This is a genomic window from Sphingobacterium tenebrionis (assembly GCF_037126265.1).
In the GTDB taxonomy this organism is placed as follows: Bacteria; Bacteroidota; Bacteroidia; order Sphingobacteriales; family Sphingobacteriaceae; genus Sphingobacterium; species Sphingobacterium tenebrionis.
On the sequence record NZ_JAYLLN010000010.1, the window covers coordinates 1 to 57,671 of the forward strand.

Sequence of the window (57,671 nt, forward strand, 5' to 3'; positions counted from 1 at the left end):
AAAACCATGATCAATATGGAGCCACAAATCAAATCAATGGGTTATAAGAGCATCCTGGAATTCTTTCATAAAAATCCAAGTGCAGTCAATCCCTGGTTAGACGGTAAGAATGAAGGAAAGGTATTTATTTCTTCTTTAAAAATTGACAACCATGGATTACAATAGATTCAGGGACCAATTAGACAGCGCCACAAGACGGGAATTTGATTTTGAAATGATTATGTCAAAATTGAGCTTCATGGGACACGATGAAAGATTCGTTTACTACGAAAGCATCCTAACGACTGGTTTTACAACTTATGGAAGAATGGATAAGTCCACTAAAGTTGTTGAGTTGGATATTATTAAAACTATCAGAGCTCAAGGCTATTCCAGCTTGAAGGAATATCTATATAAATTTCCAAGCATGGTTAATTATGTTCTTGATGGACTAAATCAGGGATACTTATTTATAGACAGGAAAGGGATGAAAAATGAGTGAGTTAAATAGCTATAAATTATCTCGTGATTGGTTTGATTTTGTTCACCTAAATCCGGACAAAGTTACGGGAAACCATACAGCTCTATACATGTGGCTAGTGGAATTAAATAATAGATTACAATGGCGAGAAAAATTCAACATCACTACTCGTGAATGCATGGATGGCATGTCTGCAAAAAGTAGAAATACTTATTCAAAATGTCTCCAAGAATTAATTGATTGGGGTTTTGTGATAATGCTGGTAAAAAGTCATAACCAGCACCAATGTAATGTAATTAGCTTGCTCAAAAATTGTGCAAGCACTGATACAAGCACTGATACAAGCACAGTAGCAACCACTGTAGCAATCACTCATACTATTCATAAAACAAAGAAACAACCAAAATCAATCAAACTAAGTAAAGAGGAATTTTCTAAAAGCTTGATAAAGGAGGGTGCAGACCCTCAACATGTAAATGATTGGATTGCGGCTTTAGAAGAAAAAACAGTTTCTTTTACTTTTTCCTTCCTTGAGGGATTTAAGGAAAAATGCATAAACCAAAATTATCCTATCCCATTAGCTGTAAAAAAATGTGCTCAATTCCAATGGAAATCTTTTGATAAAGATTGGCTAAAAGAAGAATCTAAAATCAAAGAAGGTATGATTGATTTGGGTGATGGAATTTTTTTATCTCTATCTGATATCAAACAAATGCCAATTTCTGATAGGGAAACATTATACAAAAAAGGTTTAATAGACAAAAAGCTTGCTAATATTCCAGGATTATGATAAAAGAAACATTACAGGCCCTAGTTATTGAAGAAATCGTATTAGGCTCACTTTTCGAAAGACAAGCCCTTGAAAACGTAATTGACAAAATTTCAATTGATGCATTTACCACGCCGGTTAATCAATCAATTTTCCGGGCAATTAGAACTTTATACACGTCCTCTTTGGGAGTGGATCTTGCTTCTGTAAGCAACCAAATTGAAAAGAACGGAGATAAGAAACTTTTTGGAAATGATTCAATCCCATTTAGATTAACCGGTTTGTTAGATAGAATTGTCAATACGATCAATATTGAGCAACATATTCACATCCTTAAGGAGTTTCAAATCAAAAGAGAGTCGATTAAATCAGCAAATCAACTGATCAGGGATTGCTATGATCCTACGAAGGATGTATTTGAGGTAATTGGCGCATTCAGAACGAACAATGACCATCTTTTGCATGAAGCTCTAACCAAACCGGAAACAAGCCAACTGGAAGCAGTAAACGAGGCTTTTAAGCAAATTGAAGAAAACGCACTTAAAGCAAAGAATGGATTAACAGGAATACCATCGCTAATAGATGATCTTGATTCAATAACCGGCGGGTGGCAAAATACTGACCTTATCGTTTTGGCTGCAAGGTCAGCAATGGGTAAGACATCATTAGCATTGACTTTGACCAATAACGCTGCAGTTTCTGGCTATAGCGTTGCATTCTTTTCGTTGGAGATGGCAAAAAATCAAATTCTATCAAAACTTTTTTCAATTAACAGCCAAGTTCCATTTGAAAACATTCGAAAAGGTAAAATGACCTCTGAAGATTGGTCTCAACTTAATTTCTGTATGGATGATATTTCTCAATTGCCTATCGTTTGGGACGATGCTAAAATGGGTATAACTGAACTTATAGCAAAAGCTAAGCGCATTAAACGAAAATATGACACCAAACTTTTTGTAATTGATTACTTACAACATATTAGTAGTGTAGCACATTCAAATACAATTACAAGGGATCGCGAGATAGGTCAATGGACTCAAGCGCTTAAAAACCTAGCTAAAGAATTGAACGTGCCAATCATTGTTTTGAGCCAACTGAGCAGGAATGTTGAAAATAGAGCCGACAAAAGGCCTATGCTTTCAGATTTAAGGGAATCAGGATCAATTGAGCAAGATGCCGACATGGTACTTTTCCTTTATCGACCTGAATACTACAAGATAGAAACGGATATTCTGGGCAATTCTACAGATGGCAGAGCGGAGATCATAATCGCAAAGCACCGAAACGGAAGATGTGATACCGTCTCTGCAATATTTGATAAGAATACAACCGGTTTCACCAGTATTACTGAAGAATTTTACAACAATATTTAAATAAAAATGCAATGGAAAAAGAAGAATTAGAAAACGAAAAACGAGAATTAGAATCTCGCTTAAAAGAAATTGATTTAGAAATGAAAGGGATGTCACGTCCAGCATTAGATGTACTCAACGGGCTTAAAAAGCAACAAGAGGCTAGAGACAGACAAAACACACAATATAAAGCACAAAGTAAAAAATATTAATACGTATGGCACAGAAACTAAAAAGTAAGATGGTTTATTATCACTCACAAAGTGAAAATATTTTCAGAGAAAGAATGCCACAAATAGCAATATTGGTGAACTCAATGAAACCACATTTGCAAAGGCTCGGATTTTTAAATGGAGATAAGTTCACTAAAATTGCCAAGAATATTCTTGAAAACAAGTATTCTTTAATTGACGATATGATTACTGATCAAGTTAAAAAGAACGGTGGAAATATCGAATATGTCGAAAATCAAATCAGGAAAGACCTCGAGGAAAAAAAGCGTCAACTAGTATCTTTAGTAGATGTAATCAATTCAAAAATTGAATCACAAAGAGATATGGGTTTACAAAGGCCTAGTGGCCGTACAATAGATTATAATCAATGCCTCTCTCAAAATTTTCTTTCTATCGACGAAATAAACGACGTCTTTCTAGTGGATGAACAATCTGTTATTAATGTTAAGTCAAGATTTGAAATCCATTTAGAAGGAGATGGCCTAAGACTCTTTGAAGAATTATGTAGCGTGGCGGACATCTTAAACTCGATAATTGAGCGAGTAAAAAAGATGGGGGTCGATACCTTCTATTTCTCTCCACTGGATTTATTGATAAGTGATATGAATCAAAAAGACTTTAAAGTTGATTCATTAGAAATCTATTCGCTGTTAGTGAAATATGGTGAATTAGTACCGGTTTGGGAACAAGAAAATTAAAAGAACATGGAAAAAGTAGACATAATCGAAATAAAGAAACCTGAAGTAATTTCTATTCTTACTATCGACAGGCCATTGAAAAGGTCATTGATCGACTATATCCTTCGACGGGAACCGAAAATAAAAAAGGAAAGCTTTGAAATTACCTCAACAAAATTGGGTGTTAGGATCAGATACGCCCAGATCATGAGAAAGATGGATAGCTTTACCATGTCCGAATCAGTAGACATGATGTCCCTAGGTTTATTTCTTTCTTCTGAGCACGTTGAAAACCTTGTTTATGCGATGGCGGTACTGGTTGTAAACGATCCGTTCAAATCACCTCCAAAATGGCTTTGCGAGCAACTAAAAAAAATGAATGAAGTAGAATTCAATCTATTAAAGGATGTTCTGTTAAAGGCCTTGGATATGCCTTCATTCATTCAATCTATTGTCATTTTAAAAGGGTTAGGATTAACCTATGAAGAAAATGGAGATTCAGAATAGCAAATATTTGAATATGAGGTTAGCCTTTGGCGTTCTGTCAGAGGCTAAGACCTCAATTATTATGGATGATATGGAGATAGTCTTTTCTCCACCTAGTTTTGGATCCTATTTATTGTTCACTAGGGAATTAGGTAATATGGAAAATCTTGTTTTTGATCTCAATGATTTGGATCTTTTATATAAACCCTTATCAATAATTTTTTTTGGTAAAAATGTTATTCCAGATTGGTTCAATACCTTTCTCATGAACCTAACTAATGCTGACCTTCTAAGGATCATCCACCTTGTTAAGAATTCTGTTGTAATTGATGAAATATACTCAATGTACGGACTGGATAAAATCAAGGCGTCCTCTGACGATTTGGATAAATCACCTAAGAAGAAATTTTGGGCAGGTAGTAGGAAGATCAATTATTGGGAGATGATGGGCAATGTTGTTAAGTTCTGGGGGATTTCATTCAACGAGGTAATTTGGGGTTTATCCTATCAGAACATTCTATTGATGAACATGAGCATTCCAAAATTTGACAAGGAAGGCAACAAGATTGAAGCAGGTGGAGAGCTTACCGGAATGCAGTTTTTGCAAAACTTGAAAGCAAAAAAAGATGCAAGCAAATGATCAATTTAAAGATTAAAAATGAAAATCAGATTTTAAAAGTACTCAAGCAGAAAACTGAAAAAGTAATTGAAGAAGCAGCTGAAAAACTTTTCCAAATGGGCCAGTCAACAATTAAGGATGCTAGGGACAATGCTAAGTTCATGAATCACACCAATAACCTTAGAAGCTCTTTAGGTGTAGCTGTTTCGCTTAACGGCAAGATCCTCAAATCAGACTTTGAACTTGTCGGTGATGGGAAAAAAGGAGATGGTTCAGATGGTTATGCTAAAGCTGAAAAACTGATAAATGAAAGAGTTGAAGAATATAAGGATAAGCTATTGCTGATTCTTGTAGCTGGTGAAGATTATGCAATGTATGTAGAGAATAGAGCAAACAAGTCAGTTCTTACAACATTTGCGAGACAATTAATAAAGAAATTAAAATAGATAGAGATGGCAATAGAATTGAATGATGGAGGTGCTGCACTAGAGTTAAAAGCAACTTTAGACACGGCAGATATCCAAAAGAAATGGAAAGATCTATTAAATGGGTTAAAAACTGAATCAGATAAATTTTGGGAGGGAGTGAAAAAGAACCCTTCTGGATCCGGTCCCAAATTACCTGAGTTTGACGCCAATGCGGCCAAGACAATTCAAGGTGCAATGGTTGCATTGGGGCAATTGGAGGAAAAGGCCCAAGAATCGGCTTACCGATTAGCAGAACTTAGATCACGTGTAACGGAATTGAGCCAGGCCAAAGCAGAATTAAAGAGACAATTGGCCGCTGGAACTCTTTCCACCGAACAATATAACAAAGCCCTTGGAGCAATCGAGATTCAGCAACGACAAGCTGCAATTTCATTAAAGGCACTAAATAAAGATATCCAACAATCTATTCAACTGGAAAACGTTGCAGCTGGATCATTGGAAGAAGGTAGAATAAAACTAGCCCAATATAATGCTGAAATCGTGAAGATGGGCGGTGCAATGGATGGGTCCAACAAGGAAGTAAATGAAATGATCGCCAAACAGCAGGAGCTCTACAAACAGGTTTCTGCAATGGAGCAAAAGATGGGAACTTATGGCCGTAATGTAGGTAACTACGCTTCGGGGTGGAATGGAATGCAGAATTCGATCAATCAAATGACCAGAGAATTACCCGCATTTACATATTCCGTGCAAACTGGTTTTATGGCTCTGAGCAATAACATTCCAATTTTTGTTGACGAACTGAATAAGGCCGCTTCAGCTAATAAAGCATTGACTGCTGAAGGAAAAAAAGGAGTTCCAGTATGGAAGCAATTAGTTAGTGGTTTGTTCTCATGGCAGACAGCATTATCAATTGGAATTACTTTACTTACTGTTTCTGGAAAAGAAATTGGTGAGTGGGTGAAAGCATTGTTCAAAGGCAAAGATGCTTTAGCTGAACTCAAAAAAGCCAATCAAGATTTCAATGCAACCCGTTTGGAAGGAACTAAGAGCGCCCAAGGTGAATTGACCTCTTTAAAAACTTTGTATAGGGCAGCTACTGATAATAAACTTTCCTACAATGAAAGGTTAAAAGCTGTAAAGCAGCTTCAGCAACAATATCCGGAATATTTCAAAAAAATGGATACCGAGGCAATACTTGCCGGAAAAGCAACAAATGCATACGGACAACTTTCTAAATCTATACTTGCAACAGCTCAGGCCAGGGCTTATGAAAATAAGATTACTGAAATCAGCACAAAGATGCTGGAAAACAATGATGCTATTTTGGAAAAGCGTAATTCCGTTTCAAAGCGTGATCGATCTAAAATGCAATTCGAGGATGATCTTATCAAAAATGGTGGTATGGTCACTTCTGCATCAACATGGGGTAGCGGTACTTCTGCGCCCAGAAAAGCCCTTGCAGATGCCGATATTATGGAAAAGGCCAACAAAAAGCTTTCCAAGCAAATCAATAGATATGAGAGTGAAATTGATAAATTGATCAAAACAAATGGTGTATCTATCATAACTGGTGATTACGGCGATGGAAAAGCTCCAAAGATCAGTACCAGCGAATTGAATGAATATAAATCCCTTGTTGATAAGATTGCAGACATTGACAAAGAATATGCCCGTAAATTCATGGATTCCAATGAAGCAGAAATACAATCAGTCAGGGATAAGTTTGCTGAAATTAAGAAAGAAATCCAAGAATACAATAGCAAAAATCCAAAGATTAAAATCAATACAACTGTTATCGATCAGATAGAGCAACGTGCAGTTAAGGAAACCGAATTCAAACAAGGCACCGATGAGTTAGTTAAGGATCTTGAGGAACAGAAGCGCATTTATGATTCGTATAACGCCTACGGGAAAGAAGTTGGAGAGAAAGCTGCAAAGGAACATTTCAGTGATCAATTATCCATCGTTGAAAATTTTCGTTCAAATTTAGAGGCTGAATATTTAAAAGCCTCAACCTTAGAGGAAACTACAATGCTTAGCGGCTTCAAAGGCACTACGGCCAAATTGACCCTAGCTCAAAAGGAAAGAGTGGACGAATTAGGGAAAATGAAAAAAGCTGCGAAAGATCAGGACGAGCAAATGGCTAAACAGGAATTCGCAGATGCTCTATCTTTAGCTTCTACCTATGATGACGATGTACTTAAACTTCAGCAGGAATATCAGCAAAAACTAAAAGTTTTGGGCTCAAAAGCCACTGAGGAACAAAAGGCCCAATTGAAAAAACGATATGACGAAGAGATCAGCTCATTGACTAATGTAAACCTTCAAAAGCAGGTTGAATGGGAAAAGGTCTTTAATTCACTTCAGTTTTATTCTAAGAAAGCAACGGATAAAGTTTTGGACGATATTCAGACCAGATTAGATGCTGAATTAAAAGCAGGAAAATTGACCAAACAGGATTATGATCAGTTGACAAACGAACTGAATTCAGCAAAGACCCAGAACAATATCGATAAGTCTTGGATTGCTTCAAAATCAGCTTTGGACAATTATAGGAAATCGCTTAAGGAATACGGGAAAGAAAGCGATGAAACCAAGAAAGCGCAAAGCGGAATGTTTTCAGCACTTTCAAGGGACCTGGCTGATGCTTCTGGACTCATTGGCGATCTTTCGGGCATGCTTGATTCTCTGGGGGCCAGTTCTGGCCTTCAGGACACTATCCAAAAGATAGGCTCTTTAACTGATGGATTAAGCGGAGTTGCAGCAGGAATAGCTTCAGGGAACCCAATTGCCGTGATATCAGGATCTATAAAAGTTCTGACTGCAGTTATTGATATTTTCAATACTAAGGACAAAAAAATACAGAAACAGCTAGATAGGTACCAAGAACAATTATCTTCATTGGAAAGTTCCTTTTCTAAGATTGACAAACAATTGAACGATTCAGTAGGTGAAAGTATCTATGCAAACAGTGAGCTTGCAATTAAGAATCTAAGGGAGCAGCAAAGATTGATGTCCCAAATGGCCAGAGCCGAGGAACAAAAGAAGAAATCCGACAAATCAAAGGTGCAGGGATATAAGGATGGTATAAGTCAGATCGATGATGAAATTGCAGCAATCGAAAAATCAATGAAAGAAATGCGTGTAGGGACAGATATCAAGCAACTGTCCCAAAGTATTTCTGATGCCCTTATTTCTGCCTTTGAGGAAGGTGCTGATGCAATAGAAGCAACTGACAAAGTATTTGATAAATTCATAAAGAATGCTCTCGCAAACAGCCTAAAATTAAAATACATCGAACCGATAATAAAAGGATTGATCAATGATCTGGATTCTTTCATGGAGGCAAATGACAATAACCTTGCTGGATTCAATTTTGAAGGGTACAAAACCCAAGTAAATGAAGCAGGGAAAATGATCGGATCAATGTTGGAAAACCTTTATGGAGGTTTGGGCCTGAAAAAAGAAAGTGAGAGTAACACAAGGGGGCTAGAAGGTTCGATATCTAGGGCAATTACTGAAAGCTCTAGTTCTGAGCAATTGGGAATTATTGGAGTAAAAATTAAAAATATTTAATATGTCAGGATATTCAGCATTATACATAAGAACAGCAGAAACAGATTATATTTTCTTAGCAAACGACACAGCTGCGATGATTAAAATCCCACTTATAGTTGGAGATAAAACCTACGATAAGACACATTCAAAGTTTACTTCCAAAAATTTTTATTACCAACACTTAAAATCAAGCATTATTGTTACCGGCTCAGTTGAATTAGGGATAAAAGTTCATGAATTTATTGAGGACCAAAATATTGATAGCTATGATGGATTATTAGATTCCTTGCGGAATGATCTCAATACCTATTTGAAGGATTTTATTGATAACTATCCATGGGATCTTTCAAATAAATATTCCTATCCAGGACTTTTAGGGCAAATAATTGTTCACGGACTATCAACTCTTGACAAAAACGGTAATAAAAGGCCAAGGAACTTGCTGTTAGGGAGAAGGTTACACTTTTTAAGGGATCGTGTTAAAGATTGCGGAACCATAAACCCTGAAACTGATGATTATGAAGGGAATGTATGTCATTTGAACGATGATCCAATACTTCCAATGGAAGAATTTGAAAAGATCGCCGATGACAATCAGAAGCTGATGAATGAAAATTTCTATCTAGGTTCAATGAACATTGTTAAGCAGCAATTGATCAGATCGAACGAGCTTTTTAATGAATCTGATCGAGAAAGAATATTTTCCGCAGGGGAAATCCATCTAACAGTTTTCCAATGCAATAAAAATGATCGCTATGGAGATACCTTAACAGTTTCCCAAATGCTTGTACATAGGTTCGATGACTACGAAGATATCCAAAAGGAACAGCAGCAATTGCAGGATCGCTTGAAAAATGGTTTGGTAAAACACGATGTTATGTCCGAAATGGTCAGCGATACTTTAAATAAAATTAGAAAGGAAAGACAAAATGAACATTCAAGAAATATATAATGCTGCCTACAAAGCCGGAGCATGCACAGAAAAAGGTCTAAAAATGATTAGCCGGGCAAATAATGTGAATGATCTAATTGATTTGATGAAGTCTCCACAGGGAATTGAATTTTGTATGAAAAACCAATTTCCGTCTTTGGATCTATTGAACGAGTATAGAGAACAATTAGAATCAAATAACATCTATCCTAAAGGTACAGATAAAACGATTATAAACCCTCGATTTGTAATTGTTTTCGGGGGCTCTATAACGGTCCAAGTCGATGATTTCAACGTTTGCGAGATCTATGCAACAAACGATTCAAAAGTCATTGTGAAGGCCTCAGATAATGCTTATGTTTCAATTGAATTACATCATGATTCGATAGCTGAAACAACAAAAAGTGGAAAATCTAATATCTTATTGATTAACAAGACATTGGTTAAGAAGTGAATTACTAAAGTAGTTAAAAGTAGTAATTAGTGATTATGGAAAAGAAACAGGTAGGAAGGCCCCCAGGCGGTAAACGTTTAGGGGGCCGCGCAAAAGGAACTCCAAACAAAATTAATAAAGAGGTGCGGGAGATAATTAAAGACATTGCCAGCGATTATTTTAATAACGGAGAGTTTACCAAGGATTTTAAAAAACTAAGTCCCAAAGACAAGATAATGGCAATGGAAAAGGTTATGAAATTTGCCATTCCTACACTATCATCGGTTGACGCTAAAGTTTACACAAATCAACAATTGGAAGATAAAGTTAAAAATATGACTGATGATCAATTTTTCACCTTGGTTGATATGGCCATGGGAATAAACGAAGATGATGATGAGGAATAATGAAGACATAAGTCAAGATCTTTCTGAAAGGAAATTGCAGATGAGGAAAATGATAATCGAAGGCATAAGAAACGGTGAAGATATTTCCATGGACCGATGGCTTTATGAGAATGATACCGAAAATGGTATTCCGATTGAATCATGGTTAGAGGCAAATGAAGAGGATTTATAGATGGGGGAAATTTCCCCTATCTAAATGTCCGTAATTCCGTGTATGTAAAAGTTCGATTTTACCACTTTTGAAAATTATGAAGTGGTTTTAAACCACTTTGGAAAATAAATTAATTCACTTCAACAATCAATATTAAATGACAGCCGCAGTAATCATTGACCACCTTTTTACGCTCTTATGGGAAAGCGATATCAAACAAACGATATCCGGAAAGATAAGAAAGTTCAACCGGCCCACAAATAGCAATAGAGAGGATATAACCATAAATATATTATCCGTTGACTTTGATCAGCTCCAGGAAGGAATAGCAAATATTAACTTGTTCGTACCAAACCCAAAATTTAATGCTATGATTGAAGGCAAAGATGTTGTTTTAACTGATATCCCGGACCAATTACGAATAAATAAATTGTTAGGTGATTTAAAGGCAATCCTAAAGCACCATTACGATGCTGAAAAATATATTTTGGTTGAATTAATGGAACAATACATTATGCCTGAAGTAAACCAGACGGTTGTAACTAATCGTTTAAAAGTTACTGTTAAAAACACTTAATTGATAAAAACTTATACACCTAGAAATTTAGTAATAGTTTCACCAAGATTATAATAAACTAAATCTTTTTGGTGGATATCAAGTGAAGCCAAAGGGTTTTCTAACTTGTTTATTGCCTGAAATTTTCTAAGATTAGATTTGTTATAAAGACATCTTCTTGCAATTATCGGAATGATCCTAATGCCTTCTTCCTCTAATTTTTTTAAAAGTTTTGGAACTTCAGTTTTCATTATAAATTCTGAAGCTAAAAAGCTTTGCGAGACAATCATTATTGCTATACTACACTCGTTTAGTTGAGATTCAATTTCCTCAAACCAGTCACTTCCTACAGGTATTTGTGTGTCAATCCAAAAGTTGAAATCTATTTCAGGCATAATATTCTTTATACTCATTAACATTTCTTCAACATCATCTTTAAATACACTATCCTTGTGAGAGTAACTCACAAAAATTTTATGTTTCTTATTCGCATCTATTTTTATATCCTCTTTCATTACCTCAATTCTGTTGCCCATTTGATCATCATTAAATTTTGTCAAATTTATGGTATGAATTAAATTACCTTTCTTGTCGAAAAGAGGTTGTAAGGGGTTGCCTTCTAAATAAATATTTGGCCCAAATAAATACAATCCTCTTAATTTGGTTAATCTTGATTTTATTGCTTCGATAGGAATGACATCAAAACCCATATTATTTAACCATAATCTTTCTAGCTTTTCTAGGTCTAATATAACATTTGGGAAATAAGCAAAATTATTATTCGAAACATTTAAATATCTCAAATTTTTTAAATTGTTTAAGCCTTCAGGAAGCTCCACAAATTTATTATCAGCAATTAGCAACTTTTCTAATCCGTATAATTGACAGACTTGTTTGGGAATTGATTTTAATCGATTGCCATTCAAGTTTAACACTTTTAGATTTATAAGTGATTCAATATTTGAATAAATAGAAGTTATTTCATTTTTAGAAATATCTAGAACTTTAAGATGTCTCAATGAATAAAGTTCCTTGGGTAATGTTTTCAGCTTGTTACCACTTAGTTTTAAAACTTTAAGGTTCTTGCATTCAAAAACTTCATTAGGAATTTCAGTTAATCCCTGGTCAGATAAATCAATTTTACTTCTGTTGTTTAGCTTTCCCATTAATTTTTATGACAAAATTCGAATATATTAAAATATTCTCTATTTTTATGGTCCCTATGGAGGATGGGGCTAAACGAATGTTATGACAGCCGATGATTCAATAGATCGAGATGGTCTAAATGCGATGAAATCACTGCACATAGCATTTGGCAAATAAAGTGTAGGACAAGTAAATGGGCAAGTTGTACCAACTGTTCCAACGGTTTGGTTCTGGTGGATTTAATGCAATTTTACTGTTTTCGGGGACTCACTCACTACGGTAACCTCACGATTAAAAAGCTTTACCCCCTGAGCCGGTTCGACCACTCAGGGGTTTGTTTTTTTAATTGTAAAAAAGTTTGGATTATGGTCCTTGAATAATTTTTTAAGATTTATATCTTTAATTAAGAAGTATTGTAAATTATTTAATATTGGCTTCCAAGCATAGAACAATCCACCTTGTTAATTACTCTATTCCTCATCTTAAGTTTGTTTCTAAAGTGCCTAGAGATATTTTGTGTAATTTCCGTATAGTTGTCATCGTTATTTCCTCGTTGCCAATAATAAGGCTTAATTGCAGCACAATTGTCATGCTCAAATATCATATTAAGCAATGTTCTGTCAGAAAGCCCACAGGAATGACCCCAGATATAAACTACATAAGAATCAGAATCAATAAAATCAATTAACTCTTTATAATTAGTATTATGGAAATAAGCAAAAGATTTGATGTGTGTAAGGAAGTCATTATTATTTGTTTTTTCCATCTCTAAATAATCAGAGTCAATTTCATCTCCAAATCCAAATACTGGTGGATTATTTCTTTGGGAAAGACTTCCATGAATATTTATATTATAATAATTTCCTCTAGATAACTGATATGGCAAACCAGTATAGTTAAAGTTCAAGAATGTAATATTTTTAAATTTTATTTCTCGTTTATGTTCATCTTCGTAATCATCATCTCCTAGCTTTTCTATGTGAAACTTATCAATTACTATTTTGGGGTTTATTCCCCCTTCTGCACAATAATTAAAATCATAAGGTACATTTGCTCTACTAATTACTTCCTTTAAATACTTTCCCAAGTATATTTTAATAAAATCTAGATCCTTATTGATTTCAATAAGTTCTTCATCCATAAATCGTATTTGAGAATTTTCATTTACAAGTCTCTTTAAAAGAATTTTTAAATTCTTATAGTAAATCATCTCAATGTCCACCCAATTCTTTTCAGTTTGATGCCTTAAAAGTTCATTAAGCAATTGAGATTTTATATCAAAATTTAATCGAAACATCATATCACCAATAATAAAATCATAAATACCTTCATTTTGAAAATTGTATTTATTTAAAAACATAAAATTTACAAGTTCATGAAGTGTAGAAAAGGTTTTCAGGTTTTGGCCGTAGTAAATTCGCTCACAAGAAATCTCTAATAATTCGTTTGAAAAATATTGGTCATTTCCTTCAACGTTAATACTTGAAACAATAAGCCATTTAATGAAATCTGAATATCTAGAGGGTAAGCCACAATGAATATCAAATCCATTTCCAACAATAATTAGTTTGTTCATAATAAATAGTTTGGTTTAGCAAATATACAATGAATACAATGGAATACATTAAGATACTTTTCCCTTGTTATTATCAATAATATTTTGCATTTTTGAAGTGCGAACATAGATGTGGAGCAAGTCCACTGAATAATCTTATTAACAATAATGTCTAGGCATACTGGTGAAAGTCCAGAAACCCAACGTTTCACGTCTGTGTTCGCGGTGACCTAGACTATTTATAAATTTTCAAATTATGCGAACACAGGAAAAAACAACCCCAGCAAACCAAATCATTGATCTCCCAAGCCTATTGGAGATCGCAACCGATTCAATTGAATTGGGTTCAGTACGTCTAACTGCATGCTTAAGAAGCATTAACAGGCTCAGACTAATGATTGAAGACAAAAGCCTTTTCCCAGAAGGTGATGACAATGTTCAAGAAATATTCAATGCAGCTTCTGAAATGGAATTAATGCTAGAAAAGGCTGAATCCATTATGAACGAAATCTATGAACCTAGCCTTTCAGCGTTATCTAAGATCCGTCTTTTCTCGGAAAGTGGATTACCAAAATTGATCTCGAGCGCAAAAAGTTTAGAGGCAATCAATAAGATTTGGAATAATAATATTCCATTGCAAAAAGATCCAGAGTTCATAAAGTTGATTGGATTGAAGAAGATCGAATTATCAACAACCAAAGCCGATCTTTCCAAAATCTTCGAGGAATCACCAATAATTCAAAATGACTTTGAGTTTATTGGCAAGTTGACGGCTAAAAGACAATCATTAGTTAACTGTTAAATCTGGATATCATGAACATTCAAGCATATCATTTAGGGCAATTGAAGAAAGTAAAGAGCCGCTATATTGTTAGAGAAGACAATCAGATAATTGTGGTCAATGAATTTGTGGATGGAGGGTCTACTATGGAATGGATCGATGAAGATGTTTTGAGTTCTATCAAGGAATTTTAATATTAATTCTCACGATCATGTACGATGCAATGGTATATCAAAAATTGCCTCATGGTACAGAGGTGATTTTTATCCGATTGATTGATGGAGTTGAAACTATATATGAAGATTGGTTTGATCATCACGATATCGAAAGGATAGCAAAGGAAAACATTGAAATGTTAGGGCTTTGATAAAGTAACATAAACACACACTATTACGTTATTATAATCCCTATCAATAAAAAGGTAGGGATTATTTAATATCACCAAAGACGACATTATGACTATTCCAAAGATTTACTTAAAACGAAGGTCTAATGAAAAAGATGGCCAATTGTGGCTTTACTACTCCCATGGATCAGATAAAAGATTAGAATACTACACCGGATTGCGTATTGAAAACCAATTCTACAATGAAAAATACTGGCTAAGCAATACCAAAAAACCGATTATGAAAGGTTTTATGTATTCACACCAATATAATAAGAAGCTTGAGGAAATGAAATCATTTGCAGTCACTTTGGTTATCAATGAAAAGATACATGACAACGATGAACTTAAAAAAAGGATCACAAAAGAATTCAGAGTAGAGAAAATCAGCCAAAGCAAATTTCCGTCCACAGAATCCTTGACAGACCAAAAGGACATCAACCAACCCAATTTTGGTTCCGTTGATTTTATTTCCTATTGTGAGTTTGTCCAAGCTGAACGGATAAGCGGTAAACGGCCCATTATCAGCGGAAATAGACAGGGGCTTAATTACAAGTATAACAGCTTGAAAAATCCGTCCACTACGATATCATCCCTGAAGGAATATGTTAAGTATAAACGGATAAAGCAGCTAAGTTTTAATGATATTAATGTTGCATTCTATAACGATTATAGAAATTACCTATTGAACGTAAAAAAGAAAAAGATAAGTACTTTTTCAACTCGGGTCAGGGACATTAAAGCCTTTATGAACGAAGGTATTGATGATAAATTACACCAAAACACCGGGCACAAAAATAAAAGGTTTATAGCCCCAAAATATGAGAGTACTGGAATTGCTTTAACACTGGAAGAAATTAGAACTATCCAGGACGCTGACATTGATAAATATTATCATCATGTTAGGGACCTGTTTTTAATCGGATGTTATACGGCTTTACGCTTCAGTGATTATTCAAGCCTTGAATTGGTGGAAATTGATGACAGCTTTATCAGGCTTAAACAGAGTAAAACAAACAATAGGGTTTCAATACCAATTATGAAGGGCTTAAAAGAAATATTGTCCAGATATAACAATAAATTACCACCACCTTGCAGCAATCAGCATTTTAATAGAACAATTAAGAAAATATGTTCATTATCTGAGATCGGATTAGATAGAGTTTATGAGATCGATAAGTACGGCAATAAAATTATGTGGAGTTCAAAGGTTACAAGCCATACTGGCCGCCGCTCCTATGCAACAAATATGTTTAAGTTAGGGGTTCCAACCATCTTAATTATGTCTGCAACTGGCCATAAAAAAGAAGAAATGTTTTTGAGGTACATAAAGGCCACCAATGAAGAGAAAACAAGAATGTTAGCTGACTGGATGGAGAAACTAGATATTTAATTTTTATAGAAACCATAAATTTTACGGTATAGATTAATACATAATAATTTGGGCTGGCCTAAATTTCGGCAAGGGTAATTAATGTCGGAATTTCCAATATTATAAACACCCAGAATTTTGGGTATTAAATCCATGATCGGTTTTAACCCTTGTAATTTCTGATCACAAATAGCTCAAGGAAATTTTCCCCTGACCTTTTAAATCGTCATCCTATCCACTGACTAACGAGGGATCAGACAGTTTATAATGTGATTTAAAGTAACCTTTTGAAAAATTATTTTCGAGCATTTTATTTCGCAGAATATTGCGTGTTTAAAGAATCTCCCCCCAAAGTTGGGGTTTGATGTATTTTTTATGCTGCAGAAAAAATAAAAGCCCGATTGAAATCGAGCTTAAATGCATTTAAAAATTTCCTTTCTTTGGATCTTTAAAACAAAGATATGAAAATAAGAATGGTTAAAAAGATATATTAAAGTATTTTTCAAGCCAAAAATTAGACTTAAATGTCCCCTAAATTGTCCCCCTGCTAAAAACGAAAAAGCTAAACATCTTATTATTAAATGTTTAGCTTAAATAGTTGCGGAGAGTGAGGGATTCGAACCCCCGAACCTGTGACAGTTAACGGTTTTCAAGACCGCCGCATTCGACCACTCTGCCAACTCTCCGCGACAAAAGTAGAAATTTTCATCCGTTCTCCAAAACTAAATTAATATCCCGCTGAAAATGAGCCCAATTATTTTTTTTGGTAATTTTAAGCTATTTTACATTTCAAATTACCTTGTGAACTGAGGACTGGAACGAACGAAATGGAGAATTACATTAAAATCATAGAAGAATATCGAAAAACCCAAAACAACAACCTTTTAACTGTTTTTGCCTGTAAAAGCAATAATGAAAAACAGCCAGAAGAACTAAGGGACCAGAACTATTGGCCGAGGGTTCGATTGATAAAGACTTTATGGGAAAACTATACCGCAGCCGACAAACCACTCCTTAAATGGTTGATAAAAGAAGAGGTTAAAGCGCAGCAGGAATGCATGATGCCGGTATACGCCTTAGATATTGCTGCCTATATGCTCTACAAATACATGGATCTATCCGATGTGTTCGACCTGTTCTTTGCCAAGTTCGCTTCTAGTAATGAATTCTACCTGGACATCGAGCTGGTATTCGGCTATAACAGAGTGGAAACCAAACAGTATCTGCAAACCGAAGGTGCCAACCAACCATATGCCAAGGACATCCTAAAAACCATTGAAGGTTATGAGGATGCCCTAAGTCAAGGTGCCATTTACAAAGATCGTGATGCGTACATGAAATACTTTGAAGAACGTAAAATAAAAATCCTATTCAATGAATTGGAAAATGCGAAAGCATTCTATATAGAATAAGATCAAGCAGTTTTTTCATCAAAAAACACGATAAATTGGGTCGGATTAAGTCCAGTTTTATCCTTGATGCTCTTCGCAAATTTACCATAGGAAGAAAATCCAGATAAAGCCGCCAAATAAGTCAATTTGAAATTGCGAGCTTCCTCTACCGTCCGCAAATAATGCTCCAGATAAGAAATTCGTAGGTTATTGATGTAATTCGGAAAATCAGCGCCTTTGTTTTTATTCACCACAAAGGATAAGTATTTTGTATTACAACCTATTTCCTTCGCTGTTGACCCTATGGAACAGGCAGGATTTAAAAAAGCTTGATGTTGTTCCCAAGATTCCAAAGCTCTTAAAATCCTTGTCTCCGTTTCCAGGTTCATGTATTCCTTTTTCTGACCGTTAATTAATGCTTCCATAAGCAGAAAATTTGTGTTTATATTTTGTTAATTATTTAGTTTGTTCTTCATCAAATCGCATATAATAGCCCTTGTTATTGGCAGTACCATCTACCAGGTCTTCTATATTGCCGTTCTTTTCCTTTTCCATCAGGAATAGTTCTTCATAATCCTTCGTATACATCGCATCAGGCACCACGTTGACATCGAATACCAATTCCATTTTTTCCAGCTTTTCGAAATTGCCATAGAGCTCTATCCAATGCTTCACAAAACCTACATTCTTTGTACTGTTATAGGTCATGCTGATGAACCCCTCTTGCCCTGCCGGAATCGTCTTGGTCGTATTCTTATTCAAGACGATGCAACCACAGGAAGTTATAATGTCCGTGATGATCAATGGTGATTTTCCGATGTTCTTCACCTTGAATACCACATCCAGATCCTGGCCTGTTTGGATAGGGTAATAATGTCTGCCATTATCCATTATTTCCAAACTGGTCTTTTCATTTTTAGGGTTAAAACAGGCATTTAGCGACATCAACCCTATAAATCCTATAAGCAGCATGTTATTTTTCATATCCAATCTTTTAATGCAATATTTGTAGTTCATCAATGGCCAATCTTTTGTTCTCCTCCGACGCCTTCTGTATGCGAACCAATAACGGTTTGCTCAAGTCCACGCCTTGAAACGGAATAACAATCTCCTTTACCGGAGATTCCTCTTCCTTGATTAAGCCGAATTTTAATTTGTTGATAAGCTTTCCTGATTGATGGATTTCAATTGTCGTTGGAACATTAAAACGATGCTTTTCATTAACCAAAAAACGGATAAACATCCCTTTTGTCCCTTGCAAATCATTAAAATTCACCTCAAAAGCTATATCCTCATTCGAGGTAAACCATCCTTGTTGATAATCCTGCGGAAAACCAAGAATACCATTCAAACAGGTATGTAATGCTTCCTTATTATTATCTCCAGGTTGAATCCATTTAACTTGCGATGCTGTCAACCGATTTCTTTGCTGTCCCCATCCAGAATAGGATTTCCAAGCAACTAAATAATTGGAGATATCTCCATCAGCCTCCTTATACATCTTAATACCATTAGCGGAAAAACCAGCTCGTAGATCCTCCACTATCTTAAGGATGTCCGCCTTAACCCGAACCTGATCATTTTTTATTTCAAATGCTCCGCCGGACTCCAATCCCTTTTGATAGGCCAATTGCAGCTTACTAAAACCCATTCCTAATAGGAGTTTTTGAAGTTTTTTCCTTTCCAATCCTGTAACTTGTGGTAAGAGCTTCTCCAGTTCCTTGTAGGAGTTTGCGAACCTGTCCGCCAATAGATAAGTCTTTTGTATGTCGGCAAATCCGGCATACATACCATATCCCTTGCCTTGAAAGGATTGCTTTTCCTGATCGATCAGATACAAAGCCAGGATCGAAGCAGATTTAGGATAAAAGCGATGAAGATAGGCGCGCAATAATTGCTCAACAGGTAGGTCTACATCATTCATCAATGCGGCAGCTACATAGGTTTTAACATCATCTAAACTGCTGTAATCATAGCCACTGGCATTCAGAAAAATTCCCTTTATCCCCAATGCCTTAAAATCCTTCCATTGCGCTTGCATGCTGAGCAGGCTTGGCTGTACCGTCAGGTAATCATCGAAATTCATCGAATAATCCCAGAGGTACAACTTGGAGGATTTTAATGTCCAGGTATTAACTTTCTTCTTAAATACATTAAATTCTTTGGCATCTTTGAAAGAGACCCCCTTGGGTAAGTCAATGGTGCTTAATAACACACCTACGTTGCTGGGTAATTTCCCTTTCGGCGGCGATTTAACTGTTCCATAGACGGTAGTAAAGAATTGATGGTTGGGAAATAGGGCACTGATTTTCCCCAAAAAAGCAAATACAGCTGCCGACGCATCTCCCACCTTATTCCCGGCAGCTGTACATGCCTCGCATGTAAATGCGATGGCATTATCTTCAGGGGCAAGCATGAAATGATTTCCATGTCCTAGCCCCCCATCACCATAATTATCAACGATATACGCTTTTGTTTGTTCCAATAGATCAGGGCTGGAAAAGCATAACTGCTCAGGCATAGGTTTTCCATCCAGCTTTGCATGGCTAGCCTCCCTTTTTTCAACCAACTTGCTGAGGTTGTGTCCCCAGATCCCCCAATCTGCATCCAACTGATTCGTCCCTAATATTCCTGCATAATCACTATCGGTATTGGGTTGATAGTGAGGCTCTCGGTATGAAAAATCAAAATTTCGAGCCTGATCTTTAAAATCTATATAGGCAGGTGGAAGATCTTCATTCTGGATATAATCATTGGCTTCCCCTATCCTATCAATCAATTGATAGATCAACCAAAGCATGGTCCTATTATCTTTGGCAGATAGGTTTAAGGCCGCCTTACCATTTTTTATCTCATAGTCAAAAGGTAATTCCGGATTTACCTGGATATGCAAATGGAAATAGCCCTGGGGAGGATTTTCTTCCTGGCGCATCCGGAGGATTACCTTTTTATTTTCAGATCGTTTCTGTAAATGGGTAAATAAATAAGAAGCCCATCTTTCCCCTTCGGTTGTGCCATCATCGCTGATCAGAAAACCTTTCGCACGAAGCTGACTGTAGGAAGGTTGACAACCTAACATACCTAAAAACAAACTGATCAATATGATATTAAAACGAAACATTGACTTGGAAATAGAGATTATACAGATTTCGATAAGGGATTTCATAATTATGGGTTTCATAGTTGTACCAGGTACCCAATACACCTGCAGAAATATGTTTACTCACCATCCTGCCTACCCCTGCTCCTACCATCGCATTCATCACCGAAAAGGAATTGATGAATTGATAATTGAGAAGCATCACGTCGGGACTATTCCCAATATTAGCCATGGCCATCAAGTAGTTTTTAGGATTATTCATATAATACCTACCCTGCAAGCCCACATTGTACAATAGATGGCCATCCAAAAAGAATTGCATGTATTTGGCATTCAATCGGAAGGAATTGATTTCCTTGGTCAAACCCAGAACACCGTTGTATAAATGCTCTTCCGTATACAGTTGTCGGTAGCCAGCTCCAAGTTCAAGTTCCCAATCATTTTTAAATTGTCTATAAACAGATGCATTGAAAGCTGTTTTTGGAAAGTATTTATTGGAAATAGCCGCATCTATTTTTGTAGCCCATTTTGCATCCCAACCTCTTCCCCATTCCAGCTGTCCCTGTATTCCTTTGCCTTCCGATCTGCCAGAATAATTGATCCGACCGATAAAAGTATTGACTCCTTCAAATCGGCTATATTCAAAGGTAGAGATGGATTGAATGGTATAATTATCGCCAAATCTAGACCTCAGGTGGTAAAGTCCCACTTCGTTCTTAAAGCCTTTTTGATTCAGAAATTGTAGATGAGCCTTAAAATCTTCCAATTCCAGCAAGGAAGGTTCGTAAAAACTTTGGTAATAATAGGCTGAATCGTACTGCTTCAGTTTTTCGTAGGCCAATCCTTTGAGGTATTTCAGTTCCTTATCCTGTGGTTTATAGTAAAGAGCTTGATCGGCCACTGCAATAACCTCTTTATCGGCCTTATTTTTCAATAGGTTATTCGCATAGTCGGTTGAGAATTGTACAAAGGTATTTCTCACCTCTTCATGATAAGGATATAGCGCAATTTCCTTTTTCACCAAATCGTATGCCTCTTGAATATTCGCCCCATTCAACAATTGCGCATTGGCAAGTTTTAGTTTGAAAGGTATATCCTGTGGATAAAGGTTGCTGGCCATTTGTGCATGAGCTAGCATCTCCTCTTTCAATCCCAATTGATTGGAAAGATTCACTCCATACATCAAGGCATATTTATCCTGCGGAAAATGCTTCAACCATCGCTTGGTCCATTGGTATGCTAAGGGATAATTCCCTTGTTCGTTGGCCAGTTTGACCATCTTTAACATCAGGTCGTTGTAGCCTGACACATAGTTTTCCCGCTCAACCTGTGAAACCTCCGTAAGAACCGATTCGTAAATCTCTGCTGCGCGCTCATATTGCTCCTGAACTTCATATATTCCCGAAAGCTTTATTTTTAGATCCACATTTCTGGGATCAAGATTTATTTTCTCCTGCAACAGGACGATAGCATCTGAAAAACGACCGGTTTGGTAATAGGCATTGTACATACTGTTCAACGCATAATCCCGTTCTTCAGCCTCCCCATAATTTAATATTTCGTTCAATTTGGGAATAGCTGCTCTATATTCATTTGCCGCCATATCGGCACGGGTTTCTTCAATTAAACTGGCAACATAAGCTGCTTTAATATCTGTATCATTTGGATGCTGGAGAAAGAGCGACCTGGTCAGTGATCTTACCTTATTCTTATCAGCCTTTAACCGATAGATATCCAATTCCCGAAGGGATAAGGCCTTATCCATGCCCCGTACATTGGCATAGGACCTTAGAAGATGCAAAGCTTCATCATATTGCTGATTGGCAATGGTCTTGTTCAGCACATGCGGAAATGCTTCCACATTTCCGGGATCAGCTTCCAGAATCTTTCCGTACAAGGTGGCCGGATCTTTTGCATTTGCATGCCGTGCCGCCTCCAATAAGAAATAATTATATTTCGTACGGTTGATGCCCGATCCACCCTTCGATTGGGCCTGAAGTAGACTTAGGATCTCATCGTATCTTTTATCATGTTCTAAAATGCTGATCTTCTTATCCACCAAACTTCCATTTCCTGGAAAATAGGTCAAGCCCCTATCCACGGTCGACAAGGCTGCATAATAATCCCCAGCCTTTATGTAGTTATTAGCCAATTCATGGTATAAGGCCAATTGATTGGGTTTCTCCTGGATCAGAAGCTTATTCACAGCAATTGCATCTTCGATCTTACCTGATTTCCGAAGATCGTTTGCCTTCAGCTCTGCTTGATAATTCCTATCAGCTTCCAATTCCTTATCATCAGGGAAGATCTGGGAAATGCGTTTTAATAAACGATCCGCTTCTACATGGTTGCCTTGAAGGCGGTAAAGATCAATCTTCTTTCGCCAAAGGCCTCTCCAATAGGGATTCACTTCTAATAGTTCATTCACGTAACATATTGCACTGGAATACCTTCCGGTTTCCATTTCTACTGCTACCAATAAATGCTTCGCATCCACATTGCCTGGATTAAAGGCCACGGATTTATTCAATTCGAAACGGGCTTTACTATAATCCTTTCTCAACCAATAATATTTTCCCAGGAACATTCGTAAGTCGGAATCCTTCGGTGATTTGGCAATTTGGAGGTCCAAAACCTGCTTGGCCTTATTGAGATCACCCTTATTCAAAAGTCCGGCAATTTGCTTGACAACATCTTCCTTATCGCTGATATGAACTTTTTGCTGAGCTTGTACGGAGCTAATCCCGCCAAGCATCAAGAAGATCAAAGTCTGCAATAGAGACATGGAAATGGTATTTGAATATTTCTTTAACGTATTCATTTAGTATATGATGGTATTGATGAATGAATTATGCAGCTTTTGAAGAAGATTTATCCTGACCGTTCTGTCCACTGAACCCTTGCCTGGTCATGGTTCCCCATTTAAAGTTTTTCTTGGTGAGGTATTGCCAATATCCTCTCAGCGTAAAAATCACGACAAAGGGATGGTATAGCAGGGCCTCAAAGGCGGAAAACAGCACTAGACGAAGGTATTCATTCAGATTACGGTATAGTTTTCTTAGGGAAATATCAAACACAATGGTGATGGTGGATATACTGATCCCGATGAGGTATACATAAGCCAACATCAGCCAAAACGTATTGAAATTGATCTGTTCAGTATAGAGCAAAAAGAGCAGGAAGAAGAAGCCCGAGAACTCGATGATGGGAGCCATCAATTCGAAGAAAAAGGCATATGGCATGATAATAAGTCCCATTCTTCCATATTTCCTGTTGAACAGAAATTTTCGATGAACAAAGAATATCTGCAACAAGCCCCTTCCCCACCTTGTCCTTTGTCGCATTAATACCTTTAGGTTTGGAGGCCCTTCCGTCCAACAGAGCGAATGGGGCACTTGCACAATCTTATATGGTAATTTATGCTCTCTTTTATAGGCGATAAGACGTAAGGTCATATCCATATCCTCGGCATGGGATTTCGTATCAAAACCTCCACAGCTGATGACCGAGCTTTTTTCAAAAAGCCCGAATCCTCCCGACACATTCGGAATGGCATTAATGGCAGACCATCCCATCTTGGCCACCAAATAAGACCGCAAGTATTCTGTTTCCTGAAAGGTCGGAATAAAATCTGCGGGAGGTCTGATACGCGTAATTTTCCCATCCCTAAAATCACATCCATTGGCCATGCGCATCGTAGCACCTACTGCCAAGACTGGAATATCAGAATCGAGGACAGGAAGGATAACCTTGCTCAAGGTATCGGGCGAAAGAATACAATCCACATCCGTATTGATGAAGTAATCATATTTCGCAACATTCACCCCGGCATTCATCGCATCGGCCTTCGTACCTCCATTTACTTTATCCACTACAATTAGTTTATCGTAAAGGGGGTTGACGGATTTAAAGGTCCTTTTAAAGGGTTTACATGCCACTTTTTCCATGTAAGCGTAAGGAACTTCGATCAGTTCAAACCTGGAGATCATTAATTCTAATGTGTTATCCGTACTACCATCATTGACAATAATGATTTCATAAGTTGGATAATTCAGGGAAAGCAATGACGTAATACTGTCCAAAATGATAACTTCCTCATTAAAAGCCGGTGCAACTATGGATATTCCAGGAGCTGTTTCGGGATAGGTCGTCAGGATATTCTCTTCCCTTTCGGTATACCTTACCCGATTCCTTAGGATGTTGTAATATCCCATAAAGGCAAGGACAAAATAAATCAGGGTGATGGCCGTCGCATAGAAAAAAATAGCATAGCCATAAAAATTGAATAAAAACTCAAACATGACTGATGTATTAACCTAATTGATAATTAACCTGATCGAATATCTTTCGCTCAAATTCATTGGAGTTCGTGGAAAGATTAGTAAGCCGAAGTTTTCCTTCTTCCCCAAACTGCTTGATGGCATAAGCCAAATGAACCTTTTGTTCATTATCTGTAGTTCTGAAAAACTGATTGGTCAGAAAATCGAGCCCTATCTTGGTTTTGAATTTTGCAACCGCATTAATGATTGCCGTTTGAATCTCTACAGGAGAGATGCCATACATATCGAAAATCTCATGTTCCACCTCCTGGCGACCCAGATTTCCTAGGCTCTCAATAATAGCTGCTCTAACCAATTTGGATTCCTCCGTTTTTAATAATCCCTTTAGGAATTCGGCACATTCCATTTGGTTGAAAAAACCGATCTCTTTTATCATAAATGCTTTGAAAGCATGGTTTTTAGCATGTTGAACCCACCTTGATAATAACGGCAATGGTCCCTCAGACTGGCGACCCACTAAGAAATGGTGAATCATGATCTCATCCAGGGCATTAAAATCCGTATCAAAACTGTCTTCCAAAAATTTGAACGGATCTATGTTATCATACTTCATGACGGCCGCCCTAGCCTGTTTTCTTAATCCCTTATTCTTATGGTTTGTAGAGCGCATCAACACCGATGTTGTCAACCCATTACCCAAATTATCTAACTTTCTTAAGGCGATATGGCGTCTCTTGGAATTATTTGACATCAATTCAGTTTCCCAAAAACTAGGTATGTCCAGAACATGGATGATGGAACGGTAGTTATCCTCATTTACAGTTTTCCCTGCTTCCTTCAATTCATTGGCGGTATTTAAGATCAAATCCGTGATCTGGATCTTGGTTTTATTATTCATTCGTAGAATAACGTCCTCAAATTCTTGAAAAACCCGATCCTCCCCATATTTCTCGTCGGATCCCAGCATAGCAACAAAACGATCCTTTACTTGTCTAGATAATTTTGCAAAATCCCTTTCCTTTTTCCGTAAATTCAAATTGATCCAAACAAAACGAATTAAACTGAGGATATAAATGAATATCAAGCCCATTACAATTAATACAGTTAATCGGATCACGAATGGATAACCCATAAACTTATTTTGTAAGTAGAATAGGTAATACTGTAGGTAAAAACTTAATTCCATAATCTTGTTTGTTTTAAAAGGTGATTAAATAGTTGGTCATTTTAGATAAGCGTTTTCTTGCGCGTTTTAAATAAGATAGCGTATCAAAACCGACAGTTCAAAATTACCATGTATGGGAAGGAAAATATGTCTCAATAATTGGATAATCTGCAATATGAATTTTTTGAGACATCATTAAGGAATAGGTAACTATCTGTATTTCAATTATTTTTAATAAATCACAGTTCATCAACCGGATATTTACCTATTTTCCATAATTAATAAAATTTGCATTGTTTTAGGACAATTTATGGTAATTACACAGTCTCTATAAAAGGATATTATTCATAAAGACGCAGTAATTTTTACGTATAAGCGGGAAAAATGAGGATTATGGGAAAAATTGGCAGGAAGTTTCAAACTTTCAATTAGGATAAAAATGTCCAGTTATGAGCAAAAAGTTTCTAGGAAACGGGAATTTCGGCTTGGGTGGACAGTATAGGTTTTCCGATTTTTAAAAAGGGCTGCATAAAAATGAGATTTTAGAATGGGTTCTACCTGTTCCAAAACTCAATAAATCTCATTTCTTTTATTTTCAATATATTGGGAAGGTGGTATACCAACAACGGCCTTAAAAGCCATGGTAAATTTACTATGCGAAGAAAATCCAGAAAACTCTGCTAGGTAGGATAGTTTATAATCCAACATGACCTGGTTTTCACTTAATTCTCTGATCAGGAATTGAATCCGAAGATGCAGAATATAGTCGTTGAAATTTTGGTTTTTATATTTTCGTATAACGTATGAAACATATTTTTGATTAGAGTGAAGTTTATGCGCCAATTTGTTCAACGTAATGTTTTTATCCAAATAAAACTGCTCATTTTCCATCTGGTTCAAATCCTTCACCAGCCTGTTTTCTGTATCCAATGAAATATTGAGGTCGGTTTCCGTATTGATTTCCTTCATCAGGATCTTTGGAACCAAAATAGGTTCATCTTCGATATTCATGTCGAATTCCATCACCTGATCCGATTCCCGGGTAGGATTATTATCCAATCTCCTTTTCAAGATGATATAAATGACGCTGAACACAGCTAGACTTATCAATAGCGACCAAACAAGGATAAGATTCCGTTTGCGACTGATCAAATTCTGATTGTTTAAATCTTTGATCAATTCATCCGAAACCGCTATGGAATATTCTGTTTTCTCTTTTAATATATTAGCATAATCATTAAAATAGGCATTAGATTGTTTATGGTCATTGATTTTTTGATAATATCTGCCTGAAACAAGATAATAAGGTTCTTTAAAATCCATTCGATTGAACTTCGTTAAATACGGCTTAGCCTTTCCCAAATAGGATAAAGTAGAATCCAATTTTTCTGATTTAAGATAAGCTTCAGCTTTGCCTAGATACATATATGCCCGAAAATTACTCTCCATACTTCCCAAAAGACGGGTGGCGTTGTCAAACTGATTGATCGCTTGTTCGAATTTTAATAATTGAAGATAACATTGCCCCATGAGGTAACTGAAGGAAGAATTAAATAGGATCGTCTGCGGCGTTTGGACCTTTATCTGGGATAAAGCGGATTTCCCTTGCTCCAATTTTTTAATACCCGCAATAAAATCTCTTTTGTTCATCAGCTGCAAAGCTTCCTCTTGGATGATGTGTATTCTTTCCTCCTCAAATAAGGTTGTGTCTTCAATGGAGTTCTGGTTCTGATGGGCTATCTCAATATAACGTTGGGCTTCCACATTCAGACCCACTTCCCGAAAATTTTCGGCAAGGAAAATCGAATTCTGAGTCGCCAACTCGTAATATCCAGATAATTCGGCCTTGCGTTCGGCCAATAACCCCTTTCTGATCGCCCGAACATAATCTTTCGATTCTTTATATAAACTGGCAAGTAAGATTAGGGTACTAATCTCTTCTTCAGCACTTTCCGCTTCGGTGACCAAGGAATCTGTAAGCCGGATGGCTGCTCGGAGATCTCTTTCTTTTAAATCCTTTTGAATGTAACGGAGTCGTTCTTCAAAATTCCCATCCTGAGGGAATCCTTTCATGGGTACCATGAGTCCAATAAATATAAGAATGAACAATTGCCTCATATTACAAAAGCTTGGATTTTATCTGTTCCCTGTACTCTACTGGTGTGCAATCCTTTTCAAGACTAAAATTTCTATAAAAAGATGCCCTCGAACTAAAACCACATCGAAGAGCCAGTTCTTCTATATTCATATCAAAATCTGGTTGTTCCAACTCTTTGCATACCGCCTCAATCCGTAAAGAATTAATGGTTTTCAATACATTCTGTTTAAAATACTCCTTGAAAAATTGGGAGATCATCGATCTGGACATCTTCAAATCTTTTACCATGGTATCCAAACTAAAGCCAGGATCAAGGTAGGGCTGCTGGTTTAAGTAATTCAACACCCGGTCTTGATAATTCGTGAGTTTATGGTTAGGCATCTGTTATTCCAAAATCAGGTTTTCAGCTTCGACCATAGGAAAAGGACGATTCAGAAAATCAAACTCACTATGCACTGTTTTCCTATCCACCAATTCTTTCAACAGGTAATTATAAATAATGATCGCCCCAAACAACATGATCATATAAATGGTGATGGTAGATAGCTGCGAGGTATTTCTGATCTGTGTAAGAAACTGAGCAGATATCAGCGGCAAAATGAAGGCCGCAAGAACCAAAAGTAAGATGATCGAAAAATAAAAAATCCGTTTGATGTTCGACATGGCAATATCCAAGCCCCTGCCTTTGAACATGATAAATATGGGGTATATCATCCAGGATAGGCCAAAAGAACTATATAGGACAAAATAATAGGTTTTACTAAAGTTGACACGAAACACCTCAGAGGTAAGGAAATAAAAATATATCCCCAAAAAGATCAAGAATGGCGTGAAATGAAGAAATACCGTTTTAACTTTTGGTTTTTTATCTTCATAAGCCATGAAAGCAAAATATAAAATGGGACCATATAACAAGCCTAGGGGAGCACCTCGATCGACATATTGATACCCTTTAACAATATCAATAAAGATGGCTGCAAAACTTACATGGAAGAGCATGACGAGCAATAACCGAAAAACAATCTTATCAAATGAGCTTTTGTTAGGCAAGAGGTAATACACCTGGCAACTCATTAAACAGATCATGACGATCGATGCATATATAAAAAAAATGACCATGCTACTTTTGATTGCTTATTTTAAAATCTGTTACCGACTGACGCATATATAAGTGGAAATATTTATTGAATTTAGAAACAGAATTGAAGCCACATAAATTCGAAAGAACAGCGGTCTTTAAATGCGGATAATTACCTTTCAATAGACTCACGGCATACAAAATCCTATATTTTGCCAACCAATCAAAGAAAGAACACTTAGCCTGTAGATCAAGGAATTGTAGCATCACCTCTTTACTTAATCCGGTATGCTGTAGGAATTTTTCCATGCTGAGATTGGAATCCAGAAACAACTTGTCCTTTTCCATTGCATGTTGCAATACCTGATGATAGGCTCCCCACTCCTGCTCCGTGATTTTTATCGGCTGTGATTTTTCGGCAGTCAACACATTGTAGTATGTACGACGGTTGTCCATAGAAAATCGAGAAATCAAAAACCCTAATATGATAAAGATCCCAATACAATTGATGACCATAAATACATAAACCGGACGGACATCATAATTAAATGGCTTAAACATATAAAACAACATCGTCAACAAAAAGAAGGCTACAATAAAACCAAAAAGACAGAGGATTTCCAAAAGAATAGCTTTATATCTGTTCTTAGCTCCCCTTACCTTTTGGGTATTCCTCAATACATAAGTCGGATAGATGGTTAAAGAACTTATATAAGCGATATAAACAATCATTAAATGCCACTTTTGTAAATCCCTAGCCCAATTGATATAGAGTATGGAGAATAGAAAAAAAGGTAAAAAGTGCATGCAAACTGTTAGAAACTTTATTCTTTGTAGCCTCAAATTCCATAAGCAAGCCAATAACAATGGACCATATAACAGGGCAATCGGAATATCATACATATATGCCATAAATGGAATATGCAGAATCAACAATAAACAGAATATCAAGATCAACAAGTTGAAATTATTCAGTCTGTCTTTCATAGTTTGGTAGTTTCCGGGATTTTCCTAAAAAATGGTATTTCCTTTTATTAAAATTCCAGTAAAAAATGGCCTAACCCCATTTCGGTATAAAACCATCCTTCATTATCCTTCAAATTCAACTCCTTAATAAGGAGATATTTTAATTGTGTTTGGTTAATTTTCTGTTTTCGGATTATGAAAGTTTAAAAAATATCTAATTTGGTTACAAAAATTATAAAATCAGTAAATTAAATTTATATTTAATATTTTTTCTAATTAATTGGAATATTTCCTAAAATATTTTTAAAATTTAAATCTTTTTTAAGCTTTAACCTAACTGTTAAACATTTTTATCTAAAGCAAATATAAAAAAATTAAAATAATTAAGTTTATTTTATAACTTTTTATGATGAACATCAATTTAAATTATAATATACGTTTCTCTTTTCGAATAATAGTAGCAGCTTTAGAGAGGAAAACGTAAGATTTCGAAATGTTAAAATTTATGTTTTAACATTTATAGGCATAGGATTTGTAAAAGAGTACTATCAATTTAAAAACTATGAGAACGTTATTATCATTTGCCTTAGCTGCTGCAGCGCTATCATTTGCGAGCTGTAGCAACGATGACGGGATGGATCTAAACAGAACCACGCCAGTCACCATTAAAATGACCGATGCCCCAGGGTATTACGATCAAATCTTTTTAAATATTGATCACATTGAGATCTTATCCGCAGGAGGAAACAAAACGGTGGATATCGATGATGATCCTTTTGATATCTTATTGTATCGCTTAGGTCGTGATACGGTGTTAGCAAATGCTGATGTACCTTCAGGCCAACTTCAAGAAATCCGTTTGGTATTGGAGGATGAAGGTAATGAAGTGGTTATCGATGGTGTTAGGCATCAGCTGACTACGCCTAGTGGTCAATCATCAGGGGTAAAAATCAAGGTTCAGGATAATTTGGAACCAGGGGTTGCCTATACCCTATTATTGGATTTTGATGCATCGAAATCGATTCACATGACTGGGAATGGGAAATATATGCTGAAACCAGTAATCCGAGCTATTCCAGTTGCTGTTTCTGGTGCTGTTAAAGGTATTGTTTCTCCAAAAGAATCGCTAGCCAACTTATTGTTGATCAATGGAGCGGATACTTTGGGTACATTAGCTGATACATTGGGTAATTTCTACTTCCCAGGAGTTAAATCAGGCACTTATAAGTTATTGGTTCAACCTACTGTTACGCCTTATTTAGAGAAAACCATCATGCCTATTGAGGTAGCAAATGGTGAAGTTAAAGATTTAGGCACTATCGGGGTTAATTAATAATTTCCTCAGGGATTTTATTGGACATCCAAAGCGCCTTTATTGTCATCTTGATTGACTTTATTGTCATCCTGAGCGTAGTCGAAGGATCTGTACGGTTACCAACGAACAGATGCTTCGACTTCGCTCAGCATGACAAAACTATTTCGCTCAGCATGACAATGCTATTTCATTCAGCATAACAATGCTATTTCATTCAGCATGACAATGCTATTTCATTCAGCATGACAATGCTATTTCGCTCAGCATGACATTGCTATATCGCTCAGCATGACATTACTATTTCACACTGTCCCTATAATCAGTCCGCTGTATCCTCACCGCATTCAAAATAGCCAACAAAGCCACCCCTACATCGGCAAATACCGCTTCCCACATGGTCGCTAATCCTCCAGCACCCAACAACAGAACAATCCCCTTAACCACAAATGCTAAAATGATATTTTGCCATACAATGGCCTTGGTTTTTTTACCAATTGCAATAGCCATCGGAATCTTACTAGGTCGATCATCCTGAATCACCACATCAGCAGTTTCTACTGTAGCATCTGATCCCAAGCCCCCCATGGCTATCCCCACATCACTTAAGGCCACAACCGGCGCATCATTGACCCCATCTCCCACAAAAGCCACTATGGAAGACCTCGATTTTGATTCCTTCAGTTTTTCCACCTTATCCTCTGGCAAGAGATCACCAAAAGCACTATCAATCCCAAGATCCTTGGCCACATATTGCACCACCGCATTTTTATCGCCACTTAGCATCGTAGCCCGCACTTTCAAAGCATGCAGTTTTTCTATTGTAGCTTTTGCATCTTCCTTTATCTTATCTGCTATCGTTAAATACCCCACATATTCCCCATTCTCCGCAATAGCAATGGTTGTATATACCAAATCATTCAATTCCTTCGGATATTCCACCTGAAATTTGTCCAACAACTTTACATTACCCACCAGATAAGTTTTGCCATTCACTCTTCCTTTTAATCCATGTCCCGCTATCTCTTCTGCATCTGTTAAGGACAAACCGTGATTGGGCTCACCAACATATTGGTGGATAGCGGTAGCTGCAGGATGGGTACTTTTGCTTTCCAATAAATTTATAGCCTCCAATATCCCCTGCCTATCCAATCCATCTTTAAAAACAACTTCCTGAACCTCAAAAACACCTTCGGTCATGGTACCTGTTTTATCCATGACCACTTCTTCTACAGCGGCCAGGCTATCCAAGAAGTTTCCACCCTTCACCAATATTCCGTTTCGGCTGGCCGCCCCGATCCCACCAAAATAGCCTAATGGAATGGATATGACCAGAGCACAGGGGCAAGAGACCACCAAAAAGATCAATGCTCTATATAACCAATCTTTAAAAACATAATCGGAAACAAATATAGCCGGCAAAAAAGCAATACCAATCGCCAAGAAAACCACAATTGGCGTATAGATCTTAGCAAATTTGGAAATAAACAGTTCTGTTGGAGCCTTCTGCGAACTCGCATGTTGCACCATTTCCAATATCTTGCTCAATTTACTGTCTTCATAAGCTGCAGAAACCTTTACCTCTGCAACGCTTTTCAGATTGATCATACCGGCAAGCACAGCATCGTTTTTAACTTTTGTATCGGGCTTACTTTCTCCAGTCAGCGCTGCGGTATTGAAAGAGGCTTGATCACTTAACAAGATCGCATCCAAGGCTAATTTCTCACCAGGTTTCAGCTGGATGACATCGCCCACTTGGACATCCGTAGCCTTGACCAGTACGGGATTTCCTTCCCGTATTACTGTAGCTACATCTGGGCGTTGATCCAAAAGACTTTTAATATTCGCTTTTGCACGGGTTACGGCTAAGGTCTGGAAGGCTTCGCCAACAGCATAGAACAACATTACAGCGACCCCTTCCGGATATTCGCCGATAGCGAAAGCACCCAATGTAGCAATTCCCATCAAGAAAAATTCGGAAAAGAAATTTCCCTTTCCGATGCTTTTCACGGCATCCTTCAATACGGGTAATCCAACTGGAATATAAGCCAATACATACCATCCTAACCTGATCCATCCCTTAAACCAATCGTTAGCAATGAGGTGGTCCAATGCCAAAGCCGAGAGCAACAAGACTAAACTTAGAATGGCTGGAAGGAATAGATGGAAAGTAGAACCTTCCATATCATGACTATGGTCATGACCATCATCGTGATCGTGACTATGTTCGTGGCCATCATCATGACTATGTTTTTTGCTTTTTGAGGATCGCGCTAGAGTAACATCAGCATTTTTATATATCTTATCGGTCTGGTTGCAGATTTCGCAAACACCAGCAGCATTAAATTGATGTTTATGTTCCATTTTTAAATTTACTAACCTTTAAAGGTTAAAACAACGGATGCTGTAAATGTTTTGTAGATAGTCTTTTTTATGGAAATAATAAGTATATAAGTACCTTAGAATTAAATATGAAAGACATGATGGTAAAGCATTTAATCGGAATAATATTGATTTTTCTGGGGAGCATCTTTGCTGTACAAGCACAATTGGCAGTAATTAGTAGTCAAGATGGCTATGCAAATGTACGGGCCGAAGGTAATAATAAGGCTAAAGTGATCGATAAGCTCGATAAATTCACTGTCATACTTTTTGATGAAGAATTTATGCATGAGAAAAAAAATGCAGATTGGATACCTGTTCAATATATAGATCAGAAAAATAGGAACAACCTGGGAAACGGAAATATAGATCTAAAGGCTGGATATCTCCATAAATCGCAATTTAAAATAATGGATGCCCTTCCATCGGCCAATCCTCAAGAATTCAAGTTTCTTGTGGAAACACAAACTTTCAACATATCGAACAAGAAAATCGAATATTATCCGCAGAGCCAAAGCCCTGTTAAAATAAATGGACAGTTTTACTTTGGTGGAGATTGCGGATTGCCAAAGACCGAGGTAAAGAGTATGCGCGCTATGTTCAACAAAAAAAACATTCAGGTACCTATGAATTATATATGGGGGATTCTGCATGCAAACAAAAACTACGAGGCCAAAAAATTTGATGGGCATTATTTTGTAAAGCAGGAAATTGGGGATGGGGGTTGTTTCAGCTTTTTGGTTTGGGAGTTTAGTGATACCGGACTTCAACAACGCTTTGTAGGTTGGAATTATTAGATAGCCTATAAATATTAATATTTAATAATCAATGAGTTAACTTCCAATTCCTATTTTCCATCATGGAATATTTAAGGAAAAGGAAGATGTGGGCGATTTTAATTGTCCCTTTCCTATTGCTGTTTTGCCACTGTCGGAAAATCATGGATCCGGAAGAACCTATTTTTGATATTAGGAATCTTCCCAACGAAATGAAGTATGATGAGCAAATAAAATTGAACGCCGACCATCATAAAGACCAGATCTTATGGGCATCCTCAGATCCTTTTGTGGCCATTATAGATGAAAATGGATTTTTGAAAGGTCAGCATATAGGCACAACCACCATCAGCGTAAGTTGGAAAGATAAAATCATAGAAAAGGAATTAACCATCACGCCGTATGTGCAAGGGATTCAGGAACCCTTTGTCCATTTTGGAAAATCTATCGCTCGTATTAAAACCTTGATGAAGGTTAAACCAGTTGAGGAAGATTTTAGTGCATTATATTATGCCAATCTTTCTGAACATAGCAAATACCTCTATTATTGGTTCAATAGTAGAAACCAACTATTTTTAAGTGGAATAATCTTTGGCGACCATGATGTTAAGTTATCGAAGATTGCCCACACCTTTTTTGCTGAACGATATCATGTGATGAAGGAAAAAAACAAACGAACCTATTATTTAGATTCTAAAAGAAATTACTTCATAGTACTGGACATCAATTCCGAAAAACAGCTAGTCGGTTTCTATAATCCTATAAAAGAAGAATGACATTAAACATTGTTAAGCCAAATAAATAAAAAGCCGTATCAAAAATTTGATACGGCCTCTAATCTTTTATTTAAAAAACTTAAGCGATTGGCTCTAAGTATTGTGCATAACAATATCCTTCTTCGCCATCTTTCGTTCTTACTAACCACCATTGGTCATTAGCGCGGCTGATCAAGGTAATCACCTCATCTTTTGCAGCTTTACCAACAATTGGCTGATCAGTACCTGGACCTTTACGGATATTCAAGTTACTGCTTTCCGTGATCACTTTTACTTGTTGTCCTGTAACGGAAGTAGTTACATCGACGTTCATTACGACATCTCCTGTAAGGAAATTAGGATCAATCTGGTTGTAAACGTCCCATAACTTATTCTTTACATCGGCATTGGGAGCTGTTCCACGAATCTGTAAAACGCCATCTTGTTCTGCCACCTGCAAATCTGAAATCCCAGATGCTTTTGCTGTATCTACTAATACTTGATATTTACTTAATAAGCTCATAATAATCTTTTTTATTTAACTTTTAATGCACTCATGTCAACTCTCTTAGGATTCAAAGCATCTAATCCCATTTTCAAAGCTTGTACACGAGCTTGTTCCAATTCTCCAGTTACCGTGATGATTCCATCGGCTACAGTAGTCTGTACCGTTGGAAAATCTTTGGTGAACGCTTGAACTTTAGCAGTTAAATCATCGGTGTTCGTGTTCACTTCAATCTGTGGTGCATTAACCACGATATTGTTCACTACAGATTTAACGCCTTTGGCATCTGCAGTTTTTGCAGCATCAGCCATTCTTGTTTTTTCCTCTTCAGAAGAAGCAGTACCTTTCAAGGTAACCACACCGTCTTTTACATCCACCTGAACGTTTGGATTGGATTGAATAGCTGTTTCCACTTTAGCTTTTAAGTCCGCATCAGAAATTTTGGACTTACATGCGACTGTTCCTGATACTAATACGGCAGAAACCATCGCCATTGATAAGATTTTTCGTAGGTTCATAAAAATCATTGTTTATGTAAGTAAATTATACTTAAATCTAAACAAAAAATATCCAAATTGGTTTTAAGAAATTATTATTGTTTTATAATAAATTCGTGATCTTGATTTCTTTTCCATTGAAGGTCAGGCTGTCCCCTACTTTTTTCCCTAGCAATAGCTTTCCAATGGGAGATTCTTTCGAAATCACCATGACGGTTTCCTGATCGATTTTCATAGGCCCGATGGAAATGGACAATAAATAATGGAACTGATTTGTAACAACCAAGCTTCCCAAACCCACCAATTTTAAGGGTTCTATAGGTAAATTATGTAAAGTATCTAAATCCTGTTGGGCCTGTTTCCATTGCTGTTGAAGCCGACTAAGTTCTTGCTGGGCCATTTCTCTGGAGGTTTCATATTTGTCGCCCATGCTGCTCTTCGTATCGTTGACCAAACTATCATTTGCCGTGTCCATTGCGGCGCTAATGTCGCTTATTCTGCTTTCTGTTTTTTGGATGGCTTCCCGGATCCAAACCTCTTTTTCTATCATGAATTCAATATGCTAATAAATAAAAAAAACGCCAAATCAGATTTGGCGTTTCAATTAAAAACTTAATAACCAATTTATATATTAAATTAGTTTTCTAATGCTTCTTTAACGTTTTTAGCTTTTCTTTCTGCTTCGTTAGAAAGTTCTTTTGCTTTATCTGCCGTTCTATCTGCTGCATTTTCGATCGCATCACCGGTTCTTTGTCCAGCTTCTTTAGTTGCATCGATTGCATTATCTACACCTCTTTCTACTGCTTCAGCAGCATCTCTAGCTGCTTGTTTGGTTTTTTCCCAAGCAGTCTCCGCATCTGCTACTGCTTTTCTAGCAGCTTCTTCTGCTTGTTTATCACCACTTTTCACAGCTGCATCTAAATCAGCTTGTGCTTTTTTAAGATTAGCTTCCGCATCAGCAGCTGCTTTATCTGCATCTGCTTTCATGTGAGCAGCGTGATCTTCAGCTGATTCAATGGAATGATCCAATCTTTCTCCAGCAGTAGTATCACCGTCATGGTTTTTATCCATGGTTGATGTGTTGTTATTACATGCCGAAAAAGAGATAGCACATGCAACAGCCGCTAATAATCCAAGTTTTTTCATGTTTGTAAAATTAAATGTTCGTGTGTTTTTGTTTAACATTTTTCTCGGAGGATGTTGCAAAATTTATACCAAATTATGCTTTTCGATAAACCGTGCCTTTAGCCGCTTCTAATGTGTTTTTCAATAAGCCGATAATGGTCATTAAACCTACTCCTCCTGGAACTGGTGTAATCCAAGATGCTTTCTTGGAAACTTCCTCGAAATCAACATCTCCGTACAATTTGAACCCTGATTTTGTTTCTGAAGAGTTTTCTCTGTTTATTCCCACGTCTATGACTATAGCACCTTCTTTCACCATTTCTGCCGTCACAAAATTCTTGCGACCAATGGCTGCAACAACGATATCCCCTTGAAGAACTTCTTCTTTCAGGTTCTGTGTTCTACTGTGGGTCAATGTTACTGTACAGTTCCCAGGATTGCTGTTCCTTGCCAATAGAATACTCATCGGAGAGCCTACAATATTGCTACGGCCAACCACCACGGCTTTCATGCCTGAGGTATTGATCTGATAATGTTCCAACATCAACATGATCCCGTAAGGAGTAGCAGGGATAAAACAAGGCAGATTACGCTGCATTCTTCCCAGGTTGATCGGATGGAATCCATCCACATCTTTTTTATAATCTATAGCTTCAGTAACTTTCTCTGGATCAATATGCTTAGGTAATGGCAATTGAACGATCAATCCATCAATGGAATCATCTTGGTTGATCTCGGCAATCTTTGCCAATAACGCTTCCTCGGTAATGCTGTCCTCATAATGTAGGTTGGTAGAATCAAAGCCAACCTGCTCGCAATTACGCATTTTACTAGCCACATAAGTTTCACTACCCCCATCGTTTCCGACTAGAATAGCAACCAAATGCGGTTTACGACCTAAGGTTTGAGTCAGCTCAGCAGTTTCTCTTTTGATATCTTCTTTAAGTTTTGCAGAAACTTCTTTTCCGTCCAGTAACTTCATGTTATCTATAAAAGGTTGTTGTAAATTAATCAAGTTTTAATACCGCCATAAATGCAGATTGTGGAATCTCCACATTACCTACCTGACGCATACGTTTCTTACCCTTTTTCTGTTTTTCCAACAATTTACGCTTACGGGAAATATCACCACCATAACATTTGGCAGTTACATCCTTACGTAGGGCAGAAATGGTTTCGCGGGCAATGATCTTGGCTCCGATGGATGCCTGAATACGGATTTCAAATTGTTGCCTAGGTAATAATTCCTTCAATTTCTCACAGATTTTCTTACCAAAATCGTAGGCATTGCTACGGTGAATCAAGGAGGATAGTGCATCTACAGGCTCATCGTTCAAACGAATATCCAATTTAACCAAATCAGATGTTCTATAACCGATCTGATGGTAATCGAATGAAGCATAGCCTTTGGAAATGGTTTTCAGTTTATCGTAAAAATCGAAAACAATCTCTCCCATTGGCATCTCAAACACCAATTCCACACGATCGGAGGTCAAATATGATTGGTTGATGATGGTACCACGTTTTTGGATACAAAGCGACATTACAGGACCAACAAACTCTGCTTTGGTAATGATATTCGCTTTGATATAAGGTTCTTCAATGCTATCCAATTTACTTGGATCTGGAAGATCAGAAGGGTTATGAACCACCACTTCTTCGTTGTCCTTTGTCAAGAAAGCTTTGTAGGATACGTTGGGCACCGTAGTGATCACGGTCATATCGAACTCGCGTTCCAGACGCTCTTGGATGATCTCCATATGGAGCATTCCCAAGAATCCACAACGGAATCCAAATCCCAATGCCGCAGATGATTCCGGTTCAAACACCAAGGATGCATCATTCAGTTGCAAGCGATGCATCGATTCACGTAGCTCCTCGTAATCCTCTGTATCCACGGGATATATACCCGCAAATACCATCGGTTTTACCTCTTCGAAACCTTGGATCGCAGATGCACAAGGACGGTCTTTATGGGTAATGGTATCTCCTACTTTTACCTCGCGGGCTTCTTTGATCCCCGAAATAATGTAGCCTACATCACCTGTTTTGATAACTTCTTTAGGAACCTGGTTCAGTTTCAAGGTACCTACTTCATCCGCATAATATTCTTTGCCAGTTGCAACGAACTTTACACGATCGCCTTTACGGATTTCTCCATTTTCTACCTTAAAGTAGGCCATGATACCACGGAAGGAGTTGAATACCGAGTCAAAGATCAGGGCTTGAAGCGGTCCTTCCGGATCACCAACAGGTGCAGGGATACGCTCAACGATAGCATTTAGGATATCAGGAATACCCAATCCAGTCTTTCCTGATGCAGGGATGATATCTTCTCTTTTACCGCCTATAAGATCCACGATCTGATCTTTCACTTCCTCTGGCATAGCGCCAGGAAGATCCATTTTATTTAAGATAGGAATGATTTCTAGGTCATGTTCCAATGCTAGGTATAGATTGGAAATGGTTTGGGCCTGAATCCCTTGTGAAGCATCAACGATTAATAATGCACCTTCGCAGGCCGCGATGGAACGGGAAACTTCATAGGAAAAATCCACGTGTCCAGGTGTATCGATCAGGTTAAGGATATACTGTTGACCATCTTTTTGGAATTCCATTTGGATAGCATGACTCTTGATCGTAATCCCTCTTTCCCTTTCCAAATCCATATTATCCAACAATTGGGCCTGAGCTTCACGTTGGCTGATGGTATTTGTAAACTCTAACAATCTATCGGCCAATGTACTTTTACCGTGGTCAATGTGCGCGATGATACAAAAATTGCGTATTTGCTTCATATAGGTGATTATCCCTTCAAATTAATTCGCAAATATAATTTTTTTAAACGAGGTTTTCCCCTATTTAAGGCTTCTAATTTCGGAATTATTTAGTTGTCGTTCGGAAAGGTAAGTTGAATAGCAGTCCCTAAACCTATTTCGCTATCTACTTGGACTTTAACATGCAAACGTTCGGCAATTCTTTTTACGATGGATAGCCCAAGTCCTGTACCCTCAAACTCTGACGCATTGGAAAGTCGCTTAAAACTATCAAAGACATTGCTTAGTTCTTCCTTTGCCATCCCAATTCCATTGTCAATAATATGATAGCGAACGAATTCATTATCCAGTTCGGAATAAATCTTTATTTTAGGTGAAGCTGTTTTCGCACTGTATTTCACTGCATTACCAATCAGGTTCTGGAATAATTGATAGATAATGGTTTTCTCACCATGTAAAGGAAAAAGGTTGCCAAATTCTACTTCTGCATGATCAGCAGCATATCTCAACTTACTGAAATCAACAATCTGCGGGATGAAATCCTGGGTATATACCGATTCCATTTTATAATCATAGCCTTTGACCTTTGAAAATTCATGGATGGTACGCAACATTTCATTAATGATGTTGACTGCTTCTTTGGTATTCTTGAGCATTTTCATTCTCAACACTTCCGACATGTCTGGTTTTTGCATCATCATCTGTACTGAAAGGTTGATAGCTGATAATGGATTCTTCAGATCATGGCTTACGGTATTGGCATAATTATCCAATGCCGTATTCAAATTGAGCACTTCGAGGTTCAGCTTTTGGATCTCTTCGGCTAGCATCCGGAAACTCACCAGTACAATCTCGCGCAACCTTTTGAAAAAGAAAAACTCCATATCCGTCCATTTCTCGGAGGCATGATAGGTGGTTTGATGCCAAACATCCAAATAAGGATGATCTTCATGCACAAATTGCACATTAGGTTTCCCTTCCGCAATAAGTTCTTCCGGTTTTTCCACCCATTTCCTTTTTTGGATTTTTTCCTTCCGGAAGAACAAAAAGGCTAAAGATTCCTTTTCATCCACACAGATAGCCGAAATACCAGCAAAGCGCTCGGTTTCCAAGCCTAGTTTCTTGCCGTATTTAAATACAAATTCTTCATCCGTAAAATAACTTCCTTTTTCTACTTTACGAATCTGATCAACAATGGCATCTACTTTACGCTTCCCAATGGAGATATTGTAGGTATGTAATTCATCCTTGCTCAGGATGGCCATGGCATCCGCCTTCGCAAAATAACATAAACGATCACCTAAATCGTTGAGTACTTTGTATAGATCATTCTGAACTAATAATTTTTCTTTTAGCAGAAGTTCAAAATCCCTTATTTCCTCGTAAAACTTACGGTCTTTGAGATCCTGGTTTTCAACATACTGATTCACAGCCATCTGCACAAAATACACCAAGGCTTCTCTTTTAAGCAGGTTTACTTTTTTAGCATCCTTACTTTGACAGAAAACATATCCCCATAATTCACCATCTACAATAATGGACACACTGAGGTTCGAGTTCACCCCATCCTTCAGCATATAGGCAGCATGTATGGGCGAGACCATTCGGACACTGGTTTGGGAAAGATTAGGATGATCCACTCCATTGGAGATGATCTTGATGGTTGGTCCATTGATCTGCGCCGTATAACGACTATAATTGACCACATGAATGTTCCTTGCCAACCGAAATACATCGGTGTAAGGATAATAACACCCTAGAATACCTTCTAAGTCAGGATGTTTAATATTTTCAGCTATTATAAGTCCATTATTGTCCTTATCATAGGCAAAAACACGAATTCGATCGAAGCCACTTATTTTCGAAATATACGCTGAAGTAACCTCCCAGATCCGATCCTTGTTTTTTACTAATAGGTTGTTAAACACCTCAATCTTAGGAAAGAAAACATTTTGATCAATAGCCTTCTTTTCAAACTCCAGATAGATATATTTACTTGTACCATAAACATTTAGGTAGCAACCGAAAGGCCCTACCTCTACTTCCATCCAAACACGCTCGTCTGAATCTTCGAAGACCTCATCAATCCCCTTCTTTAAATTCTCTTGGTAGTTTGGGAAATAAGTAGCAATAAATTTCCAGATATTAGAACCGATGTAATGGTTCACTGGGTTGGTCAACCAATCGGAACAATTCTCGCTCAGGGCAACCAAAGAATAGTCATGGTTTATAATCAATAGAAAACCATGTTCTTGAATACCCTCGCTAAGGTACAATTGATCATCTTCTACAATCTCCTGATTATTCATTAATTAATAGTTAGTTATGGTAGTTATTTTGATTTTACATCCCCCAACATCAAAATAATGGGTTAAAATTATAAAAAAAGGTTTGAACATCTTTAATTTTTTAATGAATTACGGAAAATTTAGATTGACTATCAATAAATAAATTGGACTTTTGGATGGTTTTATAGGCATAAAAAAGGGCTTCCTAATAGATAGAAAGCCTTTCTTATAAGTTTATTCCTAAAAAGAAATATTAGCCGATACTTGGTACTGGAACGACTTCGTTTGTATCTTTTTCATAATCGATCTCATCAAAATTGAAACCGAACAATTGGAAGAAATCATTTCTGTAACCCTGAATATCAGAAATCTCTTCCAGATTTTCAGTAGTAGCTTTTTTCCATAATTCAGCAACTTCCTGTTGCACATCTTCACGCATTTCCAGGTCATCCACTCGGATTCTTCCTTTTTCGTCCAACTGAAGATCCGAATTGTTGTAAAGTCTTTCCGCGAACAAACGTTGCATCTGCTCGATCGTTCCTTCATGTATCCCTTTTTCCTTCATTACTTTGTACAACAAAGAAATGTATAATGGAACCACAGGAATAGCAGAACTTGATTGGGTTACCAAAGCTTTGTTCACTGAAACATAAGAAACCCCATTAATATCTGCTAACAACGCATTGATAGCTGGAACAGTTGCTTCTAAATTATCTTTAGCACGACCGATCGTACCGTTTCTATAGATTGGATAGGTCAATTCTGGGCCGATGTAAGAATATGCAACGGTTTTTACACCTTCTGCCAATACTCCTGCAGCCTTCAGATCTTCTATCCAGAATTTCCAATCTTCGCCACCCATTACGGCTACGGTATTATTGATATCATCCTCCAGTTCCACCGGATTGATGGTGATATCAGAAACAACACCAGTATGGAAATCTACCGTTTTATCGGTAAATGGTTTTTCAATAGGTTTTAATACAGAGGCATGTTGCACGCCTGTTTTCGGATGCGTACGACGAGGTGAAGCCAATGAATAGACGACTAGATCCACTTGTCCAAGATCTTTCTTGATCAATTCAATGGTCTGTTGCTTGATTTCATCAGAGAAAGCATCGCCATTGATACTTTTGGCGTAAAGGCCTGCCGCTTGGGCTTCTTTTTCAAAAGCAGCGGTATTGTACCAACCTGCAGTACCTAATTTTCCTTCGGTAGCTGGTTTTTCAAAAAACACGCCAATAGTAGCTGCATCAGATCCGAACGCAGCAGAAATACGAGAAGCAATACCAAAACCGGTTGAAGCACCGATTACCAATACCTTTTTAGGGCCGTCAGCAATCTTTCCTTTTGATTTCACGTATTCGATTTGGTTTTTGATGTGTTGTGCTGCTCCATCTGGATGTGCAGTTAAACAAATAAAACCTCTAGTTCTTGGTTGTATAATCATCCTTAATTAAATTTCATTGAATAATCTTGACAAAAATAGTCAATTTTTTATCTTTTAATATAGTTCTTGTATAATAGATTGATAACTTCCTTGGAAAATTTGAGGGTCTGTCCATCCTCTACCAAGTTCGGTACACAGCCATTGGTAATGACGATAAACCCAAATTTCTTTTTGGGTTCAAAGAACATATTGCTATAAAGTCCATAGGCAGAGCCGGTATGCCCTATTAAATGTTCTCCAGTAATAAGATCATTGGTTTCCAATAAGGCTAATCCATAATGCTCTTTAGCAGACAAGCCTTTCTGCATTCTTTTTGAACTTTTCGCCTTGAGGATTCTTACTTTTCCCAACTTCCCATAGTTCATGTGCATCATCATATAGGTAGACAGGTCCTTGGCGGAGATCTTAAGCCCCCCGGTTGGAGAGAATACAGGGGTGCTCACACCCATCGTATAATTCCTGATTTCTTCTGATCGCGGATTGTAGGCAGAAGGTTGCTCTTTAAAAACCCCAGTGGTTTTTACATATAGCTTAGCAAACCTGCTTTGGTCCAAAGAATCCACACAGTATCCTGCCTGTAATTGCAAGGGAGCTAATACTTGCTGTTCGATGTAGTTATCAAAACGGATATTGCTGATCCTTTCAAGAACTGCCCCTACCATATTGAAATTAAGGTTACAATATTCATAGCCTGTGCCTGGTTCGTAATTATTATAGGATTTAGCCCAATTGGGGTTTTTCGTAGAATCCAGGACATCAAAAGTGAAATATCCATTGCTATCGTTCAGGCTAGAACGATGCGATAGCACCATTTCTAATGTTATTTTGGTATTCGGGAATTTAGGATTTCGCACGTTGAATCCGACCAGATCACTGAAATCATCATCTAGACTGATTTTTCCCTGCTCCACCAATTGCATAATTGCAGTAGAACTGAAAGATTTGGAGATCGACGCGATCCGAAACAGATCTTGCGTACTCAATGCGGTTTTCTTTTCTAGGTCCTTGTAGCCATAGGCCTTTTCGAATACGGGTTTTCCATTCTTTACCACCACTATAGCTAGACCAACAGCCTCATGCTTCTGTATAATCTGTTGCAGATCTTCCTCAAACGTAGGGCTTTGTGCATAGCTTGATCCAATCATGGTAAAAACCATGAAAATCAATAAGGTATAGGTTTTAAGGATATTCATTTTTATATAGGTTTATGTTTGTTTTTATATTAAAATCAGTGCTTGTTTTAAGCCTAAGGCAATCAAGGTCCCTAACACAAAACTCAACAGTGTGCCAATCAGTACATATTCGGTGAATTTGGTATCTTTTGCATTGCTGAGGTCGCCAAATCGGAATATGGATTTGGCAGCCAAAAGAAAGCCGATGCCCTCCATGAAATCCAACAGAACGAAACATAAGATCATGACCCTTTCCAAAACCCCGATCAATTTTCCAGCCTCAAATAGGGTTTCCTTCCGTTTATTGTTGAACTCTACCTCTTGGTTCCATTTACTGATGTATACCCGAATAATGATCGGCACCACAAACAGCTGCATCATGATGGCTATGAGGTACAAAAGGATGGTATACGGATCTATTTGTCCGATGAGCGCGTTCCATTTCTCAGGATTATTGAAGAAAAACACGACAAGGATACTCCCGATATGCAGTAGCTGATCGATGATAAAGGCCAAGACCCCATGCTTAGGGAATTTTATCTCAAAACCGATCTTAGCACTATCAATGGCCAAATGTGCTGCTGTTAAAAAAAGGATGTTCTGCCAATTCCCGGTCAAATCCCAGGAGAAAAACAAGAATAATAATCCTGCATGAACAGCGATATGATAAAATAGGTATTGAATCTTAGCCGTTCTTTTTTCCACCCAAGACCTAGGTTGCAAAACAAAATCCCCAAGGATATGGGCCAGAAACATCAATAATAAACTAAGCATGTTTTCTTAATTCTTGTGTACAATATCGTATGACCTGTTGAATTTTCGCATAATTCGCCTTCCTGAGCTCTAAGCTCAATTGGCTCTGGTGCTTCCGACCTATTATTTCCAATAATTCCTGTTGGGTAGCCTCGGGGTTTTCCAATGCCGCTTTGACCGACTCCGCCATATTCACCGTCCATTGTTCGGCAATCAGACAGGCTAAGCTGGTTGTCAGGTTCAAGAAGGCATCCAAATCCTCGTTTTCGGATTTGAACAGGATACTTTCTTTCCCCAGATGATCAAATGCTTCGCCCGAATACACGAAGGCCGTGCCGGAAGCTTTTTTGATGTCGGGGTCTATATAGCTGATCTCTCCAATCCCTATCCCTAACCGAACATCCATATTTTCAAAACTTCTTAATGAAGCTTTCAAATGAAAAATAGTGGTAAACAACTGCTCTACGTCTACCTCAGCCTGGAAACTATCTCCCCGGAACACATCAAAACGCTGCGCATGGAGTCGAAGACTATGTTCTAATTCGGGCATCCACAATCCGATATCCTGGGATCTTGAATGCACTACATCTCCTGTTATGATGATTCGTTGGTTCATAATGATTGAATTTACTGTTTTATTTCCTAAATTTCCTTTATAATTTCTTTAGAATTATTTTCATCAAAAATATAACCGAAAACGATTATAAATCAGTTTATAACCAAATATAGTTATATTAGAATTTATAATCAAAATTAATTATAATTAAGAATATAATCAAATAACGTTATAATCAGATAAAAAAGCAATATGGCGAATTATGCAAAGAAACTAACGGCTGATAAGGATTTTAAGCTTTCCGATCATCCCTCCAAATTCCAAGAGGATATCAGTTCGGATGAAGCGAAAGAAAAATTGAAGGAACTGCGCAAAAAAATAGCTGACCTGCAGGACAAGATGTATGCCGATGACCGATATAGTGTCCTTATCTGCCTTCAAGGCATGGATACGGCCGGAAAAGACTCTTTAATCAGGGAAGTCTTCAAGGCAATGAATGTGCGAGGGGTCGTGGTGGAAAGTTTCAAAACCCCTAGCGAGGAGGAACTGCAGCATGATTACCTTTGGCGACATGAAATCAAATTACCGCAGAAAGGAAAGTTCACTGTTTTTAACCGAACGCATTATGAGAATGTTTTGGTTACCAGGGTTCATCCTGAATATCTATTGAACGAACGCATACCGGGAATCACCGACCCCAAGAAATTGCCGAAGAATTTTTGGGATATGCGTTTCGAGCAGATCAACAATTTTGAGAAAAGATTGGCGGAAAACGGGATGATCATCTTCAAGTTCTTCCTGAACCTTGGTAAGGAAGAGCAGAAGAACAGGCTATTGAGCCGTTTGGAGGAAGAGGAAAAGAATTGGAAGTTCTCCCCTGGCGATTTGGAAGAAAGAGCTTTATGGGACAAATACCAAGTATGCTATGAAGACGCGATCAAAAACACCAGTAAAAAACATGCGCCATGGTATGTTATCCCCTCAGACAGCAAACCCGTAAGCCGGTATCTCGTTGCGCAGATCATTTACGATGTACTATCACAGTACAAGGATATCCAATACCCGGAAATGCCGGAAGAAATGGAAGAGAACAAAAGATTATATAAAGAACAATTGGAAGCTGAATAGCTTCCAATTAGAATATATCTTAAAAAAAACCTTTAAAAAACCACTTTAGAAAGTCCACCATCCAAGGGGATGCTGGCACCATTGAGATAAGAGGCATAATCTGAAGCCAAGAAGGTGACTAAAAAGCCATATTCGGCAGGTAATCCCAATCTTTTTGATGGAATGCTTTCCAATCGCTGCTGCTTGACATCTTCCAGGGGAATTCCCTGTTGTTTGGCTTGTCCTTCCATCAGACTATGTAAGCGCTCAGTATCGAAATAGCCCGTCATAATGGAATTAACGGTAATTCCATCCTTGGCTACGGCAGCAGAAAGGGATTTGCTCCAGCTGACCAGGGCAATCCGCATACTGTTGGAAAGGACCAGGTTATCCTGTGGCTCTTTAACGGTTAGCGATGAAACATTGATGATCCGGCCGAATCCCTGCTTTCTCATATGGGGCAATGCCAATTCGCTGGCAATTACCGCATTCTGGAACAAGAGATCAAAAGCTACCTGATAATCCGTTTCCTTTTTCGATAGGACATTGCCCGGTTGAGGACCATTGGTATTGTTCAATAAAACATCAATGTGATGTTTACCAAAAAAGTCCTTCAACACGGCTTTATGTTTTTCCAGATCATTAAAATCCGTGATCACATAGCCATGCTGTTGCCCTTTGGCATCATCCAATTCCGCAACTACGGCCTTAAGCTTCTCTTCATTTCTCGCCATCACGAACACCTCAGCTCCTGCCGAAGCTAATTGCAATGCTATCCCTTTTCCAATTCCATCCGAACCACCTCCTACTAAGGCCTTTTTTCCACTAAGATCTATTAACATGTATACATTTTATTTTTCGTCGTTCTTCGGATAACCTTCTTCATCAAGGTCATCCCTATAATCTTCCGGATTTCGGGATAGGGCCTCATCTTCCTTAGAAACGCGTATAGCGCGATCGTCCGTGATCCGCATATTATTATCCTCCAGCTCTTCTTGCTGCAAATCTTCCCGATCGGCATATTCCTCTCCAACATAAGGGTTCGAATTATCAAAGGTAGAATCATCATCCTGAGCACCTTCACTGATCGTATCGTAATCCATTGGATGATCCCAATCTGGATCTTCATCATTCACATCCAATTCAAAACTATCTTCTTCTTCATTATAGGCCAGATCCTGCGGATCGGTAGGTCCCTGCTCATCGATTTCTTCTGTGCCCTCATCCAAGATTTCCTGACCTTGTTCTAGGTTTTCCGCTTCGTTTTCCAGGTTTTCTTCTAGATTCTTTTTGTTGTTTTTCGAATTTTCCATGATCGATAATTTAAATATACACTTTTCTTAATAACCCCCAAAAAGCCTTAAAAGTTTGCCTAAAAGCCTGAATTATGCCTGATTATATATAGGATATTAAAGAATTAACGTTATATTTACATATAACAATTATAAACTTTCTACTATGCAAACTAAAACTGAATACCTTATTTGGGACAAGATTGTCTGTAGTGCAAAAAGTCGTTTTGATGCTGAACTCTATGCCAATAAGTTCAAGGATATGGCTCCGGAATTATTCGATAAATTGATATTGCATATCATTGTTGGCTTTGCATCTGGGGAAGATCACGATAGTATAGCTATTAATTTACACAATGAAATTGAGCATTTGGGCATTGAAGTCCGTGAAGGCGTGGTCGATGCGATTGTTTCCGACAAACATGTGCTCTTCTCATCAGAAATCTACGCGGCCTACCTCACTTTCTCCATGTTGGAGGACGGAAACAACGAAGCAGAAGTGCTTGGCTATGTGACCGACCTATTGGAGCATCCACAGTTATATTAGGGTGATTTATTTCCAATATTTGCATATCTTTGCAACATATGGAAACCGTTGTTAGTGGTATTAGAAGTACCGGAAAATTACACCTAGGAAACTATTATGGAGCATTGCGCAATTTCGTTAAAATGCAGAACGAATACAATTGCTTCTTTTTTATAGCCGACCTTCACTCGTTAACTACACACCCTACCCCACAGGACCTAACCAGTACTGTGCGCCAAGTGGTTGTTGAATATTTAGCTGCCGGATTGGATCCTGAAAAATCCACCATCTATGTACAATCTGATGTGCCTGAGGTAGCTGAATTATATTTATACATGAACATGAACGCTTACCTGGGCGAACTGGAGCGTTCTACCGCTTTCAAGGACAAGGTAAGAGCAAACCCAAATAATGTCAATGCAGGTCTATTGACTTATCCTGTTTTGATGGCTTGTGATATTTTGATCCACCATGCGACCAAAGTACCGGTTGGTAAAGATCAGGAACAGCATCTGGAGATGACACGTACCTTCGGTAACCGTTTCAACCGGTTGTATAATGTGGATTATTTCCAAGAGTCCTTCGCCTTTACCTATTCCGACAAACTGATCAAGATCCCTGGATTGAGTGGTCAGGGAAAAATGGGGAAATCCAATGGTGATGCCGATTGTATCTACCTTTCCGATCCTGCAGAGTCGATCCGTAAAAAGATCATGCGTGCAGTGACGGATGCTGGACCTACCGGTTTGAACCAGGAAAAACCAGAAGCGGTTCAGAATCTATTCGATTTAATGAAAGTGGTCTCTACACCGGATACCTTGGCCCATTTTGATGGCCTGTACAACAATTGCGAAATCAGATATGGTGATTTCAAAAAACAATTGGCAGAGGATATGGTATTGGCAACCAATGAGGTGAGAACACGTATCGAAGAAATCGATAAGGATGATGCCTATATTGCGAAAGTACTTAAACTGGGTGCAGATAAGGCACAGGCTAGTGCGCAAAAAACATTGAAAGAGGTAAGAGAAATCATTGGTCTTAAAAAACTATATTAATCAGATATGCATATAGCCATTGTTGGAAATATTGGTGCTGGAAAGACGACTTTAACCGAGCGTCTTGCCAAACACCTCAACTTTGAACCCCAATTTGAAGCCGTAGATAACAACCCATATCTGGAGGATTTCTACAGCGATATGAAACGTTGGGCCTTTAACCTACAGATATTTTTTCTGAACAGCCGTTTCCGTCATATTGTTGATCTGCAGAACCGCGGGATCAATATGATCCAAGACCGTACGATCTATGAAGATGCTTACATCTTTGCAGAGAACTTGTACGATATGGGATTGATGAGTGAACGGGATTTTGAGAATTATAGCGATATCTTCCAAAGTATCATCCATTATATCAAACCACCGGATTTATTGATTTATTTGAAGGCATCAGTGCCTACATTGGTGAATAATATTCAGAAACGTGGTAGAGATTATGAATCGGGGATAAGATTGGATTACCTTTCCAAATTGAACGAGAAGTATGAAAAATGGATCGGGAATTATAAGGATGGGAAATTGTTGATCTTGGATAAGGATAATTTGGATTTCGCGAATAATTCTGAGGATTTAGGAATTATTATTCAAAAGATTGAAACGGAGTTATTTGGCTTGTTTTAGGCTTGATAGTGTAAGGAAAATCCGTCATTGTAAAAACACGTCATTGCGAAAGCACGTCATTGCGAGGAGGCACGACGAAGCAATCTTTCTTTTAGTGTCATCCTGAGCAGCGTCTTTATCATCCTGAGCAGCGTCGAAGGATCTGTACGGGTACCAATTGTAGATGCTTCGACTTCGCTCAGCATGACAAGACTAAAGATTGCTTCGTTCCTAGCAATGACGATAAGATTGCTTCGTTCCTCGCAATGACGTAAAAACAAAAAAATCATGAAAGTAATAGGTATCATCCCAGCACGTTACGAATCAACCCGCTTCCCTGGCAAGCCTTTAATAGACATTGCCGGATTGACCATGATCCAACGTGTCTACAACCAAGCTAAAAACGCTTCCTCCTTACACGAAGTCATCGTCGCGACCGACGACCAACGAATCTTCGACCACGTACAAAGCTTTGCAGGAAATGTCATGATGACCAGCAACACCCATCAATCAGGAACTGATCGATGCGCTGAAATCATAAAAAAAACAGCTGGTTTCGATGTTGCCATTAACATCCAAGGCGATGAACCTTTCATAGATCCCAACCAGATCGACCTTCTCGTATCCTGCTTCCAACAGGAAGACACCCAGATTGCTACATTAATAAGAAAAATCGAACAGCTCGAAGACCTCCAAAACTTCAATAAACCAAAGGTGGTTATCAACAAGCAACTGGAAGCTATCTATTTTTCCCGTCAACCCATTCCCTATTTCCGGGGAAAAGAAATGAAAGATTGGTTGAACCAGATGGATTATTACAACCATATCGGTATCTACGGCTATCGCAGCGACATTCTACAAGATTTAACAGCACTACCCCTATCCTCCCTAGAATCAGCAGAATCCTTAGAACAACTGAGATGGATCGAAAATGGGTACAAAATAAAAACGGCTATTTCTAGCCATTTAAATGAATCTATTGATACCCCTGAGGATCTTCAAATTATCCTTAAAAAATATTTTAGTTAACAGGTTTTAAATGATCCGAATAGCTGGATTAACAGCTTAGAATACCTTCCCCTATCTTCTATGCTCCGCATATTTGATTTCCGGAAGCAAGGCCATAATCTGGTCATAATCCGGTAGACTTAGCTTCTCCATTTCCTCCATGGCTTTTCCCAGCTCCTGAGCTTGGGCTTTCGTACGAATTCCCACCACCGAACAAAGAACCGGTTGATGTAATAGTGGATATTTCAACGCCAGCGCCATCGCAGATACATTCAATTCCTTTGCCGTTTCCTCCACCGCCTTCTGAATCTTCAATACCTGATGCACCGGAATACTGAGGTATTTCTGCGCAGGTTTGTTCAACATCAATCCCTGAGCTACCGTCCCTCTAGCAAAAACAGCAATCCCTTCTTCCTTGAGCTTCGAGAAAAATTCCTCTGGCCTCCTATCCAACAGACTGTATTGCATCATGTTGGAAACAATCTGGCTCTTCTCCGCATATTTCAGAAAGACGTTTGGCCGAATGGAGGAAATCCCATATTCCTTTATTTTTCCTTGCTCCTTCAACAGCTCAAAAGCCTCTATAATCTCATCAAATGGATCATCCAAAGTTCCACCATGCAGTTGATAAAGATCAAGGTAATCCGTTTTCAAGCGGCCAAGGCTTTCCTCCACCGCCGAGAGAATATGCTTCTTAGAAGGAACCCAATCCCACCCAGAACCATCCGATCGCCATTTGTTACCAACTTTAGAGGCCAATACCCAATCCTGACGTTTTCCCTGCAACAACCTTCCGATCAGTTCCTCATTCTTTCCTTTATCATAGAGGTCCGAAGTATCCAGGTAATTGATCCCGTAGCTCGAGGCTCGTTCTAAAATCCGATCATTGGTCGATTCATGCCCCTGCATAAAGGACATTGCTCCCAATCCGATTTCAGAAACCTGAAGATTTCCCTTATAAAGCTTGTTTAACTTCATTCAATGGCTCCTTTCTCACTTCCAACAATTCTACTTCAAAAATTAAGGTACTATAGGCAGGAATCGGACCAGAAGCTCTTTCGCCATACCCGAATTGGTAAGGGATAAAAAACTTATACTTCGATCCGGCTTTCATTAATGGAACGCCTCTTTTCCAGCCTTCAATCATATCTTCCAATTGGATAGTGATCGGTTCGCCCCTATCATAGGAACTATCAAAAGAGGTTCCATCAATTAAAGATCCTTTATAATGAATCACAACCGTATCGGTTAATGTCGGCTGTAATCCCTTTCCTTCGGTGATCACTTGGTATTGTATACCATCTGCTGTTTCCTTAACCCCTGCCACTTTCTTATTCTGCAACAAAAAATCAGCACCTGCTTTTTTTAGTTTTGCCTGTTTTTCTTCAGAAACACGTTGCATACCTTTCTGGATGACCTCTTCTTTTTGCGTATCATCGAATAGCATTTTCTTGCCATCCAACACATCTTTAAATGCGTTGGTCAAAATCTGCGAATTCACGGGAAGATCCATCCTCTTCAGATATCCCGCCAAATCCTGCCCTAAGGCATAAGCTAAGGAATCGTTGGCCGTTTTTAAGGTCTGCGCTTGGGATAGACTGATCCCCGCCAATAAAAATATACTGATTAAAAATGCTTTCATTAGGTATGATTGTGTAAATTATGATTTATGATTGATAAATTAAGATTTATGATTGTTTAATATGTTTTCAACGATAGCATCGGTACAGTCCGGATAATCCACCTTTACCTTTGATTTGGCATTCAACCAAGATTCAATTTCCAGTTCCGATTTCTTTTTCAAACTTTTAATTACCGGAACGCCAATCTCTTCCAATGAGGCTGCATTCAGATGTTGCTCGTATTGGTTTTTCATCGGAATTACCAGTAATTTTTTCTGAAGATACAATGCTTCTGCTGGAGTTTCAAATCCTGCACCACATAAAATCCCCGAAGCAGTCGCCATGGACTTCACAAAAGCATCACTGTTGATGGGGTTGATGGTTACATTCTTTAATTGAAATGGCTTTTTGTTATGCTTGGAATAGACCTCCCATTTCACATCAGGAAAACGGGATAGATGCTTTAATAGATGGGCATCGTCGTACGATGGTAAATAGACCGTATAATGTCCATTGTCTACTGCGTCCAATTCGCGTACAGAATTACGAATAACCGGTGTAAATATATGCTGCGCATAACTTTTGAAATGGAACCCATAGGAATGCGTAGATGGAGCATAATTCTTCATGATGAACTTGCCTAGCATATCCGTTTCTTCTGGTTTAGGACTCGCCGGATCAAAAGCTCCAATCTGATGGCTCAAACCAATACAAGGCTTCTCCTTAAAATAACATGCCCAAGCGGAGATCGGTTCAAAATCATTGATCACGAGATCATATTGCTCCACGGGCACCGAATTGACCTCCTTCACAAACTTCCGGACAGTAGAACTCATAAACGTACGCCATAGGTCTACCCCCCCGCTTTTACCAAATATGAAACTCAGGCCATGGTACCGGTATTTCACTTCAAATGGCAGAATAATATCGGCTTGAATCCCGCTGACCAGTACATCTACTTCAGCATGTTTTCGAAGGGATGGAATAATATCTATCGCTCGGCATAAGTGCCCATTTCCAGTTCCTTGAACAGCATATAATATCTTCATCGAAATATTTTGGAACCCCAAATTAACAATATTCAATGAATAAGTAAACGTTTAAATATTAACATTCAATGAATTATTTCTTTAATTTAACCTAAACATTTGTTATTCAACATGAAACCCCTTTTCATTAGCCTTTTTATTTTATACTTATTTTCCGATAAACCAAAGTGGGGATTTTTTGCGCATAGATTAATTAATGAAAATGCAGTCTATACCCTTCCCCATCCGTTAAATTCCTTTTTCAAAAGCCATATTTATCGCATAACTTCCTCCGCCATTAATGCGGACAAAAGGGTTTACATCGATACTGCCGAAGGCAAAAGACATTTTATTGATTTGGATCGATGGCAGCCTAATGATGTTTCATTTGACCTTAATATGGATTCTTTAGACAACAATGAAGATTCTTTAGACCAATCCTTGGATACCTTGATGGTTCCCTGGTATAAATTAAAGGCTAGACAGGATCGTTTTAATTTCCTCCAACATGGCATGATCCCTTGGCAGATCGAAATCTCCTATCAGAACCTGGTCTATGCATTTCAAGAAAAAAACACCAAAAACATTATTAAACATGCTGCAGATCTTGGGCATTACATCGCCGATGCACATGTTCCCTTGCATACCAGCAGCAATTATAATGGACAGTTCAGTAATCAATTAGGTATTCATGCCCTTTGGGAATCGCGGCTTCCAGAGCGTTTTTTTGAAAACTATAACCTTATGGTAGGTACGGCAAGTTATATAGATCATGTTCCATCTTTTGCATGGCAAACCATTAAGGAAAGCCATGCTCGTTTGGACTCTGTGTTGCTGTTGGAAAAAACCACGGCAGATAGACTACCTGATCTCCATCACAAATCCTTTCAAGCAAGAGGCAACAGTATTCTTCACACTTATTCCAATGCCTATTTAGATTTATACCATGAATTATTGGAAGGTATGGTGGAACGGAGGATGCAGAAATCCATCCATGCAGTAGGTTCGTTATGGTGGAGTGCTTGGATTGATGCAGGCCAACCTGACCTACCTATTCAAACGAAGAAAGACAAAACAGAAAGCTTCAATTAAAAATATTTCGATACCTTTGGCAAATTTATTTTATATGAAATACGCCTCCAAGCTATTACTAATCTTAAGTTCAGTACCAACCCTATTATTAGCGCAGCAATCCCAAACGGACAGCACCCAATTACAGGAAGTTCATATTCAAGGGAATAGACTTCAGATACCGGTCAGTCAATCGAGCCGAAACATACAGATCATTAGTCAGAAAGAGATTCAATCCTTGCCCAGCACCAGCATCAACGAAGTTCTTCGTTATGCAGCTGGAGTGGATATCAGGCAGCGTGGCCCCTTCGGCACCCAGGCTGATGCTGGGATCGATGGTGGTAGTTTTGATCAGACCATTTTATTGGTAAATGGAATCAAGTTCTCCGATCCACAAACTGGTCACCATATGTTGAATATTCCGGTTCCATTGGAAGCTATCGAACGTATCGAGATCCTTCGTGGTCCTGCCTCTCGAATATTCGGAATTAACGGACTGACAGGAGCAATTAATATCGTTACGAAAAAGGCGGATAGCCATAGCATCTTTGCCCATACCTATGCGGGATCTTCCTTTGAAAACCGTGAAGAGGAAGGAAAGAAAGGGATATATTGGGGAAAAGGTATTCAGCTAGGTGGAACAATTTCTACCGAAAAGCAACAACATCAGCTTTACCTGACCAAGGAAAATTCAAATGGACAACGATATAATACGGCTTCTGATAATGAAAAAATCTACTATCAGAATCAATTCCAGTTCAATGATCGAAATGCCCTTCAAATGATGGCTGGATATATTAATAATGAATTTGGTGCCAATGGCTATTATGCAGCGCCAGGTGATAAGGAATCGGAGGAACATGTGGAAACCGTTCATTATAGTTTGGCTTCTACGCATCAACTTGGAAATAAGTGGTTTATCAGTCCTAGGTTTAGCCATCGCTATAATGAAGATGATTATCGTTATTACCGAAACGACTTGAGCAAAGGTCGGTCTAAACATTATACCCATACCCTTTCAGGGGAGTTGAACGCAAGTTATAAAAGTGCGTATGGTGATCTTGGCCTAGGTTTGGAAACCCGCCAGGAGAAAATCAGCAGTTCGAATATCGGGAAGCATGAACGTGTGAATTTTGGGGCATATACGGAATTTAGGACAAGTCAGATTAAGAATTTCTTGATCAATTTGGGGGCTTATGTTAATTATAATTCAGATTATGATTGGCAGGTTTTTCCAGGGATTGATGTGAGTTATTTGATCGGTAATTATTGGCAGATTGCGGCAAGTACAGGGTCGAGCCAACGGATTCCTACCTTTACGGATCTTTATCTTAACCAAAGGCCAGCGAATATTGGAAATCCTGAACTGGTTTCTGAAAATGCATGGCAACATGATCTGACGCTGAAATTTAATAAGGATAGGATTGCTGCCAAAGCGGGTTATTTTTATCGGGATATTGATAATTTTATTGATTGGACGAGAGAAAGTACCGCTGTACCTTATCAGGCCATGAATTTAGGGAAAAACCAGGTGCATGGGGTTTTGGTAAATTTTAATTTGTTACAGCCTTTGGGAGTTGATCAATCCTTGAGATTTCAGGTGGATTATAATTATTTAGATCCTTCTATTA

General features: G+C 37.9%; 57 protein-coding genes and 1 tRNA gene (1 of these 58 running past the window's edge). 28 read left to right on the forward strand and 30 right to left on the reverse strand.

Annotation, left to right across the window (positions count from 1 at the left end; all coding sequences use genetic code 11):
• The first annotated feature begins 151 nt into the window (after positions 1 to 151).
• The 14 genes from VJ786_RS05895 (at position 152) to VJ786_RS05960 (ending at position 11,084) form a co-directional block, all read left to right on the forward strand.
• Positions 152 to 481 (forward strand): hypothetical protein, encoded by a 330-nt coding sequence (locus VJ786_RS05895; RefSeq protein WP_134776573.1) that lies wholly within the window; start codon positions 152 to 154, stop codon positions 479 to 481.
• Positions 474 to 1,250: a hypothetical protein gene (locus VJ786_RS05900; RefSeq protein ID WP_134776574.1), complete on the forward strand. Its 777-nt coding sequence runs from the start codon at positions 474 to 476 to the stop codon at positions 1,248 to 1,250. The genes VJ786_RS05895 and VJ786_RS05900 overlap by 8 nt, the downstream gene beginning before the upstream one ends.
• The gene (dnaB, locus tag VJ786_RS05905) at positions 1,247 to 2,602 is read left to right on the forward strand and encodes a replicative DNA helicase (protein ID WP_134776575.1); all 1,356 of its coding nucleotides are present in this window, start codon (positions 1,247 to 1,249) and stop codon (positions 2,600 to 2,602) included. Before VJ786_RS05900 ends, dnaB begins: the two co-directional genes overlap by 4 nt.
• Before the next feature lie 11 nt (positions 2,603 to 2,613).
• Positions 2,614 to 2,793 carry a hypothetical protein gene (locus VJ786_RS05910; RefSeq protein ID WP_134776576.1) on the forward strand — a complete coding sequence of 60 codons (180 nt, stop codon included), beginning with the start codon at positions 2,614 to 2,616 and terminating at the stop codon, positions 2,791 to 2,793.
• Positions 2,794 to 2,798: 5 nt separating this feature from the next.
• The gene (locus VJ786_RS05915) at positions 2,799 to 3,512 is read left to right on the forward strand and encodes a hypothetical protein (protein ID WP_134776577.1); all 714 of its coding nucleotides are present in this window, start codon (positions 2,799 to 2,801) and stop codon (positions 3,510 to 3,512) included.
• A 6-nt stretch (positions 3,513 to 3,518) separates the two neighbouring features.
• Positions 3,519 to 3,998, forward strand: a complete 480-nt coding sequence (locus VJ786_RS05920) for a hypothetical protein (RefSeq protein ID WP_134776578.1) — start codon at positions 3,519 to 3,521, stop codon at positions 3,996 to 3,998.
• Complete coding sequence (locus tag VJ786_RS05925) at positions 3,973 to 4,617, forward strand: hypothetical protein (protein ID WP_134776579.1); 645 nt, start codon at positions 3,973 to 3,975, stop codon at positions 4,615 to 4,617. Before VJ786_RS05920 ends, VJ786_RS05925 begins: the two co-directional genes overlap by 26 nt.
• Complete coding sequence (locus VJ786_RS05930; RefSeq protein WP_134776580.1) at positions 4,614 to 5,042, forward strand: hypothetical protein; 429 nt, start codon at positions 4,614 to 4,616, stop codon at positions 5,040 to 5,042. The genes VJ786_RS05925 and VJ786_RS05930 overlap by 4 nt, the downstream gene beginning before the upstream one ends.
• Before the next feature lie 6 nt (positions 5,043 to 5,048).
• Positions 5,049 to 8,603 carry a hypothetical protein gene (locus tag VJ786_RS05935; protein ID WP_134776581.1) on the forward strand — a complete coding sequence of 1,185 codons (3,555 nt, stop codon included), beginning with the start codon at positions 5,049 to 5,051 and terminating at the stop codon, positions 8,601 to 8,603.
• Between the two features lies 1 nt (position 8,604).
• The gene (locus VJ786_RS05940; RefSeq protein WP_134776582.1) at positions 8,605 to 9,537 is read left to right on the forward strand and encodes a hypothetical protein; all 933 of its coding nucleotides are present in this window, start codon (positions 8,605 to 8,607) and stop codon (positions 9,535 to 9,537) included.
• On the forward strand, positions 9,515 to 9,970 hold the full coding sequence (locus VJ786_RS05945) for a hypothetical protein (protein WP_134776583.1): 456 nt from the start codon (positions 9,515 to 9,517) through the stop codon (positions 9,968 to 9,970). The genes VJ786_RS05940 and VJ786_RS05945 overlap by 23 nt, the downstream gene beginning before the upstream one ends.
• 35 nt (positions 9,971 to 10,005) lie before the next feature.
• Positions 10,006 to 10,356: a hypothetical protein gene (locus VJ786_RS05950; RefSeq protein WP_134776584.1), complete on the forward strand. Its 351-nt coding sequence runs from the start codon at positions 10,006 to 10,008 to the stop codon at positions 10,354 to 10,356.
• Positions 10,357 to 10,396: 40 nt separating this feature from the next.
• Positions 10,397 to 10,528 carry a hypothetical protein gene (locus VJ786_RS05955; protein WP_262708801.1) on the forward strand — a complete coding sequence of 44 codons (132 nt, stop codon included), beginning with the start codon at positions 10,397 to 10,399 and terminating at the stop codon, positions 10,526 to 10,528.
• Between the two features lie 136 nt (positions 10,529 to 10,664).
• Positions 10,665 to 11,084, forward strand: coding sequence for a hypothetical protein (locus VJ786_RS05960; RefSeq protein ID WP_134776585.1), 420 nt, complete (start codon positions 10,665 to 10,667; stop codon positions 11,082 to 11,084).
• A gap of 11 nt (positions 11,085 to 11,095) precedes the next feature.
• On the opposite strand, the gene VJ786_RS05965 is transcribed toward VJ786_RS05960, so the two are convergent.
• Both VJ786_RS05965 and VJ786_RS05970 read right to left on the reverse strand, forming a co-directional pair.
• The gene (locus VJ786_RS05965) at positions 11,096 to 12,229 is read right to left on the reverse strand and encodes a leucine-rich repeat domain-containing protein (protein WP_134776586.1); all 1,134 of its coding nucleotides are present in this window, start codon (positions 12,227 to 12,229) and stop codon (positions 11,096 to 11,098) included.
• Positions 12,230 to 12,633: 404 nt separating this feature from the next.
• Positions 12,634 to 13,785, reverse strand: coding sequence for an AbiH family protein (locus tag VJ786_RS05970; protein WP_134776587.1), 1,152 nt, complete (start codon positions 13,783 to 13,785; stop codon positions 12,634 to 12,636).
• A 235-nt stretch (positions 13,786 to 14,020) separates the two neighbouring features.
• Here VJ786_RS05970 and VJ786_RS05975 point away from each other — a divergent pair, with 235 nt between their 5' ends.
• The 3 genes from VJ786_RS05975 (at position 14,021) to VJ786_RS05985 (ending at position 16,323) form a co-directional block, all read left to right on the forward strand.
• Positions 14,021 to 14,566, forward strand: coding sequence for a hypothetical protein (locus VJ786_RS05975; RefSeq protein WP_134776588.1), 546 nt, complete (start codon positions 14,021 to 14,023; stop codon positions 14,564 to 14,566).
• 11 nt (positions 14,567 to 14,577) lie between these two features.
• Positions 14,578 to 14,739 carry a hypothetical protein gene (locus tag VJ786_RS05980; protein WP_167554230.1) on the forward strand — a complete coding sequence of 54 codons (162 nt, stop codon included), beginning with the start codon at positions 14,578 to 14,580 and terminating at the stop codon, positions 14,737 to 14,739.
• A 261-nt stretch (positions 14,740 to 15,000) separates the two neighbouring features.
• Positions 15,001 to 16,323: a site-specific integrase gene (locus VJ786_RS05985; protein ID WP_134776589.1), complete on the forward strand. Its 1,323-nt coding sequence runs from the start codon at positions 15,001 to 15,003 to the stop codon at positions 16,321 to 16,323.
• 580 nt (positions 16,324 to 16,903) lie between these two features.
• Here the strand turns inward: VJ786_RS05985 and VJ786_RS05990 are convergent.
• Positions 16,904 to 16,988: transfer RNA gene (locus VJ786_RS05990), tRNA-Ser, on the reverse strand.
• A 141-nt stretch (positions 16,989 to 17,129) separates the two neighbouring features.
• Here VJ786_RS05990 and VJ786_RS05995 point away from each other — a divergent pair.
• Positions 17,130 to 17,714, forward strand: coding sequence for a hypothetical protein (locus VJ786_RS05995; RefSeq protein ID WP_134776590.1), 585 nt, complete (start codon positions 17,130 to 17,132; stop codon positions 17,712 to 17,714).
• 2 nt (positions 17,715 to 17,716) lie between these two features.
• Here the strand turns inward: VJ786_RS05995 and VJ786_RS06000 are convergent, their stop codons facing one another.
• The 10 genes from VJ786_RS06000 to VJ786_RS06045 form a co-directional block, all read right to left on the reverse strand.
• Entirely contained in the window at positions 17,717 to 18,118 is a 402-nt protein-coding gene (locus VJ786_RS06000; protein WP_099367462.1) for a helix-turn-helix domain-containing protein, read from the reverse strand.
• Between the two features lie 31 nt (positions 18,119 to 18,149).
• Positions 18,150 to 18,677, reverse strand: coding sequence for a DUF1573 domain-containing protein (locus VJ786_RS06005; RefSeq protein ID WP_099367560.1), 528 nt, complete (start codon positions 18,675 to 18,677; stop codon positions 18,150 to 18,152).
• A gap of 10 nt (positions 18,678 to 18,687) precedes the next feature.
• Entirely contained in the window at positions 18,688 to 20,814 is a 2,127-nt protein-coding gene (locus VJ786_RS06010) for a DUF4838 domain-containing protein (protein ID WP_167554231.1), read from the reverse strand.
• On the reverse strand, positions 20,801 to 23,614 hold the full coding sequence (locus VJ786_RS06015; protein ID WP_134776592.1) for a YaiO family outer membrane beta-barrel protein: 2,814 nt from the start codon (positions 23,612 to 23,614) through the stop codon (positions 20,801 to 20,803). Before VJ786_RS06015 ends, VJ786_RS06010 begins: the two co-directional genes overlap by 14 nt.
• 28 nt (positions 23,615 to 23,642) lie before the next feature.
• Positions 23,643 to 25,094, reverse strand: a complete 1,452-nt coding sequence (locus VJ786_RS06020; protein ID WP_134776593.1) for a glycosyltransferase family 2 protein — start codon at positions 25,092 to 25,094, stop codon at positions 23,643 to 23,645.
• A 10-nt stretch (positions 25,095 to 25,104) separates the two neighbouring features.
• On the reverse strand, positions 25,105 to 26,259 hold the full coding sequence (locus tag VJ786_RS06025; RefSeq protein WP_134776594.1) for a HEAT repeat domain-containing protein: 1,155 nt from the start codon (positions 26,257 to 26,259) through the stop codon (positions 25,105 to 25,107).
• A 549-nt stretch (positions 26,260 to 26,808) separates the two neighbouring features.
• Positions 26,809 to 28,311 (reverse strand): helix-turn-helix domain-containing protein, encoded by a 1,503-nt coding sequence (locus VJ786_RS06030; protein WP_167554232.1) that lies wholly within the window; start codon positions 28,309 to 28,311, stop codon positions 26,809 to 26,811.
• A 46-nt stretch (positions 28,312 to 28,357) separates the two neighbouring features.
• Positions 28,358 to 28,717, reverse strand: a complete 360-nt coding sequence (locus VJ786_RS06035) for a helix-turn-helix domain-containing protein (protein WP_336557445.1) — start codon at positions 28,715 to 28,717, stop codon at positions 28,358 to 28,360.
• A 3-nt stretch (positions 28,718 to 28,720) separates the two neighbouring features.
• Positions 28,721 to 29,455: a hypothetical protein gene (locus VJ786_RS06040; protein ID WP_336557446.1), complete on the reverse strand. Its 735-nt coding sequence runs from the start codon at positions 29,453 to 29,455 to the stop codon at positions 28,721 to 28,723.
• A gap of 1 nt (position 29,456) precedes the next feature.
• Positions 29,457 to 30,146, reverse strand: a complete 690-nt coding sequence (locus VJ786_RS06045) for a helix-turn-helix domain-containing protein (RefSeq protein ID WP_336557447.1) — start codon at positions 30,144 to 30,146, stop codon at positions 29,457 to 29,459.
• A gap of 796 nt (positions 30,147 to 30,942) precedes the next feature.
• Between VJ786_RS06045 and VJ786_RS06050 the strand changes: the two genes are divergently transcribed.
• On the forward strand, positions 30,943 to 31,713 hold the full coding sequence (locus VJ786_RS06050; RefSeq protein WP_099367453.1) for a DUF4382 domain-containing protein: 771 nt from the start codon (positions 30,943 to 30,945) through the stop codon (positions 31,711 to 31,713).
• 279 nt (positions 31,714 to 31,992) lie between these two features.
• Here the strand turns inward: VJ786_RS06050 and VJ786_RS06055 are convergent, their stop codons facing one another.
• Entirely contained in the window at positions 31,993 to 34,056 is a 2,064-nt protein-coding gene (locus VJ786_RS06055) for a heavy metal translocating P-type ATPase (RefSeq protein WP_134776598.1), read from the reverse strand.
• Positions 34,057 to 34,172: 116 nt separating this feature from the next.
• On the opposite strand from VJ786_RS06055, the gene VJ786_RS06060 reads away from it, so the two are divergent.
• Together VJ786_RS06060 and VJ786_RS06065 are read left to right on the forward strand one after the other, a co-directional pair.
• Entirely contained in the window at positions 34,173 to 34,871 is a 699-nt protein-coding gene (locus tag VJ786_RS06060; protein WP_336557448.1) for a hypothetical protein, read from the forward strand.
• 143 nt (positions 34,872 to 35,014) lie between these two features.
• The gene (locus VJ786_RS06065) at positions 35,015 to 35,626 is read left to right on the forward strand and encodes an Ig-like domain-containing protein (RefSeq protein ID WP_336557449.1); all 612 of its coding nucleotides are present in this window, start codon (positions 35,015 to 35,017) and stop codon (positions 35,624 to 35,626) included.
• Between the two features lie 79 nt (positions 35,627 to 35,705).
• Here the strand turns inward: VJ786_RS06065 and VJ786_RS06070 are convergent, their stop codons facing one another.
• The 11 genes from VJ786_RS06070 to VJ786_RS06120 form a co-directional block, all read right to left on the reverse strand.
• Positions 35,706 to 36,128 carry an SH3 domain-containing protein gene (locus tag VJ786_RS06070; protein ID WP_099367449.1) on the reverse strand — a complete coding sequence of 141 codons (423 nt, stop codon included), beginning with the start codon at positions 36,126 to 36,128 and terminating at the stop codon, positions 35,706 to 35,708.
• An 11-nt stretch (positions 36,129 to 36,139) separates the two neighbouring features.
• Positions 36,140 to 36,628, reverse strand: coding sequence for a BON domain-containing protein (locus tag VJ786_RS06075; protein WP_134776601.1), 489 nt, complete (start codon positions 36,626 to 36,628; stop codon positions 36,140 to 36,142).
• Positions 36,629 to 36,710: 82 nt separating this feature from the next.
• Positions 36,711 to 37,157 carry a GreA/GreB family elongation factor gene (locus tag VJ786_RS06080; RefSeq protein WP_134776602.1) on the reverse strand — a complete coding sequence of 149 codons (447 nt, stop codon included), beginning with the start codon at positions 37,155 to 37,157 and terminating at the stop codon, positions 36,711 to 36,713.
• An 86-nt stretch (positions 37,158 to 37,243) separates the two neighbouring features.
• Positions 37,244 to 37,753, reverse strand: a complete 510-nt coding sequence (locus VJ786_RS06085; protein WP_134776603.1) for a hypothetical protein — start codon at positions 37,751 to 37,753, stop codon at positions 37,244 to 37,246.
• Between the two features lie 73 nt (positions 37,754 to 37,826).
• Positions 37,827 to 38,714 carry a bifunctional 5,10-methylenetetrahydrofolate dehydrogenase/5,10-methenyltetrahydrofolate cyclohydrolase gene (locus tag VJ786_RS06090; protein WP_134776604.1) on the reverse strand — a complete coding sequence of 296 codons (888 nt, stop codon included), beginning with the start codon at positions 38,712 to 38,714 and terminating at the stop codon, positions 37,827 to 37,829.
• A gap of 25 nt (positions 38,715 to 38,739) precedes the next feature.
• On the reverse strand, positions 38,740 to 40,530 hold the full coding sequence (gene lepA / locus VJ786_RS06095; protein ID WP_134776605.1) for a translation elongation factor 4: 1,791 nt from the start codon (positions 40,528 to 40,530) through the stop codon (positions 38,740 to 38,742).
• A gap of 89 nt (positions 40,531 to 40,619) precedes the next feature.
• Complete coding sequence (locus VJ786_RS06100) at positions 40,620 to 42,818, reverse strand: ATP-binding protein (RefSeq protein ID WP_134776606.1); 2,199 nt, start codon at positions 42,816 to 42,818, stop codon at positions 40,620 to 40,622.
• A gap of 232 nt (positions 42,819 to 43,050) precedes the next feature.
• On the reverse strand, positions 43,051 to 44,247 hold the full coding sequence (gene fabV, locus VJ786_RS06105; RefSeq protein ID WP_099367443.1) for an enoyl-ACP reductase FabV: 1,197 nt from the start codon (positions 44,245 to 44,247) through the stop codon (positions 43,051 to 43,053).
• Between the two features lie 47 nt (positions 44,248 to 44,294).
• Positions 44,295 to 45,440 carry a serine hydrolase domain-containing protein gene (locus tag VJ786_RS06110; protein WP_134776607.1) on the reverse strand — a complete coding sequence of 382 codons (1,146 nt, stop codon included), beginning with the start codon at positions 45,438 to 45,440 and terminating at the stop codon, positions 44,295 to 44,297.
• A 24-nt stretch (positions 45,441 to 45,464) separates the two neighbouring features.
• On the reverse strand, positions 45,465 to 46,193 hold the full coding sequence (locus VJ786_RS06115) for a DUF3307 domain-containing protein (RefSeq protein WP_099367441.1): 729 nt from the start codon (positions 46,191 to 46,193) through the stop codon (positions 45,465 to 45,467).
• Complete coding sequence (locus VJ786_RS06120; protein ID WP_099367440.1) at positions 46,186 to 46,788, reverse strand: SatD family protein; 603 nt, start codon at positions 46,786 to 46,788, stop codon at positions 46,186 to 46,188. Before VJ786_RS06120 ends, VJ786_RS06115 begins: the two co-directional genes overlap by 8 nt.
• 192 nt (positions 46,789 to 46,980) lie before the next feature.
• On the opposite strand from VJ786_RS06120, the gene VJ786_RS06125 reads away from it, so the two are divergent.
• The gene (locus VJ786_RS06125; protein ID WP_134776608.1) at positions 46,981 to 47,856 is read left to right on the forward strand and encodes a PPK2 family polyphosphate kinase; all 876 of its coding nucleotides are present in this window, start codon (positions 46,981 to 46,983) and stop codon (positions 47,854 to 47,856) included.
• A 32-nt stretch (positions 47,857 to 47,888) separates the two neighbouring features.
• Here VJ786_RS06125 and VJ786_RS06130 read toward each other — a convergent pair whose 3' ends face one another.
• Both VJ786_RS06130 and VJ786_RS06135 read right to left on the reverse strand, forming a co-directional pair.
• On the reverse strand, positions 47,889 to 48,677 hold the full coding sequence (locus tag VJ786_RS06130; RefSeq protein WP_134776609.1) for an SDR family NAD(P)-dependent oxidoreductase: 789 nt from the start codon (positions 48,675 to 48,677) through the stop codon (positions 47,889 to 47,891).
• A gap of 9 nt (positions 48,678 to 48,686) precedes the next feature.
• A complete protein-coding gene (locus tag VJ786_RS06135) occupies positions 48,687 to 49,148 on the reverse strand; it encodes a hypothetical protein (RefSeq protein WP_245153284.1) in 462 nt (153 codons plus the stop codon).
• Positions 49,149 to 49,293: 145 nt separating this feature from the next.
• Here VJ786_RS06135 and VJ786_RS06140 point away from each other — a divergent pair, with 145 nt between their 5' ends.
• The 4 genes from VJ786_RS06140 to kdsB all read left to right on the forward strand — a co-directional run bounded on the left by VJ786_RS06140 (position 49,294) and on the right by kdsB (position 52,340).
• Complete coding sequence (locus tag VJ786_RS06140; RefSeq protein WP_099367437.1) at positions 49,294 to 49,674, forward strand: hypothetical protein; 381 nt, start codon at positions 49,294 to 49,296, stop codon at positions 49,672 to 49,674.
• A gap of 38 nt (positions 49,675 to 49,712) precedes the next feature.
• A complete protein-coding gene (gene trpS / locus VJ786_RS06145) occupies positions 49,713 to 50,711 on the forward strand; it encodes a tryptophan--tRNA ligase (protein ID WP_134776610.1) in 999 nt (332 codons plus the stop codon).
• A gap of 6 nt (positions 50,712 to 50,717) precedes the next feature.
• On the forward strand, positions 50,718 to 51,332 hold the full coding sequence (locus tag VJ786_RS06150; protein WP_099367435.1) for a deoxynucleoside kinase: 615 nt from the start codon (positions 50,718 to 50,720) through the stop codon (positions 51,330 to 51,332).
• A gap of 267 nt (positions 51,333 to 51,599) precedes the next feature.
• Positions 51,600 to 52,340 (forward strand): 3-deoxy-manno-octulosonate cytidylyltransferase, encoded by a 741-nt coding sequence (kdsB, locus tag VJ786_RS06155; RefSeq protein WP_134776611.1) that lies wholly within the window; start codon positions 51,600 to 51,602, stop codon positions 52,338 to 52,340.
• 51 nt (positions 52,341 to 52,391) lie between these two features.
• On the opposite strand, the gene VJ786_RS06160 is transcribed toward kdsB, so the two are convergent.
• Genes VJ786_RS06160 through VJ786_RS06170 form a run of 3 tightly spaced genes read right to left on the reverse strand, consistent with a single transcriptional unit; the run spans position 52,392 to position 54,990 of the window.
• Positions 52,392 to 53,297: an aldo/keto reductase gene (locus VJ786_RS06160; RefSeq protein WP_134776612.1), complete on the reverse strand. Its 906-nt coding sequence runs from the start codon at positions 53,295 to 53,297 to the stop codon at positions 52,392 to 52,394.
• Positions 53,275 to 53,961 (reverse strand): BamJ family beta-barrel-assembly machinery protein, encoded by a 687-nt coding sequence (bamJ, locus tag VJ786_RS06165; RefSeq protein WP_134776613.1) that lies wholly within the window; start codon positions 53,959 to 53,961, stop codon positions 53,275 to 53,277. The genes VJ786_RS06160 and bamJ overlap by 23 nt, the downstream gene beginning before the upstream one ends.
• Positions 53,962 to 54,000: 39 nt before the next feature.
• Entirely contained in the window at positions 54,001 to 54,990 is a 990-nt protein-coding gene (locus VJ786_RS06170; RefSeq protein ID WP_099367432.1) for a glycosyltransferase family protein, read from the reverse strand.
• Positions 54,991 to 55,101: 111 nt separating this feature from the next.
• Here VJ786_RS06170 and VJ786_RS06175 point away from each other — a divergent pair, with 111 nt between their 5' ends.
• A complete protein-coding gene (locus tag VJ786_RS06175) occupies positions 55,102 to 56,061 on the forward strand; it encodes a zinc dependent phospholipase C family protein (protein ID WP_134776614.1) in 960 nt (319 codons plus the stop codon).
• Between the two features lie 16 nt (positions 56,062 to 56,077).
• On the forward strand, positions 56,078 to 57,671 hold the 5' portion of the coding sequence (locus VJ786_RS06180) for a TonB-dependent receptor plug domain-containing protein (protein ID WP_336557450.1). It continues 302 nt past the right edge of the window; 1,594 of the gene's 1,896 nt are visible here — the first part of the coding sequence; its start codon is at positions 56,078 to 56,080; its stop codon lies beyond the right edge, outside the window.

What these genes read in the sequence shown, in the direction of transcription:
- VJ786_RS05945 (WP_134776583.1), top strand. Translation starts at nt 9,515, where the DNA reads ATGAACATTCAAGAAATATATAATGCTGCCTACAAAGCCGGAGCATGC.
- VJ786_RS05950 (WP_134776584.1), top strand. Translation starts at nt 10,006, where the DNA reads ATGGAAAAGAAACAGGTAGGAAGGCCCCCAGGCGGTAAACGTTTAGGG.
- VJ786_RS06130 (WP_134776609.1), bottom strand. Translation starts at nt 48,677, where the DNA reads ATGTTAATAGATCTTAGTGGAAAAAAGGCCTTAGTAGGAGGTGGTTCG.
- VJ786_RS06005 (WP_099367560.1), bottom strand. Translation starts at nt 18,677, where the DNA reads ATGAAAAATAACATGCTGCTTATAGGATTTATAGGGTTGATGTCGCTA.
- trpS (WP_134776610.1), top strand. Translation starts at nt 49,713, where the DNA reads ATGGAAACCGTTGTTAGTGGTATTAGAAGTACCGGAAAATTACACCTA.
- VJ786_RS06030 (WP_167554232.1), bottom strand. Translation starts at nt 28,311, where the DNA reads ATGAAAGGATTCCCTCAGGATGGGAATTTTGAAGAACGACTCCGTTAC.
- fabV (WP_099367443.1), bottom strand. Translation starts at nt 44,247, where the DNA reads ATGATTATACAACCAAGAACTAGAGGTTTTATTTGTTTAACTGCACAT.
- VJ786_RS06115 (WP_099367441.1), bottom strand. Translation starts at nt 46,193, where the DNA reads ATGCTTAGTTTATTATTGATGTTTCTGGCCCATATCCTTGGGGATTTT.
- VJ786_RS06170 (WP_099367432.1), bottom strand. Translation starts at nt 54,990, where the DNA reads ATGAAGATATTATATGCTGTTCAAGGAACTGGAAATGGGCACTTATGC.
- VJ786_RS05995 (WP_134776590.1), top strand. Translation starts at nt 17,130, where the DNA reads ATGGAGAATTACATTAAAATCATAGAAGAATATCGAAAAACCCAAAAC.
- VJ786_RS05895 (WP_134776573.1), top strand. Translation starts at nt 152, where the DNA reads ATGGATTACAATAGATTCAGGGACCAATTAGACAGCGCCACAAGACGG.
- VJ786_RS05900 (WP_134776574.1), top strand. Translation starts at nt 474, where the DNA reads ATGAGTGAGTTAAATAGCTATAAATTATCTCGTGATTGGTTTGATTTT.
- VJ786_RS05930 (WP_134776580.1), top strand. Translation starts at nt 4,614, where the DNA reads ATGATCAATTTAAAGATTAAAAATGAAAATCAGATTTTAAAAGTACTC.
- VJ786_RS06125 (WP_134776608.1), top strand. Translation starts at nt 46,981, where the DNA reads ATGGCGAATTATGCAAAGAAACTAACGGCTGATAAGGATTTTAAGCTT.
- VJ786_RS06015 (WP_134776592.1), bottom strand. Translation starts at nt 23,614, where the DNA reads ATGAATACGTTAAAGAAATATTCAAATACCATTTCCATGTCTCTATTG.
- VJ786_RS05980 (WP_167554230.1), top strand. Translation starts at nt 14,578, where the DNA reads ATGAACATTCAAGCATATCATTTAGGGCAATTGAAGAAAGTAAAGAGC.
- VJ786_RS05940 (WP_134776582.1), top strand. Translation starts at nt 8,605, where the DNA reads ATGTCAGGATATTCAGCATTATACATAAGAACAGCAGAAACAGATTAT.
- VJ786_RS05920 (WP_134776578.1), top strand. Translation starts at nt 3,519, where the DNA reads ATGGAAAAAGTAGACATAATCGAAATAAAGAAACCTGAAGTAATTTCT.
- VJ786_RS06085 (WP_134776603.1), bottom strand. Translation starts at nt 37,753, where the DNA reads ATGAAAAAACTTGGATTATTAGCGGCTGTTGCATGTGCTATCTCTTTT.
- VJ786_RS06135 (WP_245153284.1), bottom strand. Translation starts at nt 49,148, where the DNA reads ATGGAAAATTCGAAAAACAACAAAAAGAATCTAGAAGAAAACCTGGAA.
- VJ786_RS06110 (WP_134776607.1), bottom strand. Translation starts at nt 45,440, where the DNA reads ATGAATATCCTTAAAACCTATACCTTATTGATTTTCATGGTTTTTACC.
- VJ786_RS05915 (WP_134776577.1), top strand. Translation starts at nt 2,799, where the DNA reads ATGGCACAGAAACTAAAAAGTAAGATGGTTTATTATCACTCACAAAGT.
- VJ786_RS05985 (WP_134776589.1), top strand. Translation starts at nt 15,001, where the DNA reads ATGACTATTCCAAAGATTTACTTAAAACGAAGGTCTAATGAAAAAGAT.
- VJ786_RS06055 (WP_134776598.1), bottom strand. Translation starts at nt 34,056, where the DNA reads ATGGAACATAAACATCAATTTAATGCTGCTGGTGTTTGCGAAATCTGC.
- VJ786_RS06080 (WP_134776602.1), bottom strand. Translation starts at nt 37,157, where the DNA reads ATGATAGAAAAAGAGGTTTGGATCCGGGAAGCCATCCAAAAAACAGAA.
- VJ786_RS05925 (WP_134776579.1), top strand. Translation starts at nt 3,973, where the DNA reads ATGAAGAAAATGGAGATTCAGAATAGCAAATATTTGAATATGAGGTTA.
- VJ786_RS05935 (WP_134776581.1), top strand. Translation starts at nt 5,049, where the DNA reads ATGGCAATAGAATTGAATGATGGAGGTGCTGCACTAGAGTTAAAAGCA.
- VJ786_RS06020 (WP_134776593.1), bottom strand. Translation starts at nt 25,094, where the DNA reads ATGTTTGAGTTTTTATTCAATTTTTATGGCTATGCTATTTTTTTCTAT.
- VJ786_RS06150 (WP_099367435.1), top strand. Translation starts at nt 50,718, where the DNA reads ATGCATATAGCCATTGTTGGAAATATTGGTGCTGGAAAGACGACTTTA.
- VJ786_RS06050 (WP_099367453.1), top strand. Translation starts at nt 30,943, where the DNA reads ATGAGAACGTTATTATCATTTGCCTTAGCTGCTGCAGCGCTATCATTT.
- VJ786_RS06045 (WP_336557447.1), bottom strand. Translation starts at nt 30,146, where the DNA reads ATGATTGTTTATATCGCTTATATAAGTTCTTTAACCATCTATCCGACT.
- VJ786_RS06065 (WP_336557449.1), top strand. Translation starts at nt 35,015, where the DNA reads ATGGATCCGGAAGAACCTATTTTTGATATTAGGAATCTTCCCAACGAA.
- VJ786_RS06075 (WP_134776601.1), bottom strand. Translation starts at nt 36,628, where the DNA reads ATGAACCTACGAAAAATCTTATCAATGGCGATGGTTTCTGCCGTATTA.
- VJ786_RS06000 (WP_099367462.1), bottom strand. Translation starts at nt 18,118, where the DNA reads ATGGAAGCATTAATTAACGGTCAGAAAAAGGAATACATGAACCTGGAA.
- VJ786_RS06060 (WP_336557448.1), top strand. Translation starts at nt 34,173, where the DNA reads ATGATGGTAAAGCATTTAATCGGAATAATATTGATTTTTCTGGGGAGC.
- VJ786_RS06035 (WP_336557445.1), bottom strand. Translation starts at nt 28,717, where the DNA reads ATGCCTAACCATAAACTCACGAATTATCAAGACCGGGTGTTGAATTAC.
- VJ786_RS06090 (WP_134776604.1), bottom strand. Translation starts at nt 38,714, where the DNA reads ATGAAGTTACTGGACGGAAAAGAAGTTTCTGCAAAACTTAAAGAAGAT.
- VJ786_RS05955 (WP_262708801.1), top strand. Translation starts at nt 10,397, where the DNA reads ATGAGGAAAATGATAATCGAAGGCATAAGAAACGGTGAAGATATTTCC.
- VJ786_RS06175 (WP_134776614.1), top strand. Translation starts at nt 55,102, where the DNA reads ATGAAACCCCTTTTCATTAGCCTTTTTATTTTATACTTATTTTCCGAT.
- VJ786_RS06100 (WP_134776606.1), bottom strand. Translation starts at nt 42,818, where the DNA reads ATGAATAATCAGGAGATTGTAGAAGATGATCAATTGTACCTTAGCGAG.
- VJ786_RS06010 (WP_167554231.1), bottom strand. Translation starts at nt 20,814, where the DNA reads ATGTTTCGTTTTAATATCATATTGATCAGTTTGTTTTTAGGTATGTTA.
- VJ786_RS05975 (WP_134776588.1), top strand. Translation starts at nt 14,021, where the DNA reads ATGCGAACACAGGAAAAAACAACCCCAGCAAACCAAATCATTGATCTC.
- VJ786_RS05960 (WP_134776585.1), top strand. Translation starts at nt 10,665, where the DNA reads ATGACAGCCGCAGTAATCATTGACCACCTTTTTACGCTCTTATGGGAA.
- VJ786_RS06025 (WP_134776594.1), bottom strand. Translation starts at nt 26,259, where the DNA reads ATGGAATTAAGTTTTTACCTACAGTATTACCTATTCTACTTACAAAAT.
- kdsB (WP_134776611.1), top strand. Translation starts at nt 51,600, where the DNA reads ATGAAAGTAATAGGTATCATCCCAGCACGTTACGAATCAACCCGCTTC.
- VJ786_RS06120 (WP_099367440.1), bottom strand. Translation starts at nt 46,788, where the DNA reads ATGAACCAACGAATCATCATAACAGGAGATGTAGTGCATTCAAGATCC.
- VJ786_RS05970 (WP_134776587.1), bottom strand. Translation starts at nt 13,785, where the DNA reads ATGAACAAACTAATTATTGTTGGAAATGGATTTGATATTCATTGTGGC.
- VJ786_RS05910 (WP_134776576.1), top strand. Translation starts at nt 2,614, where the DNA reads ATGGAAAAAGAAGAATTAGAAAACGAAAAACGAGAATTAGAATCTCGC.
- VJ786_RS06070 (WP_099367449.1), bottom strand. Translation starts at nt 36,128, where the DNA reads ATGAGCTTATTAAGTAAATATCAAGTATTAGTAGATACAGCAAAAGCA.
- bamJ (WP_134776613.1), bottom strand. Translation starts at nt 53,961, where the DNA reads ATGAAAGCATTTTTAATCAGTATATTTTTATTGGCGGGGATCAGTCTA.
- VJ786_RS05965 (WP_134776586.1), bottom strand. Translation starts at nt 12,229, where the DNA reads ATGGGAAAGCTAAACAACAGAAGTAAAATTGATTTATCTGACCAGGGA.
- VJ786_RS06160 (WP_134776612.1), bottom strand. Translation starts at nt 53,297, where the DNA reads ATGAAGTTAAACAAGCTTTATAAGGGAAATCTTCAGGTTTCTGAAATC.
- VJ786_RS06140 (WP_099367437.1), top strand. Translation starts at nt 49,294, where the DNA reads ATGCAAACTAAAACTGAATACCTTATTTGGGACAAGATTGTCTGTAGT.
- VJ786_RS06040 (WP_336557446.1), bottom strand. Translation starts at nt 29,455, where the DNA reads ATGGTCATTTTTTTTATATATGCATCGATCGTCATGATCTGTTTAATG.
- lepA (WP_134776605.1), bottom strand. Translation starts at nt 40,530, where the DNA reads ATGAAGCAAATACGCAATTTTTGTATCATCGCGCACATTGACCACGGT.
- dnaB (WP_134776575.1), top strand. Translation starts at nt 1,247, where the DNA reads ATGATAAAAGAAACATTACAGGCCCTAGTTATTGAAGAAATCGTATTA.